At 70.1% G+C, this 53,605-nt stretch carries 47 protein-coding genes; 14 read left to right on the forward strand and 33 right to left on the reverse strand.

Annotation, left to right across the window (positions count from 1 at the left end):
- Positions 1-1,420 (forward strand): YibE/F family protein (locus OU415_RS23735; RefSeq protein WP_408641897.1); only part of this gene is annotated, 1,420 nt, incomplete at its 5' end.
- 1 nt (position 1,421) lies between these two features.
- On the opposite strand, the gene OU415_RS23740 is transcribed toward OU415_RS23735, so the two are convergent.
- From OU415_RS23740 to OU415_RS23750, 3 genes are read right to left on the reverse strand one after another with little or no spacing between them, the layout of a single operon-like run.
- Positions 1,422-2,060: a hypothetical protein gene (locus OU415_RS23740; RefSeq protein ID WP_270951332.1), complete on the reverse strand. Its 639-nt coding sequence runs from the start codon at positions 2,058-2,060 to the stop codon at positions 1,422-1,424.
- The gene (hisS, locus tag OU415_RS23745) at positions 2,053-3,327 is read right to left on the reverse strand and encodes a histidine--tRNA ligase (RefSeq protein WP_270951334.1); all 1,275 of its coding nucleotides are present in this window, start codon (positions 3,325-3,327) and stop codon (positions 2,053-2,055) included. Before hisS ends, OU415_RS23740 begins: the two co-directional genes overlap by 8 nt.
- A 20-nt stretch (positions 3,328-3,347) precedes the next feature.
- Positions 3,348-4,031, reverse strand: coding sequence for an MBL fold metallo-hydrolase (locus OU415_RS23750; RefSeq protein ID WP_270951335.1), 684 nt, complete (start codon positions 4,029-4,031; stop codon positions 3,348-3,350).
- Positions 4,032-4,328: 297 nt separating this feature from the next.
- Here OU415_RS23750 and OU415_RS23755 point away from each other — a divergent pair, with 297 nt between their 5' ends.
- Positions 4,329-5,171 carry a peptidylprolyl isomerase gene (locus OU415_RS23755; protein WP_270951336.1) on the forward strand — a complete coding sequence of 281 codons (843 nt, stop codon included), beginning with the start codon at positions 4,329-4,331 and terminating at the stop codon, positions 5,169-5,171.
- Positions 5,172-5,417: 246 nt separating this feature from the next.
- Here OU415_RS23755 and OU415_RS23760 read toward each other — a convergent pair whose 3' ends face one another.
- The 15 genes from OU415_RS23760 to OU415_RS23830 all read right to left on the reverse strand — a co-directional run bounded on the left by OU415_RS23760 (position 5,418) and on the right by OU415_RS23830 (position 19,870).
- Positions 5,418-7,736 (reverse strand): RelA/SpoT family protein, encoded by a 2,319-nt coding sequence (locus OU415_RS23760; RefSeq protein WP_270951338.1) that lies wholly within the window; start codon positions 7,734-7,736, stop codon positions 5,418-5,420.
- Between the two features lie 205 nt (positions 7,737-7,941).
- On the reverse strand, positions 7,942-8,496 hold the full coding sequence (locus OU415_RS23765; RefSeq protein WP_270951340.1) for an adenine phosphoribosyltransferase: 555 nt from the start codon (positions 8,494-8,496) through the stop codon (positions 7,942-7,944).
- Complete coding sequence (secF, locus tag OU415_RS23770) at positions 8,493-9,668, reverse strand: protein translocase subunit SecF (RefSeq protein ID WP_270951342.1); 1,176 nt, start codon at positions 9,666-9,668, stop codon at positions 8,493-8,495. Before secF ends, OU415_RS23765 begins: the two co-directional genes overlap by 4 nt.
- Positions 9,665-11,236 carry a protein translocase subunit SecD gene (secD, locus tag OU415_RS23775; protein ID WP_270951344.1) on the reverse strand — a complete coding sequence of 524 codons (1,572 nt, stop codon included), beginning with the start codon at positions 11,234-11,236 and terminating at the stop codon, positions 9,665-9,667. Before secD ends, secF begins: the two co-directional genes overlap by 4 nt.
- Positions 11,237-11,592: 356 nt before the next feature.
- On the reverse strand, positions 11,593-11,979 hold the full coding sequence (gene yajC, locus OU415_RS23780; protein WP_270951345.1) for a preprotein translocase subunit YajC: 387 nt from the start codon (positions 11,977-11,979) through the stop codon (positions 11,593-11,595).
- A gap of 337 nt (positions 11,980-12,316) precedes the next feature.
- A complete protein-coding gene (gene ruvB / locus OU415_RS23785) occupies positions 12,317-13,369 on the reverse strand; it encodes a Holliday junction branch migration DNA helicase RuvB (protein ID WP_270951346.1) in 1,053 nt (350 codons plus the stop codon).
- An 8-nt stretch (positions 13,370-13,377) separates the two neighbouring features.
- Positions 13,378-13,974: a Holliday junction branch migration protein RuvA gene (gene ruvA / locus OU415_RS23790; RefSeq protein WP_270951348.1), complete on the reverse strand. Its 597-nt coding sequence runs from the start codon at positions 13,972-13,974 to the stop codon at positions 13,378-13,380.
- A gap of 54 nt (positions 13,975-14,028) precedes the next feature.
- The gene (gene ruvC, locus OU415_RS23795; RefSeq protein ID WP_270951350.1) at positions 14,029-14,613 is read right to left on the reverse strand and encodes a crossover junction endodeoxyribonuclease RuvC; all 585 of its coding nucleotides are present in this window, start codon (positions 14,611-14,613) and stop codon (positions 14,029-14,031) included.
- 178 nt (positions 14,614-14,791) lie between these two features.
- Entirely contained in the window at positions 14,792-15,301 is a 510-nt protein-coding gene (locus tag OU415_RS23800) for a DUF4262 domain-containing protein (protein ID WP_270951351.1), read from the reverse strand.
- Between the two features lie 76 nt (positions 15,302-15,377).
- Positions 15,378-15,731: a VOC family protein gene (locus tag OU415_RS23805; protein WP_270951352.1), complete on the reverse strand. Its 354-nt coding sequence runs from the start codon at positions 15,729-15,731 to the stop codon at positions 15,378-15,380.
- Positions 15,732-15,874: 143 nt separating this feature from the next.
- On the reverse strand, positions 15,875-16,624 hold the full coding sequence (locus OU415_RS23810) for a YebC/PmpR family DNA-binding transcriptional regulator (protein WP_270951353.1): 750 nt from the start codon (positions 16,622-16,624) through the stop codon (positions 15,875-15,877).
- 13 nt (positions 16,625-16,637) lie between these two features.
- Entirely contained in the window at positions 16,638-17,297 is a 660-nt protein-coding gene (pdxT, locus tag OU415_RS23815; RefSeq protein ID WP_270951354.1) for a pyridoxal 5'-phosphate synthase glutaminase subunit PdxT, read from the reverse strand.
- The gene (locus OU415_RS23820) at positions 17,294-18,640 is read right to left on the reverse strand and encodes an amino acid permease (protein WP_408641899.1); all 1,347 of its coding nucleotides are present in this window, start codon (positions 18,638-18,640) and stop codon (positions 17,294-17,296) included. The genes pdxT and OU415_RS23820 overlap by 4 nt, the downstream gene beginning before the upstream one ends.
- A 220-nt stretch (positions 18,641-18,860) precedes the next feature.
- A complete protein-coding gene (locus tag OU415_RS23825) occupies positions 18,861-19,172 on the reverse strand; it encodes an AzlD domain-containing protein (RefSeq protein ID WP_270951357.1) in 312 nt (103 codons plus the stop codon).
- Positions 19,169-19,870: an AzlC family ABC transporter permease gene (locus OU415_RS23830; RefSeq protein WP_270951359.1), complete on the reverse strand. Its 702-nt coding sequence runs from the start codon at positions 19,868-19,870 to the stop codon at positions 19,169-19,171. Before OU415_RS23830 ends, OU415_RS23825 begins: the two co-directional genes overlap by 4 nt.
- Positions 19,871-19,939: 69 nt before the next feature.
- Between OU415_RS23830 and OU415_RS23835 the strand changes: the two genes are divergently transcribed.
- The gene (locus tag OU415_RS23835) at positions 19,940-20,509 is read left to right on the forward strand and encodes a helix-turn-helix domain-containing protein (RefSeq protein WP_270951360.1); all 570 of its coding nucleotides are present in this window, start codon (positions 19,940-19,942) and stop codon (positions 20,507-20,509) included.
- 7 nt (positions 20,510-20,516) lie between these two features.
- Here the strand turns inward: OU415_RS23835 and OU415_RS23840 are convergent, their stop codons facing one another.
- From OU415_RS23840 to OU415_RS23850, 3 genes are all read right to left on the reverse strand, one after another.
- On the reverse strand, positions 20,517-22,631 hold the full coding sequence (locus tag OU415_RS23840; protein WP_270951362.1) for an elongation factor G-like protein EF-G2: 2,115 nt from the start codon (positions 22,629-22,631) through the stop codon (positions 20,517-20,519).
- 136 nt (positions 22,632-22,767) lie between these two features.
- A complete protein-coding gene (locus OU415_RS23845; protein ID WP_270951363.1) occupies positions 22,768-24,153 on the reverse strand; it encodes an MFS transporter in 1,386 nt (461 codons plus the stop codon).
- Positions 24,150-24,710 (reverse strand): TetR/AcrR family transcriptional regulator, encoded by a 561-nt coding sequence (locus tag OU415_RS23850; protein ID WP_270951365.1) that lies wholly within the window; start codon positions 24,708-24,710, stop codon positions 24,150-24,152. Before OU415_RS23850 ends, OU415_RS23845 begins: the two co-directional genes overlap by 4 nt.
- 182 nt (positions 24,711-24,892) lie before the next feature.
- Between OU415_RS23850 and pdxS the strand changes: the two genes are divergently transcribed.
- Positions 24,893-25,810: a pyridoxal 5'-phosphate synthase lyase subunit PdxS gene (gene pdxS, locus OU415_RS23855; protein ID WP_270951366.1), complete on the forward strand. Its 918-nt coding sequence runs from the start codon at positions 24,893-24,895 to the stop codon at positions 25,808-25,810.
- A gap of 49 nt (positions 25,811-25,859) precedes the next feature.
- On the opposite strand, the gene pgsA is transcribed toward pdxS, so the two are convergent.
- Positions 25,860-26,477 carry a phosphatidylinositol phosphate synthase gene (gene pgsA, locus OU415_RS23860; protein ID WP_270951367.1) on the reverse strand — a complete coding sequence of 206 codons (618 nt, stop codon included), beginning with the start codon at positions 26,475-26,477 and terminating at the stop codon, positions 25,860-25,862.
- A gap of 227 nt (positions 26,478-26,704) precedes the next feature.
- Between pgsA and OU415_RS23865 the strand changes: the two genes are divergently transcribed.
- Complete coding sequence (locus OU415_RS23865) at positions 26,705-27,232, forward strand: YceI family protein (protein ID WP_270951368.1); 528 nt, start codon at positions 26,705-26,707, stop codon at positions 27,230-27,232.
- 152 nt (positions 27,233-27,384) lie between these two features.
- Here the strand turns inward: OU415_RS23865 and OU415_RS23870 are convergent, their stop codons facing one another.
- From OU415_RS23870 to OU415_RS23885, 4 genes are all read right to left on the reverse strand, one after another.
- Positions 27,385-27,954: an HIT family protein gene (locus OU415_RS23870; protein WP_456300266.1), complete on the reverse strand. Its 570-nt coding sequence runs from the start codon at positions 27,952-27,954 to the stop codon at positions 27,385-27,387.
- Positions 27,951-29,966: a threonine--tRNA ligase gene (gene thrS, locus OU415_RS23875; RefSeq protein WP_270951398.1), complete on the reverse strand. Its 2,016-nt coding sequence runs from the start codon at positions 29,964-29,966 to the stop codon at positions 27,951-27,953. The genes OU415_RS23870 and thrS overlap by 4 nt, the downstream gene beginning before the upstream one ends.
- Before the next feature lie 142 nt (positions 29,967-30,108).
- Positions 30,109-32,211, reverse strand: coding sequence for a putative bifunctional diguanylate cyclase/phosphodiesterase (locus tag OU415_RS23880; RefSeq protein ID WP_270951370.1), 2,103 nt, complete (start codon positions 32,209-32,211; stop codon positions 30,109-30,111).
- 5 nt (positions 32,212-32,216) lie between these two features.
- Entirely contained in the window at positions 32,217-33,026 is an 810-nt protein-coding gene (locus tag OU415_RS23885; protein WP_270951372.1) for an SAM-dependent methyltransferase, read from the reverse strand.
- A gap of 320 nt (positions 33,027-33,346) precedes the next feature.
- On the opposite strand from OU415_RS23885, the gene OU415_RS23890 reads away from it, so the two are divergent.
- Positions 33,347-34,696 (forward strand): FAD-dependent oxidoreductase, encoded by a 1,350-nt coding sequence (locus OU415_RS23890; RefSeq protein ID WP_270951374.1) that lies wholly within the window; start codon positions 33,347-33,349, stop codon positions 34,694-34,696.
- 125 nt (positions 34,697-34,821) lie between these two features.
- Here OU415_RS23890 and OU415_RS23895 read toward each other — a convergent pair whose 3' ends face one another.
- On the reverse strand, positions 34,822-35,751 hold the full coding sequence (locus tag OU415_RS23895; RefSeq protein WP_270951376.1) for a pentapeptide repeat-containing protein: 930 nt from the start codon (positions 35,749-35,751) through the stop codon (positions 34,822-34,824).
- Between the two features lie 467 nt (positions 35,752-36,218).
- Between OU415_RS23895 and OU415_RS23900 the strand changes: the two genes are divergently transcribed.
- Entirely contained in the window at positions 36,219-37,676 is a 1,458-nt protein-coding gene (locus OU415_RS23900) for an aldehyde dehydrogenase (NADP(+)) (protein ID WP_270951377.1), read from the forward strand.
- 183 nt (positions 37,677-37,859) lie between these two features.
- Entirely contained in the window at positions 37,860-38,354 is a 495-nt protein-coding gene (locus tag OU415_RS23905; protein ID WP_270951379.1) for a winged helix-turn-helix transcriptional regulator, read from the forward strand.
- Between the two features lie 78 nt (positions 38,355-38,432).
- Here the strand turns inward: OU415_RS23905 and OU415_RS23910 are convergent, their stop codons facing one another.
- On the reverse strand, positions 38,433-39,275 hold the full coding sequence (locus OU415_RS23910) for a putative RNA methyltransferase (protein WP_408641898.1): 843 nt from the start codon (positions 39,273-39,275) through the stop codon (positions 38,433-38,435).
- Positions 39,276-39,592: 317 nt separating this feature from the next.
- On the opposite strand from OU415_RS23910, the gene OU415_RS23915 reads away from it, so the two are divergent.
- Positions 39,593-40,972, forward strand: coding sequence for a lipase maturation factor family protein (locus tag OU415_RS23915; protein ID WP_270951382.1), 1,380 nt, complete (start codon positions 39,593-39,595; stop codon positions 40,970-40,972).
- Positions 40,973-41,035: 63 nt separating this feature from the next.
- On the opposite strand, the gene OU415_RS23920 is transcribed toward OU415_RS23915, so the two are convergent.
- The 4 genes from OU415_RS23920 to OU415_RS23935 form a co-directional block, all read right to left on the reverse strand.
- A complete protein-coding gene (locus OU415_RS23920) occupies positions 41,036-42,265 on the reverse strand; it encodes an SAM-dependent methyltransferase (RefSeq protein ID WP_270951383.1) in 1,230 nt (409 codons plus the stop codon).
- A gap of 60 nt (positions 42,266-42,325) precedes the next feature.
- Positions 42,326-43,705 (reverse strand): FAD-binding oxidoreductase, encoded by a 1,380-nt coding sequence (locus OU415_RS23925; protein ID WP_270951385.1) that lies wholly within the window; start codon positions 43,703-43,705, stop codon positions 42,326-42,328.
- A 260-nt stretch (positions 43,706-43,965) separates the two neighbouring features.
- Complete coding sequence (locus OU415_RS23930) at positions 43,966-44,943, reverse strand: adenylate/guanylate cyclase domain-containing protein (RefSeq protein WP_270951386.1); 978 nt, start codon at positions 44,941-44,943, stop codon at positions 43,966-43,968.
- Positions 44,924-45,376, reverse strand: coding sequence for a universal stress protein (locus OU415_RS23935; protein ID WP_270951388.1), 453 nt, complete (start codon positions 45,374-45,376; stop codon positions 44,924-44,926). The genes OU415_RS23930 and OU415_RS23935 overlap by 20 nt, the downstream gene beginning before the upstream one ends.
- A 336-nt stretch (positions 45,377-45,712) precedes the next feature.
- Here OU415_RS23935 and OU415_RS23940 point away from each other — a divergent pair, with 336 nt between their 5' ends.
- The 4 genes from OU415_RS23940 to OU415_RS23955 all read left to right on the forward strand — a co-directional run bounded on the left by OU415_RS23940 (position 45,713) and on the right by OU415_RS23955 (position 50,096).
- Positions 45,713-47,158, forward strand: coding sequence for an amino acid permease (locus OU415_RS23940; protein WP_270951390.1), 1,446 nt, complete (start codon positions 45,713-45,715; stop codon positions 47,156-47,158).
- A gap of 289 nt (positions 47,159-47,447) precedes the next feature.
- Positions 47,448-48,380 carry a type I pantothenate kinase gene (coaA, locus tag OU415_RS23945; RefSeq protein ID WP_270951391.1) on the forward strand — a complete coding sequence of 311 codons (933 nt, stop codon included), beginning with the start codon at positions 47,448-47,450 and terminating at the stop codon, positions 48,378-48,380.
- Positions 48,381-48,436: 56 nt separating this feature from the next.
- On the forward strand, positions 48,437-49,252 hold the full coding sequence (locus OU415_RS23950) for an SDR family oxidoreductase (protein WP_270951392.1): 816 nt from the start codon (positions 48,437-48,439) through the stop codon (positions 49,250-49,252).
- Between the two features lie 100 nt (positions 49,253-49,352).
- Positions 49,353-50,096 (forward strand): metallophosphoesterase family protein, encoded by a 744-nt coding sequence (locus tag OU415_RS23955; protein ID WP_270951394.1) that lies wholly within the window; start codon positions 49,353-49,355, stop codon positions 50,094-50,096.
- Between the two features lie 43 nt (positions 50,097-50,139).
- Here the strand turns inward: OU415_RS23955 and OU415_RS23960 are convergent, their stop codons facing one another.
- Complete coding sequence (locus tag OU415_RS23960; protein WP_270951395.1) at positions 50,140-51,795, reverse strand: PucR family transcriptional regulator; 1,656 nt, start codon at positions 51,793-51,795, stop codon at positions 50,140-50,142.
- 147 nt (positions 51,796-51,942) lie between these two features.
- On the opposite strand from OU415_RS23960, the gene pruA reads away from it, so the two are divergent.
- On the forward strand, positions 51,943-53,571 hold the full coding sequence (gene pruA / locus OU415_RS23965; RefSeq protein WP_270951399.1) for an L-glutamate gamma-semialdehyde dehydrogenase: 1,629 nt from the start codon (positions 51,943-51,945) through the stop codon (positions 53,569-53,571).
- The last annotated feature ends 34 nt before the right edge of the window (positions 53,572-53,605 follow it).

Here is a 53,605-nt window from a genome sequence, read left to right on the forward strand (position 1 = left end):
CCCGGTGACCGAGCGCCCTCCTGCTGCTGAGCCGCCCCCTCCCGGTGGCGACCACCGCGCCCGCCACCGCCGCCCGAACAGCCCGGACCGGCGTCCGAGCGCTCCGCCGCCCGCCACCGGGCACGGCCACGGTCACGGTCACGGCCACGGACCGGCCGAGCCGGCGTCGAAGCAGGTCAAGCGCGTGCTGGCGATCGCACTGGTGCCCTTCGCGCTGGCCGCGGTCGTCGGCGTGCTGCTGCTCTACCCCTTCGGGCACGAAGAGCGCAGCGGTGCCGATCTCGGGTTCGGGCAGCATCCGGTGAACGGCGAGGTCGTCTCCGCCGTTTCAGGTCCGTGCACCGAGGACGCGCCGGGGCAGGGCGGGTGCGTGATCCTCGACGTGCGGATGCAGGACGGGCCGCGGCCCGGGGAGAGCATCAAGCAGGTCGTCCCCACCGATCCCGGCAGCCCGCGGTTCGCCGTCGGTGACGCCGTCGTGCTCAGCTACTCCGGGGCCAACGCCCAGGACCCGAGCTCCTACCAGGTCGTCGACTTCCAGCGCGGCACTCCGCTGCTGGTGCTGGCGCTGGTGTTCGCCGCGGCGGTGCTGGTGCTCGGCCGGTGGCAGGGGTTCGCCGCGCTGATCGCGCTCGGGTTGAGCTTCGTGGTGCTGATCGGGTTCGTGCTGCCCGCCGTGCTGGCCGGGGAGGATCCGCTGCTGGTGGCGGTCGTCGGAGCCGGGCTGATCATGTTCATCGCGCTCTACCTCACCCACGGCTTCTCCGCGCGGACCTCCACCGCCGTGCTCGGCACCATGCTGAGCCTGGCGCTGATCGGCGTGCTCAGCTCGGTGTTCGCGGCGGCCACCAGCCTCACCGGGCTGGACGAGGACACCTCGAGCCTGATGGGTCTGCTCGGCACGCCGATCGATGCGCGCGGACTGCTGCTGGCCGGGGTCGTGATCGGCGCGCTGGGCGTGCTCGACGACGTCACGGTGACCCAGACCAGCGCGGTGTGGGAGCTGCGCAAGGCCAACCCGTCGCTGACCTGGCGGGAGCTGTACTCCTCCGGTCTGCAGGTCGGCCGCGACCACGTCTCCTCCGCGGTGAACACGCTGGTCCTGGCCTACGCAGGCGCCGCATTGCCGATGCTGATCGCCTACACGCTCTCCGGGCGGAGCTTCGGCGAGATCGTCAGCTCCCAGGCCGTGGCGCAGGAAGTCGTGCGGACCCTGGTGGGCAGCATCGGCCTGGTCGCGGCGGTACCGATCACCACGGCGATCGCCGCCGCGGTGGCCGTCCGGGAGCCAGCGGGAACAGCACCGCGGAAATCAGTGGCGGACCGGGTCGGGAAGGCGGCGGCCACCAGCGCCGGAACAGCGACCGTGCGCAGGCGACCGCCGAACCGCCCCGGCGACTCCACCGCAACCCGGCGCTGAGTCAGCGCCCCAGTTCCGCGACGAACCTCGACACCGCGTCGGAGTTGAGGCGCTGCGCCATGCGCCCCGGCGGTGCCGCCGAGGCCAGCACGTACAGCGGGCGCTGCGGCGCCGCGTCCCCGCGGGCCTCCGAGCGCAACTGCTCGACGATCAGCTGCGAGAGCACCAGGGCCCGGGTGTCCGCGTTGCTCGCGAGCGTGTCCGCCAGCTTCCGCAGCGCGTAAATCCCCAGCTCGCGGCCGCCGGTGCCGGCGTACATGGCCAGCGAGACGCTGATCGCCCTGCCCTTGGGCGGCCCGGCGACCAGCAGGTTCACCGTGCGCGCCCCGCGCAGGTCGGTGATGAACAGCTCGAGCCGGTCGGCCTCGCGCACCGAGACCACGCGAGTGCCCAGCGCGCGGGCGATCACCTGGCCGTCGCGCAGCGTCAGGGTCTTGCGCGACTCGGTGAGGGCCAGCAGCAGCAACGGGATCCCCACGATCGCCGCCGCGATCGCGAACCCCTCGACACCCGCGAACAGGCCCACGACACCGCCGAACGCGGCCGCCACGAGGACGGCCGCGATCGTGGTGTTGCGCGCTCGGGTCCGGACCGTCTTGCGGTCCAGGAGGTCGAGCGAGATCGCCTCGGCGTCACCCACCGAACGGCTCCGCCGCAGCGGCGCGCACGTCGTCGACCAGGCTCTCCAGCGCCACCGCGCGCTGCTCACCGCTGGCCAGCTCCTTGAGCTGCGCGGTCCCGGCTTCGAGGTCGCGCTCGCCCAGCACCAGCGCGAACCGCGCACCGGAGCGGTCAGCGGCCTTCATCGCGCCCTTGAGGCCCTTGCCGCCGTACGCGACGTCGACGCGGACCCCGGCGGCCCGCAGGCCACCCGCCGCCGCGACGAGCCGGCGCTTGGCGGTCTCGCCCATCGGCACGCAGTAGACATCGCAGCGCGCCGGGTCGCCCACGGTGAGGCCCTCGGCCTGGCAGGCCAGCAGGGTGCGGTCCACGCCGAGGCCGAAGCCGACACCGGAGAGCTCCTGGCCGCCGAGCTCGGCCATCAGACCGTCGTAGCGGCCACCGCCACCGATGCCGGACTGCGCGCCGAGCCCGTCGTGCACGAACTCGAAGGTCGTCTTCGTGTAGTAGTCCAGGCCGCGCACCAGGCGCGGGTTCTCCACGAACTGCACGCCCAGGTCGATCAGGTGCGCCTTGACCTGCTCGTAGTGCTCCTCGGACTCCGCCGAGAGGTGGTCGACCATCAGCGGCGCGTCGGCGACCATCTCGCGCACCTCGGGGCGCTTGTCGTCGAGCACCCGCAGCGGGTTGAGCTCCGCGCGGCGGCGGGTCTCCTCGTCCAGCGGCAGGCCGCTCAGGAACTCCTGCAGCTTGGCGCGGTAGGCCGGGCGGCACGAGTTGTCGCCGAGCGAGGTGATCTCGATGCGGTGCCCGGTCAGGCCCAGCCGGCGGTAGCCCTCGTCGGCGATCGCGATGACCTCGGCGTCCAGCGCCGGGTCGTCGATGCCGATCGCCTCGACGCCGAGCTGCTGCAGCTGCCGGTAGCGACCGGCCTGCGGGCGCTCGTAGCGGAAGAACGCGCCGCTGTAGTACAGCTTCACCGGCAGCTGGCCGCGGTCCAGGCCGTGCTCGATGACCGACCTGGTCACGCCCGCGGTGCCCTCCGGCCGCAGCGTCACGGACCGGCCGCCGCGGTCGGCGAAGGTGTACATCTCCTTGGTCACGACGTCGGTGGACTCCCCGACGCCGCGGGCGAACAGCGAGGTCTCCTCGAACAGCGGCAGCTCGATGTAGCCGTAGCCCGCGCGGCGGGCGGCGTCGGCCAGGGTGTCGCGGACCGCCAGGAAGCCGGCCGACTCCGGCGGGTAGTACTCCGGGATGCCCTTGGGTGCGGTGAACGTGGTCATGGGTGGTGGTTCAGTCCTCGTCAGGAGATGGCATCGGAGGCGGGCAGGCCCTGCAGGAACGGGTTGCCCGCGCGTTCGCGCCCGATGGTGGTGGTCGGTCCGTGGCCCGGCAGCACGACGACGTCGTCGTCCAGCGGCAGGATTTCGGTGCTCAGCGACTCGAGCATCCGGTCGTGGTCGCCGCCGGGCAGATCGGTGCGTCCGATGGCGCCGGCGAAGAGGGTGTCGCCGGACAGCAGCAGCCGTCCTCCCTCCTCGGCCTCGACGCCGAACAGCACCGACCCGCCGGTATGGCCCGGGGTGTGCGTGACGTCGAAGCGCATCCCGGCCAGCTCCAGCACGTCGCCGTGGGCGATCTCGCGGACGTCGGCGGGCGCGTCCACCACCAGGCCGTCGCCGAACAGCTGCCGCCCGGCCGGGCCGAGCGCGGCACCGGGGTCGGCGAGCATGAACCGGTCGTCCGGGTGGATGTGCGCCGGGATGTCGTGCTCGGCGCAGATCTCACCAGCGGAGAGCACGTGGTCGAAGTGCCCGTGGGTGAGCAGCACCGCTGCCGGGGTGAGCCGGCGCTCGGCCAGCTGTGCGCGCAGCGGCTCCGCGGCGTCCTGCCCCGGGTCGACTACGACGCAGGGTTCGCCCTCCCCGCGCGCGAGGACGTAGCAGTTCGCCTGCAGCGGCCCAACCGGGAATCCGAGGACAAGCACGAAGAGCGACCTTTCGTTGCAGCGACACCCGATGGCGCGGGTCGGCTGACCCCAGATTATCGTCCCGCCCGCACGCACCTCCGCGTGGCGCTGCGGGCTCTCGAAACCTGTCTGCGTCGCGGCGCTAGCAGCGGAACCTCAGCGGTGCAAGCGCCGAGGGTGGGCTATGCGCCTGACGGCGCAGCAAGGCAGAAGATCAAGCGCGAGGATCGAAGGCAGACTCTCAGGAAGCGCTGCGGGGTCACCCCATAAACTCCCCGAACAACATCAGGTTCACCGATTCCGGGGAGGGAGCAGGTGCCCAGCAACGAGCAGCGTCGCCAGGCGGCCAAGCGGAAGCTCGAGCGCCAGATGGAGCGCCGGGCGGAGCAGGCCAAGCGACGCCGGGTGATCACCATCGGCTCGACGATCGTCGTGGTCATCGCGGTCGTGGCCGGTGTCTTCTACTTCACCCGCACCGGTGGTGAAGACGCCGCGCAGCAGCAGCCGACCCCGCAGGCTCAGCCCGAGATCCAGATCCCCACCGAGCTCGCGCCGCCGCCGAAGCGGCCGACGCCGCTCGCGGACCAGGTCTCCTGCCAGTACCGCCCGGACGGCAAGGGCCCGAGCAAGCCGGTGCAGCCGCCGGCCAACGGCGAGGTGTCCTCGAAGGGCACCGTGCAGGCCACCATCAACACCAGCCAGGGCGCGATCCCGCTGACCCTGGACCGGTCGCTGGCGCCGTGCACCGTGAACAGCTTCATCAACCTGGCCAAGCAGGGCTTCTACGACCAGACCTCGTGCCACCGGATCGGCACCAGCGGCCTGCAGATGCTGCAGTGCGGCGACCCGACCGGCTCCGGCAGCGGCGGCCCGGGCTACGCCTTCGACGACGAGACCTTCCCCGAGCTGCAGTACGGCCGCGGTTACCTGGCGATGGCCAACGCCGGGCCGAACACCAACGGCAGCCAGTTCTTCATGGTCTTCGGCGAAGCACCGCTGTCCCCGGACTACACCGTGTTCGGCACGATCTCCGAAGACGGCCTGAAGGTCATCGACGACGTCGCCCGCGCCGGTGACGACGGCGCGTACGAGCCGTCGCCGGGCGGCGGCAAGCCGAACAAGCCGGTCGTCTTCGAGAAGGTCGACGTCCAGGCCTGATCAACGGCACCGAGAAGGGGCGTCGCCCACGGGCGGCGCCCCTTTCGCACGCCCCAGGCCGGGGCAAGACGCAAAATTCAATGGAAATCGGATGTCCAATTTCCATTGAAATCGCACAACTCCCCCCCGCGCTCGGGCGTGTCGGGGGTGCTGCGGGACCACAGTTTCAATTGAAACTGCGGATCCCAGGCACGGCGGATCACAGTTTCAATTGAAACTGCAGTTCAGCGCACGATCGGGGGTCCGTCAGGTGGCGGAGGTGACTCGGTAGACGTCGTAGACGCCTTCGATGTTCCGGACCGCCTTGAGGACGTGGCCCAGGTGCTTGGGGTCGCCCATCTCGAAGGAGAAGCGGCTGACCGCCACCCGGTCGTTCGAGGTGGTCACCGACGCCGACAGGATGTTCACCCGCTCGTCGGCCAGCACCTTGGTGACGTCGGAGAGCAGGCGGTGCCGGTCCAGGGCCTCCACCTGGATCGCCACCAGGAACACCGAGGACGCCGACGGCGCCCAGTACACGTCGACCAGCCGCTCGGGCGTGCTGCGCAGGTCGTCGGCGTTGGTGCAGTCCGTGCGGTGCACGCTGACCCAGCCGCCGCGGGTCACGAAGCCGAGGATCTCGTCGCCGGGCACCGGCGTGCAGCAGCGCGCCAGCTTCGCCCACACGTCACCGGCGTCCTTGACCACCACACCGGAGTCACCGCTGCTGCGGCGCTTGCCGCGCAGCGTCGACGGCGTCGACTTCTCCGCGATCTCGTCGGCCGCCTGCTCCTCGCCGCCGATGAAGACCACCAGCCGCTGCACCAGGTGCTGCGCGGAGAGCTGCTTCTCCCCCACCGCCGCGTACAGCGCGGTGACGTCGACGTAGTGCAGTTCGCGGGCCACCGCGCCGAGGGTTTCGGCGGAGACCAGGCGCTGCACCGGCAGGCCGAGGCGGCGGATCTCCTTGGCGATCAGCTCCTTGCCGGACTCGATCGCCTCCTCGCGGCGCTCCTTGGCGAACCACTGCTTGATCTTGGCCTTCGCCCGCGGCGAGGCCACGAACGACAGCCAGTCCCGGCTCGGCCCCGAACCCTCCGCCTTGGAGGTGAAGATCTCGACGACCTCGCCGTTCTCCAGCTTGCGCTCCAGGGCCACCAGCCGGCCGTTGACACGCGCACCGATGCAGCGGTGGCCGACCTCGGTGTGCACCGCGTAGGCGAAGTCCACCGGCGTCGACCCCGACGGCAGCGTGATCACATCGCCCTTCGGGGTGAAGACGAAGATCTCCCTGGTCGCCAGGTCGTAGCGCAGCGACTCCAGGAACTCGCCCGGGTCCGCGGCCTCCCGCTGCCAGTCGAGCAGCTGGCGCATCCACGCCATCTCGTCGACCTCGACGGCCGACTGCCCGCCGCTGCCGTTGCGGCCCTTGGTCTCCTTGTACCGCCAGTGCGCCGCGATGCCGTACTCGGCGGTGCGGTGCATCTCGTGGGTGCGGATCTGCACCTCCAGCGGCTTGCCCTCCGGGCCGATCACCGTGGTGTGCAGGGACTGGTACACGCCGAAGCGGGGCTGGGCGATGTAGTCCTTGAACCGGCCGGGCATCGGCTGCCACAGCGCGTGCACCACGCCCATCGCCGCGTAGCAGTCGCGGACCTCGTCGACCAGTATCCGCACGCCCACCAGGTCGTGGATGTCGTCGAAGTCGCGGCCCCGCACGATCATCTTCTGGTGGATCGAGTAGTAGTGCTTGGGGCGGCCTTCGACCTTCGCGGCCAGCCGGGCGGTGTCGAGCTGGTGGGACAGCTCGTCGATCACGGTGCGCAGGTAGGTGTCGCGGGACGGGGCGCGGTTGGCGACCAGGCGCACGATCTCGTCGTACTTCTTCGGCTGCAAGATGGCGAAGGCCAGGTCCTCCAGCTCCCACTTGATGGTGGCCATGCCCAGCCGGTGCGCCAGCGGGGCCAGCACCTCGAGGGTCTCGCGGGCCTTGCGGGCCTGCTTCTCCGGCGGCAGGAACCGCATGGTGCGCATGTTGTGCAGCCGGTCGGCCAGCTTGATCACCAGCACCCGCGGGTCGCGGGCCATCGCGATGATCATCTTGCGGATGGTCTCGGCCTCCGCCGCCGCGCCGAGCTTGACCTTGTCCAGCTTGGTGACGCCGTCGACCAGGTGCGAGACCTCTTCGCCGAAGTCGGCGGCGAGCTTGTCCAGGGAGTAGTCGGTGTCCTCGACGGTGTCGTGCAGCAGGCCCGCCACCAGCGTGGTGGTGTCCATGCCCAGCTCGGCGAGGATGGTGGCGACCGCGAGCGGATGGGTGATGTAGGGGTCGCCGGATTTTCGCTTCTGGGTGCGGTGCTTGGCCTCGGCCACGTCGTAAGCCCGCTGCAGCAGTCCCAGGTCGGCCTGCGGGTGCAGCTCTCGGTGCACCGTCGCCAGCGGTTCGAGGACCTGCTTGACCGGGGCGGCTCGCTGGGCGGTGATCTTCCTGGCCAGCCTGGCTCGGACCCGGCGGGTCGCCGACGCCGGTCGCGGCTCGGCAACCGGGTCGGTCGCCGACGCAGGAGATTCGACGTGTTGGCTCACCGCACGCTCCCGGGATCAGATGTTGCATTCCCAGGTCCGGGGACCCGGACACTGAGAATAACGCCAACCGGGCGACGGGCCTTCCCTGGTGCGGTTGTGATACGCCCAGCGGTCACCTGGCGCAGCCGATCGACGCTCCCGACTTCACCCGGACCGATCATCAACAGCGAAGTCCGCCAGATCCTCGTCCGCGATGTGCCTGGTATCAGGCTTGGAGGAGAGCTCTGACTTCCTCGCCCATGATCTTGTCCCGGCCTTCCAGCGCGGTGAGCTCGAGGACCACCGCCGCTGCCGCGACCTCCGCACCGGCCTGCCGCACCAGCCGGCAGGCCGCGCCCAGGGTGCCGCCGGTGGCGAGCACGTCGTCGACGATCAGCACCCGCTGGCCTGCGCGGAGCGTGTCCGCGGGCAGCTCCAGGGTCGCCTGGCCGTACTCCAGCGTGTAGCTGACCCGGTCGGCGACCACCGGCAGCTTGCCGGGCTTGCGCAGCCCGATCACGCCGGTGCCGTAGGACTGCGCGACCGCAGCACCCACCAGGAACCCGCGCGCCTCCACCCCGGCGACCACGTCGAACTCGCAGTCCCGGCCCAGCGCCTCGACCACGGCCCTCAGCCCGGCACCGTCGGCCAGCATCGGGCTGATGTCGCGGAACAGCACGCCCGGCTCCGGGAAGTCCGGCACCTCGCGGATCAGTTCCGCGGCGCGCCGGAGCGCCAGGTCGGAGGCGTCGGTGACCTCGACCGCCGTCTGCTCGGTCATCGGCGCCGCTTCCCGGTGGGACGACCGGACTTGCCCGCCGGGCGGCTCGGCCGCTTCGACGTGCCCGCACCGGCCGCGACCGCTTGCTTCGGCGCTTCCTCCGGAACCTCTTCACCGGCGGCCTTGGCCGCAGCGCGCTCGCGGCGCTGCTTCACCTTGGCCGCGTGCTCGCGGTACTTCGGCTCACGCATCTTGAAGTCGACCAGCAGCGGGGTGGCCAGCAGGATCGACGAGACGACACCGGCGATCATGCCGACCATCTGGACCAGCGCCAGGTCGCGCAGCATGCCGACGCCGAGCATCCCGGCGCCGACCACCAGCAGGCCGAGCACCGGCAGCAGTGCGATGACCGAGGTGTTGATGGAGCGCATCAGCGTCTGGTTGACCGCCAGGTTCGCCGCCTCCGGGTAGGTGCGGCGGGTCAGCCCGAGCAGCCCGCGGGTGTTCTCCTTGACCTTGTCGAAGACCACCACGGTGTCGTACAGCGAGAAGCCGAGGATGGTCAGCAGACCGATCACCGTGCTGGGCGTGACCTCGAAGCCGACCAGCGAGTAGATGCCCGCGGTCACCACGACGTCGTGCAGCAGCGCGATCAGCGCCGCCACCGCCATCCACTTCTCGAAGTAGAACGCCAGGAAGATGGTGACCAGCACCAGGAACACTGCGAGCGCGATCAGCGCCTGCTGGGTGATCTCACCGCCCCAGGTACCGCTGACGGCGCTGTCGCTGATCACCTGCTGGCTCGGCTGGCCCTGCGCGTTCAGCGGCTGCAGCTTGGTGAACAGCGTCTGCTTGACCGCGTTGACCTGCTCGACGTCCAGCGTCTCGCTGCGGATCTGGATGGTCTGGTTGGCGCCGGCGCCGACGATCTGCACCGTCTCGGCCGGGCGGCCCACGGCCTCCCGGAACGCGTCCTGCACCTGGTTGGTCTCGATCGGGCCCTGCACGCCGACCGCGGGCATCTGCAGCTTGGTGCCGCCCTCGAAGTCGATGCCGAGGTTGAAGCCCTTGAACCCGATCGAACCGATGCACACCAGCACCAGCAGGCCCAGCGCGATGTACCACCGGGCGCGCTTGCCGACGATGTCGAAGGCCCCGGTGCCGACGTAGAGGCGGTGGAAGACGCTCTCTCGGCGGCGGGTGCCTTCGGTACCTGGAGTCGTCACCTTCACGCCTCCTTGGCGGTGGTCGCGGCGGCCTTGCGGGCGGCTCGGTTCTGGTTGCCGAGGCGTTGCACCGCACCCAGGCCGGAGACCGACGGCTTGGACAGGAACTTGTTCTTCGAGGCCAGCGCGACCAGCGGGTGGGTCACCAGGAAGACCACGACGAGGTCCAGCACGGTGGACATGCCCAGCGTGAACGCGAAGCCCTTCACCTGGCCGACGGCGAGCACGTAGAGCACCGCGGCGGCCAGGAAGCTGACCGCGTCGGCGGACAGGATCGTGCGCCGGGCCCGGGTCCACGCCCGCGGGACGGCCGACCGGAATGTGCGGCCTTCGCGGATCTCGTCCTTGAGCCTCTCGAAGAACACGATGAACGAGTCGGCGGTGATGCCGATGGCGATGATGAAACCGGCGATGCCGGCCAGGTCGAGGGTGAAGCCCACCCAGCGGCCCAACAGCACCAGCGCGCCGTAGACCACGCCGCCGGAGAGCACCAGCGACAGGATCGTCAGGATGCCCAGCAGCCGGTAGTAGAGCAGGCAGTACACCGCGACCAGCAGCAGGCCGATGCCACCGGCGATCAGGCCGGCCTCCATCGAGGCCACGCCGAGCGTCGCCGAGACCGTCTCGGCCTCGGACTGGTCGAAGGCCAGCGGCAGCGAACCGTACTTGAGGATGTCCGCCAGGTCGGTCGCGCTCTGCTGGTTGAACTGGCCGGTGATCTGCGCGTTGCCGCCGAGCAGCGCGGCCTGGATCTGCGGCGCCGAGACGACCTCGCTGTCCAGCACGAACGCGGCCTGCTGGCCGACGTTGGCGGAGGTGAAGTCGGCCCAGATCTTGGCGCCCTCGCTCTTGAAGTTCAGCGAGACCGTCCAGCCCGGCTCGCCCTGCTGCGGGTTCGGCGGCACCGCCTGCGCGGTGGCGACCTCGCGGCCCGGCAGGAACACCGGCTCCAGGACGTACTTGTTCTGGCCCTCGCGGTCGCAGGTGATCAGCGGCAGCTTCGGGTCGTCGTTGCCGCGCAGCGGGTCGTCGACCGCGCAGTTCAGCGCCTGCAGCGCCTGCATCTGCACGTTCTGGTCGGTGCTCTGCCGGGTGCGCTTCGCCTCGTCGATCTGGCGCTGCTGGTCACCGGGCTGGTTCCCCTGCTGCTGGTGCGCGGCCTGCGGCGCGGTGCCCGCCGGCGGCGGGGCCTGCACCGGAACCGAGGTGACGACCTTGCGGAAGTTCAGCTCAGCGGTCTGGCCCAGCTGCTTGGCCTGATCGCCGCCCTCGCCGGGCACCGTGATGACCAGGTTGCTGCCGTCCCGGGTGACCTCGGACCCGCTGACGCCCATGCCGTTGACGCGGGTCTCGATGATCTGGCGGGCCTGGGTCAAGGCCTCGTTGCTGGGCGGCTGGCCGTCCAGGGTGCGCGCGGTGAGCGTCACCCGGGTCCCGCCCTGGAGGTCGATCCCGAGCTTGGGGTGCGGCTTGCCGTCACCGGTGAAGAACACCAGCGAGTACAGAGCGACCACGATCAATGCGAAGATCGCGAGATAACGCCCTGGGCGGATCTGCCCGGCCGGAGGTGCCACGGCGTTCGTTCTCCTGTCCGGTCTCGAAGCGGTGCACTTGTCGTCGTGCTCAGTCGCGCACCCGGCGAAACCTCGGCCGCCCTCTCGCGGTCGGACAGCGCAGCCGTCGTCCCCCGAGAGAACGTCTGAGAACCCGCGGGTGGTTCGGGTGCGCGGCCTCGGGGGCCAGCGCACCACCGTTCAGTCTGACAGGCCCGGCGCGGGCGACACCGCCCCGGGTGGCGACCGTCCGTAGATCAGCTGCTACGCACGGACGCGGGCCCGGAAGCGCTTCTCCGGTGCCCGCGTCGCTACCCGTTCGGCGACGCCCGCCACGCGGGACCTCGGTCGGCCCCGGTGCGAGCTCCTGCCCGTCGTCAGTTGGTCTTCTGCTGCTCGATCGGCTCGGCGACCTCGGCCTTGGACTCGGTCTCGACCTTGGCCTCGGTCTCGGTCTCAGCCGGGGTCTCGTCCTTGACCTCCGCAGCCGCCTCGGCGCCCTCGGTCTGGACCTTCTCGCGGACCGCCTGACGCACCCAGGTGGTGGTCAAGCCCGGCGCCAGCTCCAGGTCGATGGTGTCGTCGTTGGTGGCCACGACGGTGCCGAACACACCGGAGGTGGTCATCACGCGGTCGCCGGGGGTGATCGAGTTCTGCAGCTTCTGCTGCTCGGCCATCGCGCGCTTCTGCTTGCGGGCCTGCAGGAACAGCGGCACCGCCAGCAGGACGATCAGCAGCGGAAGAATCAGGGAGTTGAGGTCCATCGTGCTCCGTTCAGCGGACGCTTCGGGGCCCAGCCCTCGCAGTACTGCGCCCGAATTGTTCGGATGTTCAAGCCCCAGTGTGCCAGGTCAACTCGGGTCGACGGGTTCTCCCGCTGTTGGGAGGACCACCGCGGCCCGCCAGGGCGGGTCCGCGTCGGCCGCAGCCGCGCACGACCCGTCCGATCGGCACCGAACGAGACGTGAGGAGGATAACGTCACGCGGCGATCGCGGACGAGCGCCCCAGCTCGTGGCACCGGTCGTCGGCACTGGGTGCTCGTTCAGATCCGGTTCTGTTCAGTTTCTCGGACACCGTATCGGCGTTTTGTCACCATTCGATCACTCGTCGAAGAGCCCGGGGGCGTGCTCCGGCGGGACGAGTCCCAGGTGGTGCCAGGCCGCCGCGGTCGCGACCCGCCCGCGCGGAGTGCGGGCCAGCAGCCCCGCGCGCACCAGGTAGGGCTCGCAGACCTCCTCCACGGTGGTCGCCTCCTCCCCCACCGCGACCGCGAGCGTGGAGATCCCCACCGGGCCGCCGCGGAAGGAGTTGATCAGCGCGCTCAGCACAGCCCGGTCCAACCGGTCCAGGCCGAGCTCGTCGACGTCGTAGACCTCCAGCGCGGCCCGCGCGACCTCCCTGGTCACCGCACCGTCGGCGCGCACCTCCGCGAAGTCGCGGACCCGGCGCAGCAGCCGGTTGGCGATGCGCGGTGTGCCTCGCGAGCGGCCGGCGATCTCGACGGCGCCGTCGTCGCGCAGGTCCACGCCGAGGATCCCCGCCGAGCGGCGCACGACGAGCTCGAGCTCCTCCGGCGCGTAGAACTCCATGTGCGCGGTGAAGCCGAAGCGGTCGCGCAGCGGACCGGTCAGCGCGCCGGACCGGGTGGTGGCCCCGACCAGCGTGAACGGCGCCAGTTCCAGCGGGATGCTGGTGGCTCCGGGGCCCTTGCCGACCACGATGTCCACCCGGTAGTCCTCCATCGCCAGGTAGAGCATCTCCTCGGCGGGGCGGGCGATCCGGTGGATCTCGTCGATGAACAGCACGTCGCCCTCGGAGAGGTTGGACAGCATCGCCGCCAGGTCGCCGGGCCGTTCCAGGGCCGGCCCGGAGGTGACCCGGATCGAGGTGCCCAGCTCGGTGGCGATGATCATCGACAGGCTGGTCTTGCCCAGCCCGGGCGGTCCGGAGAACAGCACGTGGTCCGGCTGGTCGCCGCGCTTGAGCGCGCCGTGCAGCACCAGCTCCAGCTGCTCGCGCACCCGGGCCTGCCCGACGAACTCGCTGAGCTTGCGCGGCCGCAGCGTCATCTCGACGTCCTGGTCGGACGGGTTCTGATGCGCGGCCAGCGAAACACCGTCGCCCGACCAGTCGGCCTCGTCGTCCTCGTACATCTCCGGCCTCACTTCGGCCCGAGCGTGGCCAGCGCCTTGCGCAGCACCGCAGAGGTGTCCAGGTCACCGTTGCCCGAGGCCAGCACGGTCTCGACGCTCTGCTCGGCCTGCTTGGCCGAGAAGCCCAGGCCCACCAGCGCTTCGGCGACCTCCGTGCGCACCCGGCCGTGGTCCGCGGTCGCGGCCGGCTCGACCACTCCGCCCACTGCGCCCACCTTGTCGCGCAGTTCCAGGATCAAGCGCTCGGCGCTCTTCTTGCCGATGCCGGGCACCTGGGTGAGCGTCGTCAGGTTGCCGTCGGAGAGGGCGTAGCAGAGCTGGTCCGGCGAGAGCACCGCGAGAGCGGCGAGCGCGAGGCGCGGACCGACCCCGGACGCGGTCTGCAGCAGGACGAACAGATCGCGGGCTTCAGCATCGGCGAAGCCGTAGAGGGTCAGCGAGTCCTCGCGCACGATCAGCGAGGTCCACAGCCGGGTCTCCTCGCCCCGCCGCAGCCCGGCCAGCGTGGCCGGGGTGGCGTGCACGGCCATGCCCACGCCACCGACTTCGATCACGGCGTGGTCCAGTCCGATGGACAGCACCGGACCTCGCACCGTGGAGATCATCGGTCAACACCTCCTGCTCGTGCCGGGATCCCCGGCATCGTTGCGCACGGCGGGTCAGCTGCGCGCATCGCGTCCTTCGGCGGCTTTCGCGGCGGCTTTGAGCCGGGCCTTGTGGTTGCGGGCGAGTTCGGCCGCCTTGGCCTCGGCCTGGGCCAGGCGGTTGGCCATCGGCGCGCGCCACAGGTGGCAGACGGCCAGCGCCAGCGCGTCGGCGGCGTCGGCCGGTTTGGGCGCTTCGGCCAGCCCCAGGATCTTGGTGATCATGGCGGTGACCTGCTTCTTGTCCGCTCGACCGGATCCGCTGATGGCGGCCTTGACCTCGCTGGGCGTGTGGAACGCGACCGGCAGGTCGCGCCGCGCGGCCAGCAGCGCCACGACGCCGGAGACCTGCGCGGTGCCCATCACGGTGCTCACGTTGTGCTGGCTGAACACCCGCTCGATGGCCACCACCTCGGGCTGGTGGCGGTCCATCCACCGCTCCACCTCGTCGGCCACCGCGCGCAGCCGGGAGGGCAGTTCGTCCTCCGGTGGTGTGCGCGCGACACCGACCGCGACGGGCGAAACCGACCGCCCGCGGCCACCGTCGACCACGCCGAGCCCGCAGCGGGTCAGCCCGGGGTCGATTCCCAGCACGCGCACGACGCCACCTGCCCAAACTCGGCCTGAACACTCGTTCGAAACCTTATCGAACCGCGGCGACAGCCCTCCGCACCGACACGCGAACGCATCCCCCGTCCGGGTGAGCAGGCGCGGTGCGAACGGACCGCTCGCGCCATCCGCCGAGGCGAACCGGCCGTTCGCGCCAGCCGCGAGCCGGTCAGGGGCCGTCGGTGCCCGGGGTCCAGCTCTCCGGGAGACCGCTGTCGGTCAGGACCGGCTGGTACTCGCGGAACCCGCCGGGAGCGTCCGGCTGCCAGGGGAACTTCGCGCCCTCCGGGCTGGAGACGATCAGCTGCACCGCCGGGAAGTCCGGTCCGCTGTAGACCAGGAACGCGCTGCCCAGGTATTCCGGGTAGTGCTGCAGGGCGACCTTCTCGAAGGTCACCGGGCACCCCTTCAGGAAGCCGTCGTAGAGCCGCCCGGGCACGAACCGCTCGCCCTGCCCGACCCGCTGCACGTAGGTGTTGACCACGGCGTTCGCCACTTCCTCCGGCAACCCGATCACCACGACCTCGGGCTTGCCGAAGCGCCGCCACGCGCCGACCGAGAAGGCGTACTGCGCGCCGCGCTCGTCGCCGGGCACGTGCATCACGGCTGCGCCGTGCCTCTCCGCGGTGTCGACCATCCACCGGCGCAGTTCATCATCCGTCTCAGCCACGATCGCCATTGTGCCTGCGAGGAGATCGGTTCCCCACCAACCCCCACGAGAGCAACCGACGGCAGCGGCTCGGACACAGCGGGTTTCAAGCGGCGAGGAACTCCAGGCGGTTGCCGACCGGATCTTCGGTGTGGAACCGCCGACGCCCCGGGATCTCAGCCGGATCCGCCCACCGCACGGGGTGTCCAGCGCTCTCCAGCGCGTCGGCGACCGCGTCGACGTCCACCACGAACGCCGGATGCGCTTTGCGCGCGGGCCGGAAGTCCGCTTCGACCCCGACGTGCAGTTCACCGTCCGGACCGCCGACGCCGGGCACCAGGAACCAGCAGCCGCCCCGCGCGGCCAGCAGCGGCGGTTTCGGGAGCTCCGCCCAGCCGAGCACACCCGCGTAGAACGACCTGATCAGATCCTCCGCGCCTCGCGGACAGGAAACCTGCACGTGATGAATCACGACACCCGCCTCCCCTGCACGGCAACAGTACGAACGTACTGCTTGTGGTCCAGGGCAACAACCACCTCGAGCGGGGAAGAACGAAGCGGCCGGTCCCGGGGGCGGGACCCGCCGCCAGGTTGCTTCGGGCGTCAGCCGACCTCGGCCATGACCTCGTCCGACACGTCGAAGGCCGCGAAGACGTTCTGGACGTCGTCGCAGTCCTCGAGGGCGTCGATCAGCTTGAAGATCTTGCGCGCTCCCTCGGCGTCCAGTTCGACGTTCACCGCCGCGAGGAAGTTGGTCTCCGCCGAGTCGTACTCGATGTCGGCGGCCTGCAGCGCCTTGCGCACCTCGACCATGTCGGCCGGGTCGGAGAGGATCTCGTAGCTCTCGCCCAGGTCGTTGATCTCCTCGGCACCGGCCTCGAGCACCGCCGAGAGCACGTCGTCCTCGGTCAGCCCGTTCTTCGGCAGCAGCACGACGCCCCGGCGGGTGAACAGGTAGGACACCGAGCCCGCGTCGGCCATCGAGCCGCCGTTGCGGGTCATCGCGGTGCGCACCTCGCCCGCGGCGCGGTTCCGGTTGTCGGTCAGGCACTCCACCAGCACTGCGACGCCGTTGGGCCCGTAACCCTCGTACATGATCGTCTGCCAGTCGGCGCCACCGGCTTCCTCACCGGCGCCGCGCTTGCGGGCGCGCTCGATGTTGTCCATCGGCACGGAGTTCTTGCGCGCCTTCTGGATGGCGTCGTACAGGGTCGGGTTGCCGTCGGGGTCGCCCCCACCAGTGCGGGCGGCAACCTCGACGTTCTTGATCAGCTTCGCGAAGAGCTTGCCGCGCTTGGCGTCGAGGGCGGCCTTCTTGTGCTTGGTGGTGGCCCACTTCGAGTGGCCGCTCATCTCTCCTCCGTCTTTACTTCGCCTGCGCTGCCGCGTTCAGCCGCGCGCGGACGATCTGTACGAAATAGCGGTGCACGCGTTCGTCACCGCCCACCAGCTCCGGGTGGAAAGCGGTGGCGAGCACCGGTCCCTGCTGAATCGCGACGATCCTACCGACGGCGGCCGACCGACCGGACCCGTCCGGGTCTTCCCGGACCTCGGCCAGCACCTCGACCTCCGCGCCCACCTTCTCCACCCAGGGTGCCCGGATGAACACCGCGTGCACCGGGCCGTCCGGAATTCCGGCGAAGTCCAGGTCCGTCTCGAAGGAGTCGACCTGGCGCCCGAAGGCGTTGCGCCGCACGACCACGTCCATGGCTCCCAGCGGCCGAACCGCGGACAGGTCCGGGTCCTGGTCCACGACCTCGCGCGAGAGCATGATCATCCCGGCGCACGAGCCGTAGGCGGGCAGCCCGGCGGCGAGCCGCTCGCGCAGCGGCTCGTAGAGCTCGAAGGTGTCGAGCAGCCGGGTCATCGTGGTGGACTCCCCGCCGGGCAGGACGATTCCGTCCACCTCGGCGAGCTCTTCGACGCGGCGCACCGGGCGCGCGTCGGCCCCGCAGCGCTCGAGCGCGGCCAGGTGTTCGGCCACGCCGCCCTGCAGGGCCAGGACACCGATCACGGGGTTCGTCACATCTCCGATTGTCCTGCACGCTCCTCGGCAATCGAAGACCGGGACCTGCGGACCAGCCGCCAACCGACGAACAGGGCGATCACGACGACCGGCACCGCGTAGAACGAAGCGCGCACCGCGAGCTCGTCGGAGAAAGCCGCCAGCACCACGATGCCCAGCAGGAACACCAGGACGATCCAGTTGGTGTACGGCGCACCGGGCATCCGGTAGGACGGCCGCACGAGCTCACCGCGCAGGGCCCGCTTGCGCAGGCGGGCCTGCGCGATCAGCAGCGCCGACCAGGTCGCGATGACGCCCAGCGAGGCTATCGAGGTGGCGATGTCGAAGGCGTCCTTCGGGACGACGTAGTTGAGCAGCACGCCGATCAGGAACACCGCGCCGGTGAACAGCACCGCGCCGTAGGGCGCCCGGCGGTCGTTCATCCGCTCGGTGAACGAGGGCGCCTCGCCGCGCATGCCCAGCGAGCGCAGGATCCGGCCGGTCGCGTACAGGCCGGAGTTGCAGCTGGACAGGGCGGCGGTGAGCACCACGAAGTTCATGATGTCGCCGGCCCACGGGATGCCGAGGCTGGAGAAGACGGTCACGAACGGGCTCTGGTCGCCGTTGTAGGACGTCCACGGCAGCACCATCGCCAGCAGCAGCACCGAGCCGATGTAGAAGACCGCGATCCGCCACACCACGCCGTTGATGGCGCGCGGCATGACCTTGGCCGGGTCGGCGGTCTCACCAGCGGCGATACCGGCCATCTCCATCGAGGCGTAGGCGAACATGACGCCCTGCATGCTCATCAGCACCACGGGCAGCCCGTTGGGCGTGAACCCGCCGTGGTCGACGAGGTTGTGCGCTCCCGCGGTGGTGCCGCCGACCTCGGCACCGGTGACCACCAGGGCCAGGCCGACGAACAGGAAGGTCACGATGGCCAGCACCTTGATCACCGCGAACCAGAACTCCAGCTCGCCGAACAGCTTCACCGACAGCAGGTTGACCACCAGCAGCACGGCCAGGCAGATCAGCGCGGTGATCCACTGCGGGAAGTCCGGGAACCACTTCCCGATGTAGATGCCCGCCGCGGTGATCTCGGCGATGCCGGAGCCCGCCCAGTTCAGGAAGTACAGCCAGCCGGCGGCGAACCCGGCCCACGGTCCGATGAACTCGCGGGCGTACTCCACGAAGCTGCCCGCCACCGGCCGGTACAGCACGAGCTCGCCGAGGGCGCGCATCACGAAGAACGCCGCGATGCCGCACAGCAGGTAGGACACGACCAGGGCAGGTCCGGCCTGGGCCATCCGGCCGCCCGCGCCGAGGAACAGGCCGACACCGATGGCCCCGCCCATGGCGATCATCTGGACGTGCCGGTTCTTGAGCCCCTTCGAGTAGCCCTCTTCGGTGCCGCGGTCGAAGGTGTCGGGTGTGGTGACCAAGGGGTGCGGTCCTCCGTGGCGGGAGCCGGGAGTGCCCGGACTCGATGCGTTCGCCCCAGCGTGTGAGTGTGGTTACGCCGGATGGGTCAGGGAGGACCTTAAACAGTGGTGCCCGGAGATCGACGCCGGGGTTAACGACGACTCACACGGCCAGTTCCGCCAGGCGCAGCAGGGCCGTGGTGGCTGCTGCGGCGACCACGACGAGCACGAACGGCGCGCGCCGCCAGGCCAGCACTCCGCCGACCGCGACACCGGTGAACCGGGCCCACCCGGCGAAACCACCGGACTCGAACACGGCGCTGGTGGCCACGAACGCGGCGAGCAGCACGATCGCGGAGATCGACATCAGCTGCTCCCACTGCGGCGAGATCTGCAGCCGCCCGCGCAGCAGCGGCCCGGCCAGGCGCATCGCGTACGTCCCGGCGGCCAGCGCGAAGACCACTCCGAGCGTCATCGGGCCTCCTCCAGCTTCTTCGGCAGCGGCAGCGCCGCGGCGAGCCCGACGAGCGCGGCCATCACGGGCAGTCCTTCCGGCAGCACCGGGGTGGTGACCACCGCGATCAGCGCACCCACCGCGACGGCGCGCAGGGTCCGGTGCTCGCGGAGCGAGGGCATGATCAGCGCGAGCAGCGCGGCGGGCATCGCGGCGTCGAGCCCGAAGGCGCCCGGGTCGCCGACGCCCTGGCCGAGCAGGCCGCCGAGGAACACCGACGGGGCCCAAGCGCTGTACAGCGCGATGCCGGTGAGCCAGTAGGCGCGCTTCTTCCCCGCTTCGGTCTTCTGCGCCATCGCGAACGCGACGGACTCGTCGATCATGAGGTGGCTGCCGATCAGGCGGGTCGGCCAGCTGCGGCCGAACAGCCCGCCGATCGCCAGGCCGAACGGCAGGTGGCGGGCGTTGAGCATCAGCCCGCCGAGCACCGCGGTGACCGGTGCCGCACCCGCGCTGATCAGGCCGATCACCATGAACTCCGACCCGCCGGCGAACACCACCGCGCCCATCAGCGTGACCATCCACAGCGGGACGCCCTTGCTGACCGCGATCGCGCCGAGCGAGGCACCCACGATGGCCATCGCCAGCGTCATCGAAAGGACGTCGCGCACCAGCGCATCCCGCCAGAATCCCGCTCGCGTTCGCTGAACCGTACTCACGTTCGCTAGCATGAACAATGACGGGAGCGTTCGTCAAACCGAATTTGAGGACCGACAGAGCGAACAGCCATGAGTGAGACCGAGAACACCCCGGCCGCGCCGCTGGAAACCATCGCCATGTCCCTGCGTCGGGAGCGCGAACGCACGGGACTGACCATGACCGAGGTCGCCAAACGCGCCGGGATCGCGAAATCCACGCTCTCCCAGCTGGAATCCGGCACCGGCAACCCCAGCGTCGAGACCCTGTGGGCGCTCGGCGTGGCCCTGGGCGTGCCCTTCAGCCGGCTCGTCGACCCGCCGACCCCGAAGGTCCGGGTGGTCCGCGCCGGGCAGGTGCCGATCGTCCGGTCCGAGCAGTCGACCTACGGCGCGGCCCTGCTGTCGTCCGGCGAATCAGGCGCGCGCCGCGACCTCTACGTGCTCGAACTCGAGCCGGGCGGCGTCCGCCACGCGGACGCCCACATCCCCGGCTCGGTCGAGCACGTGATCCTCACCTCCGGCCGCCTCCGCGCGGGCCCGGAGGACGGTCCGGTCGAGCTCGAGGTCGGCGACTACGTCTCCTTCTCCGGCGACGTCCCCCACCTCTACGAAGCCCTCGCCCCCGGCACCACGGCCGTCCTCGTCATGGAGCACCGCTGACCGTCGGTCACTTCCGGGTCAGCAGGTGCTCCGGCATCGGTTCGTAGTTCTCGAAGTGGCGGGTGTAGGTCGCGCTGCCCGAGGTCAGGGAGCGGACATTGACCGTGTAGCGGACCAGTTCGCTCGCGGGCACGTGCGCCCGCACTACCGTCCAGCCGCCGTCCTCCGGTTCGGTGCCGACCACCTTGCCGCGGCGGCTCGACAGGTCGCCCAGCACCGCGCCGAGGTGCTCGTCGGGGATGTGCACCGCCACCTCGTCGACGGGTTCCAGGGTGATCAGCCCGGCCTGCTCGGCGGCGGCCTTCAGGGCCAGCGAACCGGCCGCTTGGAACGCCGCGTCGGAGGAGTCGACGCTGTGCGCCTTGCCGTCGACCAGCGTGATCCGCAGGTCCACCAGCGGGGCGCCCTCGTTGATGCCCTTCTCGACCTGGGCCCGCACGCCCTTCTCGACGCTGGGGATGAACTGGCGCGGCACCGCCCCGCCGACCACCCGCTCCACGAACTCCACGCCCGATCCGCGCGGCAGCGGCTCGACCTCGATGTCGCACACCGCGTACTGGCCGTGCCCGCCGGACTGCTTGACGTGCCTGCCGTGCCCCTTGGCAGGCTGCGCGAAGGTCTGCCGCAGCGGCACCTTCACCGGGACCGTGTCGACCTCCGCCCCGCCCTCGCGCAGCCGCTGCAGCACGACGTCGGCGTGCGCTTCGCCCATGCACCACAGCACCAGCTGGTGGGTCTCGCTGTCGCGCTCCAGCCGCAGGCTGGGGTCGGCGGCGATGAGCCGGTTGAGGTTGCGGGCCAGCGCGTCCTCGTCGCTGCGGGTGTGCGCGGTGACGGCGATCGGCAGCAGCGGCTCGGGCATCGGCCACGGCGTGAGCAGCAGCGGGTCCGACGGGTCCGAGAGGGTGTCCCCGGTCTCCGCCGAGCCGATCTTGGTCAGCGCGCACAGGTCGCCGGCCACGCAGTGCGACACCTCGCGCAGGTTCGCGCCCAGCGGCGAGTACAGGTGCGCCACGCGCTCGTCCTCGTCGTGGTCGGGGTGCCCGCGCTCGGCCATGCCGTGACCGGAGACGTGCACCGGGCGCTCCGGGCGCATCGTCCCGGAGAACACGCGCGCCAGCGAAACCCGCCCCACGTAGGAATCGACCGAGGTGTGCACCACCTCGGCCGCCAGGGGTCCCTCCGGATCGGGGGTGAGTTCGCGCGGGTTGTTCCCGTGCGGATCGGTGAATTCCGGCAGCGCGTGCTCCAGCGGTGACGGGAAGCCGCGGGCGATGCCGTCGAGCACCTCGGGAACACCGATGCCGGCCACCGCGCACACCGGCAGCACCGGGTGCAGACCGCCTTTGGCGACCGCCGTTTCCAGGTCGGAGATGAGCGTGTCCTCGTCGATGCGCTCGCCGTTGAGGTAGCGGTCCATCAGCGACTCGTCCTCGCTCTCGGCGATGATCGCCTCGATGAGCTCGCCGCGCTGCTGGTCGATCTGCGCCCGCAACGCCTCGTCGGCCGCCCGCTGCTCGCCGGACTCGTAGACGCTCTCGGTGACGAGCCCGACCAGCCCGGTCACCTCGCCGCCGGCCTCGCGGTGCGGCAGGTACAGCGGGAGCACTCCCCCGCCGAAGGCGTCCTGGCAGGTCAGCAGCGCGGTGTCGAAGTCGGCGCGCGGCTGGTCCAGGCGGGCGATGAGCACCGCGCGGGGCATCCCGACGGCCGCGCACTCCTGCCAGATCGCCCGCGTCGCCGGGTCGATGCCCTCGGCCGCCGCGATCACGAACAGCGCGGCGTCGGCGGCGCGCAGGCCCGCCCGCAGCTCCCCGACGAAGTCGGCGTAGCCGGGCGTGTCGATGAGGTTGATCTTGATGTCGCCGTGCTGGATCGGCGCCACGGCCAGGCCGATGGACCGCTGCTGCTCGATCGAGGCGGGTTCGTGGTCGCACACGGTGGTGCCCTCGATGACCGCGCCCGACCGGGGAATCGTCGCGGTGGCCGCCAGCATCGCCTCGGCCAGGGTGGTCTTGCCGGCCGCCGAGGGCCCGACCAGCACGACGTTGCGGATCTTGGCGGGATCTGAAGGGGCCGGGACGACCGGCCCTCCTACTGTGCCGCTCTGCTTGGTGCCCATGAGTACTCCCTGCGCGCTCCCGGCAACCGACTGTGTCTCCGATCACACACCCGACGCCCACGCCGTGCAAGGTCGCCACAACCCCGGAACCGGTCACCCCGGCAAGCCGCACCGAACGAGCGACGAGGCAGCGGATTCAGCGGATGGCGCGGTGTTTGCAGGTGACGATGAGCGCGCTCGCCACGAGCGGCGGCACCGACCAGAGCGCGGCCGCGGTGTAGCCGTCCTGCGCGGGAAGCAGGGCACCGCCGGGGGTGGCGGCGGCGAGGAGGAATCCGGCCAGCGCGCTGCCAATGCTGAATCCGATGCTGCGGACGATCTGGTTGATGGAGAGCACGCTGGCGGTCTCGGCCTGCGGAACGCCGGCGAGCACTAGCCCGGGCATGACCGCGGCGACCCCGCCGACCCCGAAGCCCAGGACCGCCATGGCGATCAGGACGACGACGAGCGAACCGCTGGCCACCGCGAACACCACCGCTGCGATCACCACCGCGGCCGCGGAGAGCACGTAAGCCCCTCGCTGCGCGATGCGACCCCGCAGGACCTTGCCCGCGACGAAACCGGAGAGGGAGAAGGGGATGAGGGCGGCCCCTGCCGCGACGCCGGGCAGGGCGAACCCGTAGTGCGCGTCCGCCGGGGTCTGCACGTAGCGGGTGAGGAGGCTGAACAGCAGGTACATGCCGACACCCGCGATGAGCATGGCCGCGTTCGCCCGGACCACGGGCCCCTGGCCGAGCAACCGGAGGTCGACCAGCGGCGCGGCGCTCCGGAGTTCGACGACCGCCCACACCGCGAGGATCGCGACCGCGGCGGCGAGGATGCCCGCACCCGCCCAGGGATTCGCCCACAGCGCGGGCTCGGCGATGACCAGCAGGACGCCGAGCGTTCCGAGGCCGAGCAGGACCGCTCCGATCACGTCGATCTGCGGCCGCGCGCCGGGGTTCTCCGGCGGGAGCACTCGCCAGGCGATGACGAGCGCAGCGGCGGACAGCGCGAATCCGAGCGCGTACGCGGCGCGGAGTCCGGCGAGCTGGTCGAGCAGGCTGATCACCGGGTAGCCGACGCCGATGCCCACCGTCGAGGCGACGGACAGGGCGGTGATCGTCGAGGCGGAGCGTTCCGCGGGCAGGTGGGCGCGGGCAACGCTCATGAGCAGCGCCCCCACGGCCACCCCGAGCCCCTGCAGTCCGCGCCCGACCACCAGAGCCGCGAAGGGCAGCGGGAGCGCGGTCAGCGCACCGCCGATCGTGACGAGGGCGAGGGTGACCAGGATCGTGGTCCGCCGGTGCGGACCGGTGCCGAGCCTGCCGAGGACCGGGCCGGCGATCGCGCCGGTGAACAGCGTGATCGTCAAGGTCCACTGCGCGGCTTCCAGCGGCACGTGCAGACCCGTCGCGACCGCCGTGATGAGCGGAGCACCGACGCTCCCGATGACGGCACCGGTCAGCGCGACGGCGACGAGGGCGGACCCGAGACGGCGGGCCTCGAGCGCGCCGGTGCGGTCGTCCACCTCGGTGCTCATCGGTTCTTCGCCGCCGTGATGTGCTCGAACAGGCCCGCGTTGATCCGGGTGCGGACCCCCTCGGCCCACGTCTCGTCGACGTGCTCGACGTCCATCGCCGCCCCGGCGTTCAGGAGCATCCCGAACGCGAGGAACGACTTCACCGTCACCGGCTCGAGCCCGGTGATTCCCGCGGCCGTGTCCCACATCCGCGAGAAGCACGACCGCACGGCCTCGCGGACTTCCTCGTCACCGCACGCGGCGAAGCCCTGGAGCTGCAGCAGGAGGTTCGTGCGATCGGCGAGGAGGTCGTAGTACTGCGCACCCATCGCCGACAGCGCGTCCAGACCGCTCCTGCTGCCGGCGGCGTCCCGCATCCCGTCGGTCAACCGGTCGAAGGCTGCGCGGACGAGCTCCAGGAACAACGCCTTCTTCGTCCCGAACATCCGGAAGACGTAGGCCTGAGTGATGCCCGCGTTCCGGGCGATCGCATCGATCGACGCACCGTGCAGCCCGTGCTCGGCGAACTCCTCCGCCGCGATCCCCAAGACCTGGGCCCGGCGCTCAGCACCGCTCATCCGCGCGACCATGCCGCCAAGTTACTAGTTACCAACCACTTACAAACCTGGGCATGACCACCGTCACACCGAAGGGCCACTGGAAAGTGGACTAGTCAAAAACAGGTTTAGTGGACCGTGTTGGTGGTCCAGTTCGTTCCTAGGCTGATGCCGGCAGAAGACCGCACGAAGGAAGGCCGAACGTGACTACCGTCGACGCCAAGGACACCGCCCGCAACGCCCAGACCGGGACCGACGGGGTCAAACGCGGCATGGCCGAGATGCTCAAGGGCGGCGTGATCATGGACGTGGTCACGCCGGAGCAGGCGAAGATCGCCGAGGCCGCGGGCGCGGTCGCGGTGATGGCGCTGGAGCGGGTGCCCGCCGACATCCGCGTGCAGGGCGGCGTGGCCCGGATGTCCGACCCGGACATGATCGAAGGCATCGTGAACTCGGTGTCCATCCCGGTGATGGCCAAGGCCCGGATCGGGCACTTCGTCGAGGCCCAGGTCCTGCAGTCGCTGGGCGTGGACTACATCGACGAGTCGGAGGTGCTGACCCCGGCCGACGAGGTCAACCACATCGACAAGTGGGCCTTCACCGTGCCGTTCGTGTGCGGTGCGACCAACCTCGGCGAGGCGCTGCGCCGGATCTCCGAGGGCGCGGCGATGATCCGCTCCAAGGGCGAGGCCGGCACCGGCAACGTCGTCGAGGCGACGCGGCACATGCGCCAGATCCGCGCCGACATCCGGCGCCTGTCGGTGCTCGACGACGACGAGCTCTACGTCGCGGCGAAGGAGCTGCGCGCGCCGGTGCAGCTGGTCCAGGAGATCGCCCGGACCGGCAAGCTCCCGGTGGTGCTGTTCACCGCGGGCGGCATCGCCACCCCGGCGGACGCGGCGATGATGCGCCAGCTGGGCGCGGAGGGCGTGTTCGTCGGCTCCGGCATCTTCAAGTCCGGCGACCCGGCCAAGCGCGCCGAGGCGATCGTCAAGGCGACGACCTTCTACGACGACCCGGACGTGATCGCGAAGGTCTCCCGAGGCCTCGGCGAGGCGATGGTCGGCATCAACCTCGACGACCTCTCCGAGCAGCAGCGCTACGCCCAGCGCGGCTGGTGACGACGACTGGATGAGCGGTGGAGGGCACCTTCCGACCTGGAGGTGCCCTTCACCTGTTCTCGTTCTCGGTGTTCGCGGAGCGGTGGACCGCGATGAGGCGTTGGGCGATGGTGATCAGGCTCAGGAGGACCAGGAGCCAGATCGCCGCGTCGAGGACGTAGGGGACGCCCAGGCCGTGCAGGCCCGTGCCGACGAGGATCACCAGGAAGCGTTCGGCCCGTTCGGCCAGGCCGCCGTCGGCGTTGAGGCCGTTGGCCTCGGCCCGGGCCTTGACGTAGGAGATCACCTGGGCGCCGACCAGGCAGATCAGGAAGCCCAGGCCTCGCGCGTGGTTCACGTCGACCACCAAGGCCCACCAGACGAGGGCGCCGAACAGCGCGCCGTCGACCAGGCGGTCGCAGCTGGCGTCGAGCACTCCGCCGAACTGCGAGGCCCGACCGCCGGCGCGGGCCATCGCGCCGTCGAGGATGTCGAAGAGCAGGAACACCGCGACCACGAGGGTGCCCACGAACAGCTCGCCGCGCGGGAAGAACCACAGCGCGGCCGCGGTGCTGGCGATCGTCCCGGTCAGCGTCACCGCATTCGGCGACAGGCCGAGCCGGACCAGGCCGGCACCGATCGGGTTGGTCAGTCGGGACAACGAGGCCCGCGCGAAGATGTTGAGCATTGCTTGAGTGGTCAGCCGCCTGTGCTTGTCGTTTTCCAGCAGACTAGCCCGCGCTGATCAAGCGCACCGGCCCCCACGACGACCGGTGACCTCCACCACAGCCCGGAATGATTGAAGGTTCAAGGGTGTTGGTGCTGTTCGAACTCCCTGCGACGAAGACGCCCGACCGCGGTGAGCCGCCGGTGGAGTTCGAGGCACACTGGCACCGCCACACCATTGGAGACAGCATGACGGCCACCGAGCAGATTCCGGGCTACGTCGCGGGCACCTGGGACATCGACAGCGTCCACTCCGACATCCAGTTCACCGTGCGGCACATGGGCGTGGGCAAGTCCCGCGGCCGCTTCGACGGCTTCCAGGGCGAGATCGTCACCGCGGCCGACCCGCTGCAGTCCTCGGTCACCGCGACCATCGACACCGCCTCGATCAACACCGGCAACGCCGACCGCGACGCGCACGTGCGCAACGCCGACTTCCTGGACGTCGAGCAGTTCCCGACCGCCACGTTCCGCTCCACCGGGATCCGCCAGGACGGCGAGGACTTCATCATCGACGGCGAGTTCACCCTGCACGGCGTGACCAAGCCGGTGTCGCTGGAGACCGAGCTGGGCGGCTTCGCCGAGGACGGCCTGCTCGGCCTGTCCGCCAAGGTGGTCCTCAACCGCACCGACTTCGGCGTCGGCCCGGCCGGCGGCGCCATGGTCGGCGAGAAGATCACCATCACCCTCGACATCGAGGCCCGCCTCCGCGGCTGACACCAGACGCGAAAAGGGGCCGGGGACTGCACGAGTCCCCGGCCCCTTCGTCTTCGCCCAGTCCCACCACTGCGCCCCGTCCCACATCGTGGACCACAGTTTCAATTGAAACTGCGGACAACTGGGACGGAGCGTCCAGGACGTGGGACGGATCAGTCGGCTCGGGTCCAGGCGTCGGCGAGGAGTTGGCGGGTCTCGCCGAGGAGCTGCGGGAGGACCTTCGTGTGGCCGATGACCGGCATGAAGTTCGAGTCACCGCCCCACCGCGGCACCACGTGCTGGTGCAGGTGCGCCGCGATGCCCGCGCCCGCCACCGGGCCCTGGTTGAGCCCGATGTTGAACCCGTGCGGCGCCGACACCTCGCGGATCACCCGCATCGCGTGCTGCGTGTACTCCGCGACCGCCACCGTCTCCGCCGCGGTCAGCTCCGTGTAGTCCGCCACGTGCCGGTACGGCAGCACCATCAGGTGGCCCGGGTTGTACGGGTACAGGTTCAGGATCGCGAAGACCAGCTCGCCGCGCGCCACGATCAGCGTCTCGGAGTCCGGGCGTCCGGACTCCAGCAGGCGGCAGAACGGGCAGCCGTCGCTGTCGTCGCCGTCCGGCTTGTTCTCGCCCTGGATGTAGGCCATCCGGTGCGGAGTCCACAGCCGCTGCAGCGCGTCCTGGACACCGACCCCGTGCTGCTCGGTCAGCTCGACTTCCTCGGGTCCTGCGCTCACGCCGTCCCCGCCTGGAAGTTCTCCGCGGTCGGCGAGGCGTTCTCGCGGCGCTGCACCCAGTCGACCAGCGCGTTGACCGCGGTGTCCACCGGCACCCCGTTGATCTGGGTGCCGTCGCGGAACCGGAACGACACCGCGTCGGCCTCCACGTCCTTGCCGCCGGCCAGCAGCAGGAACGGCACCTTCTGCGTGGTGTGGTTGCGGATCTTCTTCTGCATCCGGTCGTCGCTGGTGTCGATGTCGACGCGGATCCCCTTGTCGCGCAATGACTTCGCCACCCGCTGCAGGTGCTCGACGTGCTCGTCGGCGATCGGGATGCCGACCGCTTGCACCGGCGCGAGCCAGGCCGGGAAGGCGCCGGCGTAGTGCTCGGTGAGCACGCCGAAGAACCGCTCGATGGAGCCGAACAGCGCCCGGTGGATCTTGATCGGCCGCTGCTTGCTGCCGTCCGGCGAGGTGTACTCGAGGTTGAACCGCTCCGGCAGGTGGTAGTCGACCTGGATGGTCGACATCTGCCAGCTGCGGCCCAGCGCGTCCTTGGCCTGCACCGAGATCTTCGGGCCGTAGAAGGCGGCGCCGCCCGGGTCCGGCACCAGCTCGAGGCCGGAGTCCTCGGCCGCGCTGCGCAGCGCCTCGGTGGCGACCTCCCAGCTCTCGTCGTCGCCGACGTACTTCTCCTCGTTGCGGGTCGACAGCTCGAGGTAGAAGTCGTCCAGGCCGTAGTCGCGCAGCAGGTCCAGCACGAAGCCCAGCAGCGACTTCAGCTCGTCCTGCAGCTGGTCGGGCGTGCAGTAGATGTGCGCGTCGTCCTGCGTCATGCCGCGCACGCGGGTCAGGCCGTGCACCACGCCGGACTTCTCGTACCGGTAGACCGACCCGAACTCGAACAGCCGCAGCGGCAGCTCCCGGTAGGAGCGGCCGCGGGAGCGGAAGATCAGGTTGTGGAACGGGCAGTTCATCGGCTTGAGGTAGTAGTCGACGCCCGGCTTGCGCAGCTCACCGTTGGCGTCGCGCTCCTCGTCGAGGTGCATCGCCGGGAACATGCCGTCCTGGTACCAGTCGAGGTGACCGGAGGTCTTGAACAGCGTGTCCTTGGTGACGTGCGGGGTGTTGACGAACTCGTAGCCGGCCTGCTCGTGCCGCTTGCGGGAGTAGTCCTCCAGCTCGCGGCGGATGATGCCGCCCTTGGGGTGGAACACCGGCAGCCCGGAACCGATCTCCTCCGGGAAGGAGAACAGGTCGAGCTCGGCGCCGAGCCTGCGGTGGTCGCGGCGCTCGGCCTCGGCCAGCAGCTCCAGGTGCTCCTCGAGCTTGTCCTTGGACTCCCAGGCGGTGCCGTAGATCCGCTGCAGCTGCTGGTTGTTCTGGTTGCCCCGCCAGTACGCGGCGGCCACCCGCATCAGCTTGAACGCCGGGATGAACCGGGTGTGCGGCACGTGCGGGCCGCGGCACAGGTCGCCCCAGACGACCTCGCCGTGCCGGTCGATGTTGTCGTAGACGGTCAGCTCGCCGCCGCCGACCTCCATCACCTCGCTGGTGTCCACATCGGACTTGAGGTCGACCAGCTCCAGCTTGTACGGCTCGTCTGCCAGCTCCTCCTTGGCGGCCTCGACCGAGTCCAGGCGGCGGCGGGAGAACTTCTGCCCGGACTTGATGATCTGCTTCATGCGCTTCTCCAGCGCCTGCAGGTCCTCCGGGGTGAACGGGCGGTCCACGTCGAAGTCGTAGTAGAAGCCGTCCTTGACCGGCGGGCCGATGCCCAGCTTCGCGTCCGGGAACAGGTTCTGCACCGCCTGCGCGAGCACGTGCGCGGCGGAGTGGCGGATGACGCTGCGGCCTTCCTCGGTGTCGGCGGCGACCGCCTCCACCTCGACGTCGGACTCCGGCGCCCAAGCCAGGTCGCGCAGGGCGCCCTCGGCGTCGCGGACCACCACGACGGCGTCCGGGCCCTTGGACGGCAGCCCGGCCTCGGCCACGGCCGCACCCGCGGTAGTGCCCGCCGGAACCTTCACCCGGAGAGCTTGCTGGGCTTGGGAAGGCTGTACGGACACGATCACTCCTCGGCTGGGCCGGTCCTCCGACCGGCGCGGACACGCTTCGCATCCCGATGCTATCGGCTGGTCGCGGACTGTTTCCGGCCGCCACCTGCCCACGTCAGCCGGACTGCTCCTGGATGAGTTCGGCCAGCTCCGACGCCGAGACCAGACCGCCGGTGAACGGCCCCATCGCCAGCGACACCCCGAGTTCGTGCAGGCGCTGGGCCTGCAGCTCGTCGCGCACGCCGGCCGCACTGACCGGCAGGCCCAGCAGCTCGGCCGCGCCGCACGCGGCCACCACGAGGTGCCGGTCCAGCGGGGCGGGGCCTTCGGGGGCCACGAAGCTGTCCAGGTGCGAGCCCTCGATGCGCGCCATCCCCAGCGGCAGGCCCTTCAGCCGCGGCATCCGGGCGTAGTCCTCGCCGAACTCGTAGACGCACAGCCGCAGCCCCATGTCGGAGAAGATCTCCAGCGTGTCCACCGCGTCGCCCTGGCCGTCGAACAGCGTGGACTCGGGCAGCCCGACCGCCAGCTTGTCGGGCGGCATCCCGGTCTTGCGCAGGATGCGGTGCACGTCGGCGATCAGCTCCGGGTCGCGGGTGTGCCGCGGCGACAGGCGCACTGCCGCGATCGGCGCTTTCGGGCCCAGCAGGTCCACCCAGCGCGCGGCGTGCTCGCACACCTGCTCCAGCGCCCAGCTGCCGAGCCGGGTGATCAGCCCGGTCTCCTCGGCCAGCTCCAGGAACCTGTCCTCACCCAGCTCGCCGAACTCCGGGTGGTCCCAGCGGATGTTGGCGGCGCCCCCGACGAAACGTCCGCTCGCCAGTTCGATGATGGGTTCGTACTCGACGAACAGCTCGTACTGCTCGATCGCGGCGGGCAGCTCGGCGGAGAGCCGGAACCGGTCCCGCGTCGCCGCGTTGCGCTCCGAGTCGTACAGCAGCCACTGGGCCCGGCCGTCCTGCTTGGCCCGGTAGAGGGTGATGTCGGCGTCGCGCAGCAGCGACTCGGCGTCGGTCTCGACGACCGGGCACTCCACGATCCCGACGCTGGCCGAGGCGCGGAGCTCGTGCGCGCCGATGCGCACGGGGCTGGTGATCTCGGACAGCAGGTCCTCGACCATGGCCACCAGGTCCGCGGCACCGGTCGAGTCGGGCACCAGGACGACGAACTCGTCACCGCCCATCCGCGCGGCCAGCGCCCCGCTCGCCGCTGCCTGCAGCCGCTGGGCGACGGTGCGCAGCAGCTGGTCGCCGATCGGGTGGCCGAGGCTGTCGTTGACCGCCTTGAACCCGTCCAGGTCGAAGTAGCAGAGCCCGACCCGCCGTCCGGGGCGGGTTTCCTCCAGCGCCTTGTCCAGGCTGGTCTGCAGCTGGGTCCGGTTCGCCAGGCCGGTCAGCGGGTCGTGCACGGCCTGGCGGCGGAACTGCTCCTGGAGCATGTGCCGGTCGGTGATGTCCTCGTAGAGCACCACCTGGTAGTCCGGTTCGCCTTGCGAGTCGCGGACCAGCGACGCCGACAGCTGGGTCCAGGTGTGCGAGCCGTCCGGGGCGGTGAACCGGGTGTCCAGCTGGTACTGGTCGTTGCTCGCACCGATCAGGCCGTCGTTGGCGGCGCGCAGGTCCCCCACCCACTCGGCGTCGGCGAGCTCGAAGATGGTGCTGCCGAGCAGTTCGGCGTCGCTGCGCCGGAAGATCCGCCGCATCGCGGCGTTGGTCTCGTCGATGCTGCCGTCCAACCGGACGATCGCGATGCCCGTCGCGGACGAGGCGACCACCGCGCGGGACCGCGCTTCGCTGGCTCGCAGGGCCTCCTCCGCAGTGTCGCGGGCCTCCGTGACCGCGCGCTGGATCACCTCCTGCTCGCCCAGGGTCTGCTCGCGCAGCGCCCCGGCGTAGCCCGCGGCCAGCTCGCCGAGCACCTCGATCAGCCGGGCCGGGGCGACGTCGCGAACCGCGGGCAGCGCGGTCGCCAGGTGCTGCAGCGTGCCGGACAGCGCTTCGGCGTTGGTGAAGTGCACGTCGACCAGCCGCCGACCGACGTCGACGGCGGACTCCAGCGGTCCCCCGTCGAGCGCGGCCAGCACGTCGTCCAGGCACTTCGCCAGGAAGGTCTCGACTTCGGGACGCCCCATCGCGACGTAGCTGGTGTTGATGACCCGGCGGGTCCACTCCTTGACCAGCTCCTCGTGCTCGGGCGCTCCGTCGTCCGGATCGGGCATCGACGTCACGCCTTGCGCCCGACGGCGCCGTAGACGATCGACCGCTCCGGGTTCTCCCAGGCGTCCTCCGGGGTGTCCGGCCGCCAGTTCGGCACGTAGACCACGCCCGGCTCGACGATCTCGAAGTCGTCGATCATCTCGGCGACCTCGTCGCGGGTGCGCAGCGTGACCGGGTTGGAGCTGCTCTCGTACAGCTTCACCAGGCCCTGCACGCCCTCCGGGTAGTGGTCACCGGTGACGTGGGAGAAGCCGAGGTAGCTGCCTGCGGGCAGCCGCTCGTAGTAGCGGCGGATCACGTCGCGGGGCTTCTTGCTCTCCGGCACGAAGTGCACCAGCGCGACCATCATGACCGCGATCGGCTGCGAGAAGTCGAGCATCGCCTGGGTTTCCGGCGCGTCCAGGACGTCTTCGACGTCGAGGAGGTCGGCTTGCACGACGGTGGCCCGCTCGTTGTCGCCCAGGATGGTGCGGCTGTGCGCGACCGCGACCGGCTCGTTGTCCACGTAGACCACGCGGGCCTCCGGGTCGACGGCGTGGACGATCTCGTGCACGTTGCCCGCGGTCGGGATCCCGGACCCGATGTCCAGGAACTGCCGGATGCCCTGGTCCAGGCAGTAGCGCACCGCGCGCCGCAGGAAGGCCCGGTTGTTCACCGCGACCTCCTGGACGTTGGGCACCACCTTCATGACCTGGCGCCCGAGCTCGCGATCGGCTTCGAAGTTGTGCGCGCCGCCCAAGTAGAAGTCGTAGCACCTGGCCGCGCTGGGCTTCGCCAGGTCGACGCCTTCGGGGATCCAGTCCGGCCGCTCCTGCATCTCGCTAGACCTCCAGCCGTTGGTCCGCCCGGCCACCGAGGTCGTCTCTGCATCGAAGGGTCCACCGCGACCGGAACGTTGATCACACGTTGATCAGGCGGAGATCCTACTGTCACCCGGCGCACCGAGTCACGCACTCAGAGTGGGCACCCGGGAGAACCCGGTCCGGGTATGAGCATTGTCACCGCCCGCATGGCGGGATCGGGGGTAAGGGGTACCTAAGCTTGAAGGGTCTTGGTGGACGTCCACCAGGCCCACTCGTGATGGGCCAGTCAGCGAGCACTCCGGGTCGAGGACCGTTCGGGGTAGGAGGAGATGGAATGACTCGCCCACTGCGGGTAGCGATCGTCGGCGCCGGACCGGCCGGTGTGTACGCGGCCGACATCCTGACCAAGTCCGAGACCCCGGTCGAGATCGACCTGCTGGACCGGATGCCCGCGCCCTACGGTCTGATCCGCTACGGCGTGGCCCCCGACCACCCCCGCATCAAGGGCATCGTCAGCGCCCTGCACCGGGTGCTGGAGAAGCCGGAGATCCGCTTCCTCGGGCACATCGACTACGGCGTGGACCTCAAGCTGGACGACCTGCGGCACCACTACGACGCGGTCATCTTCGCCACCGGCGCGGACAAGGACCGCCCGCTGGACATCCCGGGCATCGACCTGCCGCACAGCTACGGCGCCGCCGACTTCGTCTACTGGTACGACGGCTACCCGGAGGCCCCGCGCGACTGGACGCTGGACGGGCAGCACGTCGCGGTGATCGGCGCCGGCAACGTGGCGCTCGACGTCGCCCGCGTGCTGGCCAAGCAGGCCGACGACCTGCTGAGCACCGAGATCCCGGACAACGTGCACCGCGGCTTGAAGGCCTCGCAGGTCACCGACGTGCACCTGTTCGCCCGGCGCGGTCCGGCGCAGGCCAAGTTCACCCCGCTGGAGCTGCGCGAGCTCGACCACCAGGACGACGTCGAGATCATCGTGCACCCCGAGGGCTTCGAGCTCGACGAGGCCAGCGAGGAGGCGATCCGCACCAACAACCAGGTGAAGACGATCGTCAAGACGCTGCAGGACTGGGCGCTGCGCGACCCGAAGAACGACACCGCGCGACGCCTGCACCTGCACTTCCTGCGCGCGCCGGTCGAGGTGCAGGGCACCGACCGCGTCGAGGGCTTCAAGGTCGAGGTCATGGAGCTCACCGGCGACGGCAACGTGCGCGGCACGGGCGAGTACGAGACCTACCCGGCGCAGCAGGTCTACCGCGCGGTGGGCTACCTGAGCTCGCCGCTGGCCGACATCCCGTTCGACCACGCCGCCGGCGTGGTGCCCAACGAGGGCGGCCGGGTGCTGGACCTGGACGGCGAGCACATGCCCGGCGTCTACACCACGGGCTGGATCAAGCGCGGTCCGGTGGGCCTGATCGGCCACACCAAGGGCGACGCGCTGGAGACGATCAACAACCTGCTCGCCGACCTGGAGTCGATGCCGCAGGCCGAGGAGCCGTCGAGCGACAGCATCCTGCGGCTGCTCGAGGAGCGCGGCGTGGAGTACACGACGTGGGAGGGCTGGGGTCGCCTGGACGCCCACGAGAAGGCGCTGGGCGAGGCCCAGGGCCGCGAGCGCATCAAGGTCGTGCCGCGCGACGAGATGGTGCAGATCTCCCGCGCGGAGTGACTTTTTCCCACCGAAGGGCACCTTCCGAGCAAACCCGCTCAGAAGGTGCCCTTCGTCCTACCGACGCCGGTCCCGCTGTCCTGCCACGCGTGTTGCGATCCGCAGGGCGCAAAGACCGCTCCTGATCATGAGCCCGGAGGCCAGATCGCAGATTCGCGCCCCGGCGCATCTCGCAGATTCCAAGCTCTCTCGATTTGTTTCACTTGCGAGAAGTCGGCGCCTGCGATCGACTCGACTCCATCGAAACTCACATTTTCAAAATTGATCTTACCGAATTTGGCACCACGGAGATTCGCGCCCTTTAAATCCACACCACCGAGCACCGCGCGGTTCAAATTGGCGCCGACCAGGTCGGCATCTCTGAAATCAGCATCCTTCAGAAAAGCTCCGGTGAAGTCCACGCCGTTCAGTTTCGCGCCGACGAACTGCGCACCGTCGAAGCGGCACTCCTGGAATTCACTCCCCCCGAGGTCAGCACGGTTCCAGATCGTCCAGCGCGCGTAACAACCCGTTGCGACCGTACCGCGCATCACCACATCCTTGAAAGCAACCCCATCAACTTTCATTCCGGGCAGAAAAAAGGAGCGCTGACCAGGACCGCCTTGGTCTTTCAAAGGGTCGCGTGCGCGGATCACTTCCGCCGCATCCTGCGTACCCTGGATCGCCACGTACCGGGTGATGGTACCCGTGAGTCCCTTGATCTCCTCAGCACCGAGCAGCCGGGGACTGCGGAGGTACCTCTCAACACTGGCGAGGATCACTTCCTGCATTTCGGGCTCTTCGCGCATGACGTCGCGCAACAGGCCGAAGCCCTCCGCCTGATCCCTGTCTTCCGAACTGTGAATCTTCCCGACAGCAGCGTTCACCACCTCCATTCGCTCCAGATCGACGCTATTTTTTTGCAACCACAGCCCGCCTACCGTGGTCGCCGTTGCCGCGAGGTTCACGACCGTGGTCAGGACTACGCCCACGATCCAGCGCCGACTCGAATTGGCGGCACCACCCGGCTCATCGGGCACCGCCTGCGGGCCAGGCGAACTCGGAACATCAACCATGATCCGAGCTTGCCCACATGATCAGCACGCGACCACGATTTCCAATTGATTAGCCCGAAAAGACGAATCGCTCCACCCTTTGAAAACCACCCAGCCGAACTGACCGGAATATTCCATCCAATCCGATCCCAGCTCCAGGTGCCGTTGAAAGCCCACGAGAAGGCACTCGCGATCTCCAAAGCCACGAGCACGTCGAAGTCGTGAGCGCGAAAGCCGGTTGGAGCCGGTTTTCGCACTCACAACAGTCCGGACATGGGCCGCAGGCGGATCGCGTGTCCCCAGCTCGCCGTTGCGAGCAGGTCTCCGGTCCGGTCGATGATCACACCGCGGTGGCCTTCGAGGTTTCGACGGCCAGGACGTCGCCGTCCGGGCTGAACTCGACCTTGCTTTATGCCGAACGCTGTCCGGCCCGTCGGCACTCTGGACGTATTACGGTGTCGGGAGACGCCACTCGCACCGCGCAAAGGATGGGCACGTTGACCGCGATCCCGGACACCACCCGAGCCGAACTCGACACCGTCCTGCAGCGGGCGGCCGACGCCGCCGAGGCGTTCGGCGCACAGGCCCCCGCCGCCCGAGCCCGGCAGATCCGCGCGGTCGCCGACGCGCTCGACGCCGCGTCGGGCGAACTGGTCCCGCTGGCCATGGCCGAGTCCCACCTCGGGGAGGGTCGGCTGACCGGCGAGCTCAAGCGCACCACCTTCCAGCTGCGCCTGTTCGCCGAGGTCCTCGACGACGGCGGCTACCTCCAGGCCACTGTGGACGGCGCGGACGCCGACTTCCCCCTGGGCGCCAAGCCGGACCTGCGCCGCGTTCTGGTGCCGGTGGGTCCGGTGCTGGTGTTCGCCGCGAGCAACTTCCCGTTCGCGTTCTCCGTCGCCGGTGGCGACACCGCATCGGCGCTGGCCGCCGGGTGCCCGGTGGTGCTCAAGGCGCACCCGGGGCACCCGCAGCTGTCCGTGCGCACCGGCGAGATCATCACCGGCGCGCTGGCCGGATCCGGCGCTCCGGACGGGGCCTTCCAGGTGGTGCTGGGCTTCGAGACCGGAACCGCGGCACTGCAGGACCCCCGGATCAAGGCGGCGGCGTTCACCGGCTCGGTCCCGGCAGGTCGCGCGCTGTTCGACATCGCCAACTCGCGCCCGACGCCGATCCCGTTCTTCGGCGAGCTGGGCAGCCTCAACCCCGTCTTCGCCACCCCCAACGCCGTCCGGGCCCGCGGCGAGGAGATCGCCAAGGGCTACGTGACGTCCTACTCGGGCAACGCGGGCCAGCTGTGCACCAAGCCCGGACTGCTGTTCCTGCCCGCCGACCACGGCCTGGACGAGGTGCTGGCCGAGGAGTCCAAGGCGGTGGCGGCGCACAAGCTGCTCAACGAGCGCCTGCACGAGGGCTACTGCACCCGCCGCGAGGCGGTCACCGAAGTGCCGGGCGTGCGGGTGCTCGCCGAAGGCGGCATCGACGAAGGGGCGACGCCGACGCTGCTGACCACCGACGTCGACACGCTGCTGGCGAACCGGGAAGCCCTGCTGGAGGAGGTCTTCGGCCCGCTGTCCATCGTGGTCACCTACAGCTCCGAGGACGAAGCGCGCCGCGCGGCCGAGGCGTTCGAGGGCAACCTCACCGCGACCCTGCACGCCGAGGACGACGACGCGGAGTTCGCCTCGAGCCTGGTCAGCCGCCTGCGCGACCGGGCAGGCCGACTCCTGTTCAACGGCTGGCCGACCGGGGTCGCGGTCTCCCCCGCGATGCAGCACGGCGGCCCGTACCCGGCGACGACGGACGCCCGCTTCACCTCGGTGGGCACGGCCGCCATCGACCGCTTCCTCCGACCGGTGACCTACCAGAACGTCCCGCAGAACCTCCTCCCGGAACCGCTCCAGGACGAAAACCCCTGGGGTGTCCCGCAGATCCGCCACGCGTGACCTGAATCGCGAAGAGCGCCGTTCGCCGGACGGCGCTCTTCGCGTTCAGCGCTCGATCCGGTACGTGATGACGAGCGAAGCCGACCGCGCCGAGAGCTGATTGCACTTTGCAATCGGATGATTGGCAATGCGGCTCCAACCGGAGGCATAATGCAAGCAGTTCCGCAGGAGTGGGGAGGTCCGGTGAAGGACGCGCACCGTTCGGGGTGTCCGATCAACCTCGCCGTCGAAGTGCTCGGCGACAAGTGGTCGCTGGTCGTCATCCGCGACCTGATGTTCGGCAACCGCAGGCACTTCCGCGAACTGCTGCACAACTCCGAGGAGGGGATCGCCTCGAACATCCTCTCCGCGCGGCTGCAGCGGCTCACCGAGCACGGCCTGGTGTCCAAGGCCGCCGACCCCACCCACAAGCAGAAGGTGATCTACAGCCTCACCGAGCCGGCGATCCAGCTCGTCCCCGTGCTGGCCCAGCTCGGCGCGTGGGGACGCCGCCACCTGCCGGTGACGCGCGAGCTGTCCATCCGCGCGGAGCTGCTGGAGCGCGGCGGCCCCGAGCTGTGGGAGGAGTTCATGGACGAGCTGCGCGAGCAGCACCTGGGCATCCCCCGCCCGGAAGGAGCGGAGTCGGTCTTCGCCCGGCTCCAAGCCGCCTACGAAGCCGAAGTCGCCCGCGGATGATCCCTGGTCAGGCCTCGTGAGCACTTTCCGGCGCCATAGCACCGAAAAGTGCTCACGAGCCACCACCTGCGGAAAGCGTCAACGCCGGGGTCGGTAACTGGCGATCGTGACCGATGCGACCGGAGCGATGGGCTGCGGCAGAGCTGCGATCTGGGCGCGGAGGGCTTCGGGATCCGAGTGCCAGGCGCTGGGGCCCATCGCCACCACCGCCTCGGCTTCCGATGCCGCCAGGGAGAGCCGGAACTCGCAGGTCCGCTGAGAGATCAGGTCGAAGTGGTCGGCCAGCTGCGCGGTCAGGCGCTCCTGCTTGCGCTCGTCGACCTTGAGCAGGCCGAGCACGCCGACCAGGTCCGCCAGGTGCCCGGAGTTCGGCACGACCACCACGAGCCGCCCGTCCGGACGCAGGACGCGGTGCATCTCGACGGCGTTGCGAGGCGCGAAGACGTTCAGCAGCGCTGATGCTGCACCGGTGCGCACCGGCAGCGTCTGCCAGGCGTCGGCGACCGCCGCGCTCATGCGCGGGTGCGCCTTGGCCGCGCGGCGCGAGGCGTACTTCGAGACGTCCAACGCGAGGCCCACGCGGTCCGAGTCCGCCAGGGCACGGGCCAGGTAGTAGCCGGTCCCCGCACCGATGTCGACCACGCAGCCCTCGACGTCGGACACCGCTCCGGCCACCGCATCGGCGATCGGCGCGTAGTGGCCCGCGGCCAGGAAGTCCGCTCGGGCCGCGACCATCGCCGCCGTGTCCCCGACGACCTTCGTGCCGCCGGGGAGCAGGCTGACGTAGCCCTGGCGGGCGATGTCGAACACGTGGTTCGCCGCGCAGCGCAGGCTGTTGCCCGCCCGCCCCAGATCGGCACCGCAATGCGGGCAGGCCAGCACCGCCACAACCTCGTCCAGCAAACCAGCCCTCCACCGCATCGTCCGCCGTGCAAGTCTAAAAGCATGGTTTGACGTGGTCGTTTTGCGTAGCGGTGCGGGTGGCGGAACCTCAGCGCCCGCCTGGACTCCGGGTGCCCGACTTTATGTATGCCAATACACGGCAGCCGGGCCGTCCTCGCCAGGCGAACGCTGAGAACCCGCAGCGGTGCAAGCGCCGAGGGTGGGCTATTCGCCTGGCGGCGAATCAAAGACGAAAGATCAAAGATCGTGATAAGCGACGATCTCCAAGAGTCCGCGGTCCGGGGGTTGCGCGAAGCCGTCGAACAGCTGGGACGGTGAGGACGATGTGGGACTGGATGGCAGCACCGGACTACTGGGCCGCGCGGTTCGCGGTCTCGCACTTGGTCGCCATCACCTACCTGCTGGGATTCGTCAGCGCGCTGCGCCAGTTCCGGGGGCTGCTCGGCGAACGCGGGCTGACCCCCATCCCCCGGTTCCTGGCGCACGTCCCGTTCCGGACCTCGCCCAGCCTGTTCCACCTGCACTACTCCGACCGGTTCTTCGCAGGCGTCTGCTGGGTGGGCGTCCTCGGCAGCGTGCTCGCGCTGTTCGCCGACCTGGCGCCGCTGTGGGCGTGGCTGGTGCTCTGGACGGTGCTGTGGGCGCTGTACCTGTCGATCGTCAACGTCGGGCAGGTCTGGTACTCGTTCGGCTGGGAGTCGCTGCTGCTGGAGGCCGGGTTCCTGGCGATCTTCCTCGGCCCCGCCGAGATCGCGCCGCCGACGCTGGTGCTGTGGTTGCTGACCTGGCTGCTGTTCCGGGTGGAGTTCGGCGCCGGGCTGATCAAGATGCGCGGCGACGCCTGCTGGCGGGACCTGACCGCGCTGTACTACCACCACGAGACCCAGCCGATGCCCGGCCCGCTGAGCCGCTGGTTCCACTGGCTGCCGCGCCCGCTGCACAAGACCGAGGTGCTGGCCAACCACTTCACCCAGCTGGTCGTGCCGTTCCTGCTGTTCGCCCCGCAGCCGGTCGCCTCGGCGGCCGGGCTGGTCGTGGTGGCGACGCAGGGCTGGTTGATGCTCAGCGGGAACTTCGCCTGGCTGAACCTGCTGACCATCACGCTGGCGTTCTCCACGATGAGCCTGCCCCGGGCCGGACCGGCCGCCGGCCTGCCACCGTGGTTCGCCGCACTGGTGCTGGTGCTGGCGGTGGTGTTCGCGGTGCTGAGCTACTGGCCGGTGCGCAACATGCTCGGCAAGCGCCAGGTGATGAACCGCAGCTTCAACAAGCTGCACCTGGGCAACACCTACGGCGCGTTCGGCAGCATCACCCGCACCCGCTACGAGGTCGTCGTGCAGGGCGCGGCCGACGTCGACGCCGAGTGGCGGGAGTACGGGTTCAAGGGCAAGCCCGGCGATCCGAATCGCCGCCCACCGCAGGTCGCGCCCTACCACCTGCGCCTGGACTGGCTGATGTGGTTCCTAGCCCTGTCCCCCACCTACGGCCGGACCTGGCTGCCCGCCCTGGTCGAAGCACTCCTCCGCAACGACGACCAGGTCCTGCGCCTGCTCCGCCACAACCCGTTCCCGGACCGGCCACCGCTCCTGATCCGGGCGGACCTCTACCGCTACCGCTTCGCCACCCGCGCCGAGCACCGCGAGACCGGGGCCTTCTGGATCCGCACCCGGGTCGGCGACTTCGTCCCACCCCTGACCCTCGACGACCTGGTGTGACCTGCGGAGACGTCCCGTGAGCACTTTGGGTCGTCATAGCAGCCCAAAGTGCTCACGGTGCTCTCACCAGGCCGGGCGGAGCGGGTAGTGGGCGTCGGTGCCGTCGAGGCGGACCCCGAGGACCTGGTGGAGCTGGACGATGTTGCGCTCGAAGCCCAGGCGGCAGGCCGCCATGTACAGGCGCCACACGCGCGCCCGGTCGAGGCCGACCTCCGCGACCGCTTCGCCCCAGTGCGCCTCGAGGTTCTCGCACCAGCCGGCGAGGGTCAGGGCGTAGTGCTCGCGCAGGTTCTCCTCGTGGCGGACCTCGAAACCGTTGTCGTTCATCGCCGACACCAGGGTGCCCACCGGTTCCAGCTCGCCGTCCGGGAAGACGTAGCGGCCGATGAACTTGCCCGGCCGCGCCCCGTGGCTGCCGTCGGGGCGGGTGATGCAGTGGTTGAGCAGCCGCCCGCCGGGCACCAGCTTGTCGCGCAAGAACGAGAAGTAGGACGGCAGCTGCGCCAGGCCGATGTGCTCGGTGAGCCCGATCGAGCTGACCGCGTCGAACCCGGTCTCGGTGACGTCGCGGTAGTCCAGGTGGCGGACCTCGGCCAGGTCGGCCAGGCCCCGCTCGGCGATGGCCTTCTGCGCCCACTGCGCCTGCTGCCGGGACAGCGTCACGCCGAGCGCGCGGACCCCGTAGTGCTCGGCCGCGTGCATCACCATGCCGCCCCAGCCGCAGCCCACGTCGAGCAGCCGCATGCCCTCCTGCAACCCGAGCTTGCGCGCCACCAGGTCGTGCTTGGTGAACTGCGCTTCCTCCAAAGTGGACGTCTCGGACGGGTACACCGCGCAGGTGTAGGCCATCGACGGTCCCAGCACCCACTCGTAGAACCGGTTGGACACGTCGTAGTGGTAGGCGATAGAGGTGCTGTCGCGGCGCTTGGAGTGCCGCCAGCCGCGCCCGCGGTGCTCGACCGCCGGCGGCTTGACCGGCCACCACAGCCGGTACCCGGCCAGCTTCACCAGCAGCTCGCGGCGCAAGCTCGGCGGGATCTCCTCCAGCGCCACCGACGGGAACGACGACAACGCCGCGTACATGTCGCCGTGCACCTCGAGCGCCCCGGTGACGTAGGCGCGGGCCAGCCCGAGCTCGCCGGGAGCCGCCGCCAGGTGCGAAAGCGCCAGCGGGGAGCGGACTTCCACGCAGACCTCGGCACCCGGCGGCCCGGTCCGGCTGCCGTCGAAGGCACGGATCTCCACCGGGGTACCGCCCCCGAGGACGCGCGCGAACACCTCTGCCCAGCCCATCAGCGAATCCCCTTCCTGGCTCAGACGACTACGCGAACCTGGCGCCAGTCCTTGCCGAAATCACCTTTCCCGGACGCACTTCTCGTACAGCCCGGGCAGCCGGTGCTGCGGGTCGTAGCGCTCCTTCAACCGCTCGTACACCGGCTGGTTGTAGAGCCGCCAGAACTCCTCCTCGGTGTAGTAGGAGTTGGAGTACAGCGACTTGTGCCCGTCGAGCTCGCCCACCACGCGCTCGATCGCCCGGTTGTGCCGTCCCGGCGCTTCGCCCCGGCGGAGCGGCACCGTGGACCAGAAGCCGACGTTGACGTACAGCTCGTCGGGATCCATCGGGTACAGCGGCCAGCCCTTGCGGTCGCGCAGCTGCACCGGGCACAGCCACACCGGGGAGATGCCGATGTCGCGGTGGAAGAACTCCAGGAACTCCGGCAGCCGGTCGACCGGGATCTCCACGTCCTGGATCACCGGCTCGTTGACGCCCCGGCCGCGCAGCACCGCGATCCGGTCGGTCACCGCGTGCTTGCGGTCCCAGGCCACGATGCGGCGGTAGACGTCGGAGCGGCGGTACTGCCGCGGCCAGAACCGCCGCACCACCGGGTGCTGCGCGCCGAACGCGCGGGAGCACCAGAACCAGTCGGTGTCCCACCGCCACAGGTAGTCGTGGATGCGCAGGTAGTCGGTGCGCCGCTGCTGCAGGGAGCGGTAGTAGACCTGCTGCCCGGTGTAGTCGCTGGTGAACGGCGCTTCGTCCACATAGGACCCGAGTGTCAGGTACTGCTCGCGGGCGCTGAAGACGGTGCCGTCGAGGAAGTCGACCGGGTGCCCGTCGTAGCTGCGGTCGCGGCAGATCTGCGCGATGGCGTCCGCGCACTCCCGCGCCGTGCCGAACCGGACGTGCTGCAACCGCACGTACGGGCGAACCTGCTCCAGCTCGATCTCCAGCCGCAGCGCGTAGCCCAGCGTGCCGTAGGAGTTGGGGAACCCGCGGTGCAGCTCGGCGTGCTCGTTGTCCGCACGGGCGCGCACGACTTCCCCGGATCCGGTGAGGATCTCCATCTCCCGCACCGATTCGTGCGGCAGCCCGCTGCGGAAGGAGGTGGATTCGATGCCGAGACCGGCCACCGCGCCGCCGAGCGTGATCGTCTTCAGCTGCGGCACGACCAGCGGGATGTGCCCGGACGGCAGCAGCGCGTCGACGACGCTCTCGTAGGTCGCCATGCCCTGCACCTGCGCGGTGCGGTTGGCGGTGTCCACCTCCAGCACGCGGTCGAAGCCCCCGACGTCCAGGCCCGGACCTGCGGACGGGTCGCGGAACCGGAACAGGTTGGAGGTGGGTTTGGCCAAGCGCACCGGTGCGCCGGCGGGCAGTCGCCCGTACTGCGCGACCAGAGCGGCTACGTCGTCGGAATGGCTACCCGTCACGGCTGTTCCCCGATCCGCCATGCCCCCGACTCTATTGCCGGGACTGGCGGCGGGCATCCGCTTTTCCACCCGCGAACCGGGCCGCAACGACCCGCACGACGCCGGACGCGCCCACCGGCGATCACGAAATCGCAGGTGGCGACGGCTGGCGTCGCTTATCAAACACGCTTGCTTGCAGCAAGCATGCACAGCATGAATTCGATCACATGGACTAGTCCCAGCGGCTTGACTCGCGCGCACCTCGGAGTACGTCAGCAGCCCGAGGTGCGCGCCGGAGGAGATCAGTCGGCGCGGCGCAGCGCCCAGGCGCGGAGACCGCGGAAGCCCTGGACCTTGGTCGGGCCGACCGAGATCAGGCGGTAGTCCGGGTGGTCCCGCAGCGACGCCGCCAGTTCGCGGTCCACCAGCACCGACGCCGGGCGGGCCACCGAGGTCAGGCGGCTGGCGATGTTCACCGTCGAGCCGTAGACGTCGCCGAAGCGGGCCAGCACCGACCCCTGCGCGAGCCCGATGCGCAGCGGCGGCAGCAGGTCGTCCTTGGCGATCTCCTCGTTGAGCGACAACGCGATCTCGGCGGCCTCGGCGGCGGTGTCGGCCACGAACAGCACCTCGTCGCCGACCGTCTTGATGACCCGGCCGTGGTTCTCCGCGACCACACCGCTGGCCAGCGACTCGAAGCCGTCGATCAGCCGGGTCAGCTCCAGCTCGGTGAAGTCCCGGATCAGCCGGGTGTAGCCGACCAGGTCGGCGAAGCCGATCACCTGCACCCGCACGTCGGTGCCCGGGTCGCGCTCGGCGAGCTCCCGCGAGGCGCTGGCCGCCAGGTGCCGCCGCCACACGTAGTCCTGCATCTGCTCCATCACCGGCAGGATCACCGAGGCGACCTGGGCGGTGGTCTCGACGTCCACCGCGAACTTGTCGCCCAGCAGCGACTTGAAGATCCCGACCTGCCACTCGGCCAGCCGGGACATCGTCTGCGCCAGCGAGCGGGCCACCGCCGACTCCAGCTCCGGCGGGATCACCTCGGCCGAGACCAGCTCCACCAGCGAGCGCAGCGCGGCGACGTCGGCGTCGGTGAACACCACCGCCTCGTCGTCGACGTGGGCGAAGCCCATCGCCTGCCACAGCTGCTCGGCACGCCGGACGGGGACGCCCGCGGCGGCCGCCACCTGGTCCTTCGTGTAGCGCGCGGCACCGCCGAGGATCGTGCTCTCGATCTGGTTGCCGCGTGCGGTCGGCTTATCGCGTGGTTCGGACAACGAGCACATCGCATTCTGCTCGGCGCGAGACCTCGGACGGCACCGAGCCGAGGATCCGCCCCTTCAACGTGTTCAACCCGCGGCTGCCGATGACCAGCAGGTCAGCCGCTTCCTTCTCCGCGGCGGCCAGCAGCACGCCGATCGGCGCCCCGACCGCGGCGGAGGTGTCCACCAGCCGCGCCCCCGCTCCGCGGGCGACGTCGGTGGCCTCCCGCAGCGTGGCCTCGGCCGGTGCCGAGCCGACCACCTGGAAGGCCTCGTCGCCCAGCTCGTCGCGCGCCTGCTCGACGTCGCGCTCCGGCGTCGGGTAGTAGGCGCAGACGATCACCAGCCGAGCGGCCGAGTCGCCCGCGACGGCACCCGCGCGGGCCACCGCGCGCAGCGAGGGCTCCGAGCCGTCGGTCCCGACGACCACGGTGCGGTAACTGGACATCGCACTCCTACTTCCACTGGCTGATTCTGCGCCTGGCACCGGCGTGAACCCTAACGACCGCGATGCCGCCCGGTCACGGTTCGCGACGCAGCGCGTTCAGCTGTGAGCGGACCTACACGCCACGACCGGCCGTTTTGTCGAGACGGCCAAACGGAGTGGCCATCTCTCATCCGACCCCACAACATGATTGCGCTCCGCATCCGCGTAGGTTTCGCCAACAACGTGCAAACCATTCGGTGATCCAGGACACGGACGACGTTGCGCGGGACGTTCGCCGGGCCGAATCACGCCATGTACGTAACCTTTCGCGCATAGAGAACCACCAGGAGCAGAACCGTGACCGCACCACACCTCCAGCCTGGGCGGGGCATATTCCGTCGGAAGCCGATCGACTCCATCACCGAGGACACCGGTGGCGGTGGCCTGCAGAAGTCGCTCGGGTTGTGGCAGCTGACGGCCATCGGCGTCGGCGGCATCATCGGCGCGGGGATCTTCTCGCTGGCGGGTGCGGTGGCCAACGAGAAGGCCGGCCCCGCGGTGCTGATCTCGTTCCTGATCGCCGGCATCGCCAGCGCGGCAGCGGCGTTCTCCTACGCCGAGTTCGCGGGCATGATCCCCAAGGCCGGTTCGGCCTACACCTACGGCTACGCCGTGCTCGGCGAGGTCGTCGGCTGGCTGATCGGCTGGGACCTGCTGCTGGAGTACACCGCGATCGTCGCGGTGGTGGCCATCGGCATCTCCGGCTACTTCAACGAGCTGATCGGCTTCCTCGGCATCGACCTGCCGACGTGGATGATGGGCGCCCCGGGCACCGAGGACGGCGCCGCACCTCCGGGCAGCTACAAGGTCAACCTGTTCGCGATGCTGCTGTGCCTGCTGATCGCCTTCATCCTCAACCAGGGCATGAAGAGCGCCGCCCGGTTCGAGACGCTGCTGGTGTACCTGAAGGTCGCCGTGGTGCTGGTCGTCATCGTCGTCGGCGCGTTCCACATCAACGCGGGCAACTACAACCCGTTCTTCCCGTTCGGCATCAGCGGCGCGTTCGCCGGAGCCGCGACGGTGTTCTTCGCGGTGTTCGGCTACGACGCGATGAGCACCGCGGCCGAGGAGTCCAAGGACGCCCAGAAGCACATGCCGAAGGCGATCATGTACTCGCTGGCCATCTCGATGGTGCTCTACGTGCTGGCCTGCCTGGTGCTCACCGGCATGGTCCCGTACACCCACATCAACAGCGAGGCCGCCTTCACCGCCGCGTTCACCGACGTCGGCCTGCCGGTGGTCGGCGCGATCATCGCGGTCGGCGCCATCCTGGGCATCCTGACCGTGCTGTTCACCTTCATGCTCGGCGTGACCCGCGTCGGCTACGCGATGAGCCGCGACGGGCTGCTGCCGCAGTGGTTCGCCAAGACCCACCCGGTGCGCAAGGTGCCGACCCGGTTCACCTGGCTGATCGGCATCGCCTCGGCGCTGATCGCCGGCCTGCTGCCGATCGGTGAGGCCGCCGAGCTGACCAACATCGGCATCCTGCTGGCGTTCGTCATCGTGTGCGCCTCGGTGATCGTGCTCCGCTACAAGCGGCCCGACATCAAGCGCGGCTTCAAGTGCCCGGGCATGCCGATCGTGCCGATCATCGGCATCGTGTTCTCGATCTGGCTGGTCACCTTCCTCGACCCGGTGACCTGGCTGCGCTTCGCGGTCTGGTTCGCCATCGGCCTGGCGATCTACTTCGCCTACGGCTACCGCAAGTCGAAGCTCAACACCCCGGAGAACACCGAGAGCTGACCCGCCCCCCCCCCCGGTCCCGACGACCGGCCCCCGCAGAACGCCGGATCGCGCACTCCCCCAGCGCGGTCCGGCGTTCTGCCGTCCGGCGCGAATTCAATGGAAATCGAAGGTCCGATTTCCATTGAATTCGGTCCCCGTGGAAGTATTCCTCCGCAGGGCGGAATGTCGCGATCGATCAAGCGTGTTCGCTGCGTCTCAGCGTGGAGTGGATCACAGCGCGGAGGGCCTTCTGGCGCTTAGGGTTCCGCACGGAGTTCCTGCCGGGCCTCAACGCTGAGGGGTGCCTGTGACGCGCGTTCGCGAACTGAGCCCATATGTCGAACTGCACCGGGACCAGTGGCGGGAACTGCGAGATTCCCTGCCGCTGCCGCTGACCGAGGACGAGCTGGTCGCCCTGCGCGGGCTCGGCGAGCAGGTCGACCTGGCCGAGGTCGCCGACGTCTACCTCCCGCTGTCGCGGCTGATCAGCCTGCAGGTGGCCGCCCGCCAGCGGCTGCACGAGTCCACCACGACGTTCCTGGGCGACGAGACGCGCGGCACCAAGGTGCCGTTCGTGATCGGCATCGCGGGCAGCGTCGCGGTCGGCAAGTCGACCACCGCCCGGCTGCTGCGCACCCTGCTGGCCCGCTGGCCCGACCACCCGCGCGTGGACCTGGTGACCACCGACGGCTTCCTCTACCCGAAGGCCGAACTGGTCCGCCGCGGCCTGATGCACCGCAAGGGCTTCCCGGAGAGCTACGACCGCCGCGCGCTGCTGCGCTTCGTCACCGAGGTGAAGTCCGGCGCCCCGGAGGTGGCCGCGCCGGTGTACTCGCACGTGGCCTACGACATCCTGCCCGACGAGCACAACGTGGTGCGCCAGCCCGACATCCTGATCATCGAGGGCCTCAACGTCCTGCAGCCCGGGCCGAGCCTGACGGTGTCGGACCTGTTCGACTTCTCCATCTACGTCGACGCGCACACCGACCACATCGCCCGCTGGTACGCGGACCGCTTCCTGACCCTGCGCAACACGGCCTTCGCGAACCCCGACTCGCACTTCCACCACTTCGCGAACCTCTCCGACGAAGAAGCCCGGGCCGAAGCGGACCACCTCTGGCGCACGATCAACGAGCCGAACCTGGTGGACAACATCCTCCCCACCCGCCCCAGGGCGACCCTGGTGCTGCGCAAGGACATCGACCACTCGATCAACCGAGTACGCCTCCGCAAGCTCTGACGAGCCCGGACAATTCGGTGGCGGCGGTCCGCGCTTCCGCCCTAGCCTGCCTCGCTGTGGACGAACTCTCGCGCGACCCGATCCCGCTGCGCGGCCGGACCGCGCTGGTGACCGGGGTCAGCCGCCGCCGGGGCATCGGATACGCGATCGCGCGGCGGTTGGCGGCCTACGGCGCCTCGGTGTTCCTGCAGCACCACCAGCCGCACGACGCCGAACAGCCTTGGGGTGCCGACGATCTCGACGCGGTGCTCGCCGGTGTCGCGGAGCAGCTGGTGCCCGAGGCGCGGATCGCCGACGCCGGGGTCGACCTGGCCGAACCCGATGCGCCGCAGCAGCTCGTCGACGCGGTCGTGGCCGAATTCGGGCACCTCGACGTCCTGATCTGCAACCACGCGCGCAGCGGCGGCGACGGAGCGCTCGGCGAACTCGATGCGGCCGTGCTCGACGGGCACTGGATCGTCAACACCAGGTCGTCGATCCTCCTGGCGCAGGCGTTCGCCGCCCAGCACGACGGGCGCCCGGGCGGGCGCATCGTGTTCATGACCTCCGGCCAGCAGCAAGGCCCGATGCCCGGCGAAGTCGCTTACGCCGCGGCCAAGGGCGCGCTCGCCGAAATCACCCTGACCCTGTCCGACCAGCTGGCGGACACCGGGATCACGACGAACGCGGTCAACCCCGGCCCGGTCGACACCGGCTACCTGGACGAACCGACCTGGCGCACGATCCGCCCGATGTTCCCCCTCGGCCGCTACGGCGAACCCGACGACCCGGCCCGCCTGATCGCCTGGCTGACCACCGACGAAGCCCGCTGGATCACCGGCCAAGTCCTCAACACCGAAGGCGGCTTCGCCCGCTGGCGCCCCCGCGCTTGACCACCGCCCACGCGAGTCGCTGCCGGCGCGGAGGGCGTTCGGCGGTTGGCGAAATCGTTGGGGTTGGGGTGATCGCCGGGTGAGGATGGTGACCCGGTCGATGAGGAGGTTTCCCGTGCGGGTTGCGGTTCTGGCTGATGTGCATGGCAATGTGCCTGCTTTGGAGGCCGTGCTTCGGGACGTAGCCGCCGCTGGCGTTGACGCCGTTGTGCTGAACGGCGATATCGCCGGCGGGCCGATGCCGGGCGAGACGCTGGATCGGCTCGCCGAGCTCGGTGAGCGGGCGATCTGGGTTCACGGCAACGGCGAACGCGAACTCGTCGAGGCCTACGACCGCGTGCCCGGCCGGGTCGAAGACGAACGCACCGAGTACTGCGCATCTCGTTTGTCGCGGCAGCAACGGGATCTGATCGCGGACCTCCCGATGTCGGTGGTCCTGGACGTCACCGGGCTCGGGCCGGTCCGGTTCTGCCACGCCACGATGCGCGACGACGCCGAGATGGTGCTCGTGGACTCGTCGGTCGATCTCTACCGCGAGGCCTTCGCCGGGTCGGACGAGGCGACCGTGGTGCTCGGCCACACGCACATGCCCTTCGACCGGCTGGCCGACCGCCGCCGGTTCGTCAACCCGGGCAGCGTCGGAATGCCGTACGGCGGAACGGGCGCGTACTGGGCGCTGCTCGGCCCCGACGTCGTGCTGCGCCGCACCGACTACGACCTGAACGCCGCCGCGGAAACGCTCCGCGCAGCCGCCCCCGACTTCCCCGACATCGCCGAGTTCATCGAGGCCAACCTCCTGACCACGGCGTCCGACGCGGAAGCCCTCGCCGCCTTCTCCGCCTGATCAGGTCGTGAGTGCGTAACAGTGTTCGAACACTGTTACGCACTCACGACCTTCGGACGCGGCGGGCGAGGAGGAGTTGGAGGTGGGCGTTGAGGCGTTCTGAGGGGTTCGCCAGGTCGATTCCGGTGATCTCGCCTGCTCGGCGGACCCGGTAGCGGAGGGTGTTGGGGTGGACGTGCAGGCGGTCGCTGGCCGCTCGGACGTCGCCGAAGGCCTCCAGGTAGGCCAGCAGCGAGCGCGCCAGGCCCGTTCCGTGCTCCGCGTCGTGCTCGTGCAGGGCCGTCAGGCGGGCGTCGCGGAAGCGCTCGTTGCCCTGCAGGACGGTCAGGAGCTCGCTGATCACCACCTGCGCGCGGACGTCGGAGATGGTCGCGACCTCCGCGTGCAGGTCGTGCGTCATCGCGTCGAGGATCCGGTCGGCTTCGTTGCGGGACTCGGCCACCTCGTCCAGCGTCCGCACCGCCGAGCCGACGCCCACCTGCACGCGCGCCCGCACGTGCAGGTGGGCCGCCGCGACGATCTCCCTCGTCAAGCTCAGCGCCGAGCTGCCCGCTGAGCGCTCGGCCAGGTCCGGCAGCAGCACGTACACCCGCGAGCCGATCGTGGTGACCAGCGCGCTGCGGCGGTACGCCGAGGCGTGCACCGAGATCAGGCTGGTCATCTCCGCGCGTTGCAGCTCCAGCTCGGAGCGGTCCGCGGTGGGCTCCGACGGGCGCAGGGTGAAGACCACGACCACCGCTGGTTTCGTCGCATCCGCGCCGATGTTGTCGGCCACCGACTGCGCGTCGATGCGACCGTCGAGCAGCCCGGCCAGCAGGTTCTCGCGGAAGCGCGGCCCGGCGGTGGCCTCGGTGCGCTGCCGGACGAGCTGCAGCGCCGCCACCCGCGCCGCGCCCAGCAGGGCCCGCTCGGAGCGCTCGGACAGCGGGCGGGTGCTCTCCTGCACCCAGATCGAGCCGAGCGGCTGGGCCCCGGCGTGGATGCCCACCGCCATCCGACGGCGGATGCCCAGGTCGGGCCGCTCGTCAATGCGGACCACCTCCTCGCCCGCGCGAAGTCGCTGGTAGACGCCCCAGTCGCGGAGCATCGCCAGGTACGGCTCGGGACCTTGGCGGCCCAGGATGGACAGCCGGCGCAGCTCGTCGACCTCGTCGTCGGAGCGCGAGTAGGCCAGCACCCGGCTCGCGGTGTCCTCGATCGACACGATGCCGTCGGTCATCGCCGCCACCGTCTGGGCCAGCGAGAACAGGTCGCCGAGGGCCTCCCCCACGTCGGCGTCGGTGGTCAGCCGGGCGTTGTCGATCGCCGAGCGGGCGAAGGACTCCAGGCGTTCCCAGCGCACTTCCGGCCGGACGCCGAGCAGCGCGATGCCGCAGTCGATCGCGGTGTCGCGCAGCACCCGGACGTCGGAATCGGGGCCGACCTTCACCGCGACGGCCACCGCGCCCTCGCGCGCCGCCGCCCGGACCAGCCGCACCGCGGCCCGTCCGCGGGCGCCGATGACCAGCACGAAATCGCCGCTCCGACCGCTGCCGGACTCCTCCTCCGGGTCGACAATGACAACGTCACGCACCTCGACGTCGAATCCTCGAGGCGCGGCGAGCACGTCGACCAGGGGTTCTCCGACAGCGATGAGGAGCTGGCGCAACGGCACTCCGGCCACGGCGACGCCGACCGCGTCGACCTCGACATCGCGCACGTGAACTCCACTTGTTCAACCGGACAACCCGATATGGACAACGATAGCCGATCGGACAAGCTCCATCGGCTAACGAAACCTTAACCTCCCAAGTAACAGCGGCTCTTCCGCACGACAGCGACTTCTCACAAGGAGGCGAACTTGGCCATGGACGCCATCACCTCGGTACCGGTTCCGTACAACGAGCCGGTCAAGGGCTACGCGCCCGGATCGCCGGAGCGCGAGTCGCTGCAGAAGCGGGTCGCGGAACTGGAGTCCGAGCAGGTCGAGCTGACCCAGACCATCGGTGGCGTGCAGCGCATGGCCGGTGGCGACCGGTTCGACGTCGTCCAGCCGCACGACCACAAGCACGTGCTGGGCACCGCCGCGCAGGCCACCGCCGAGGACGTCGCCGCCGCCGTGCAGGCCGCCAAGGACGCCGCCCCGGCGTGGGCCGCGACCTCGTTCGACGAGCGCGCCGCCGTGCTGCTGCGCGCCGCCGACCTGCTGGCCGGCCCGTGGCGCGACACGATCAACGCCGCGACCATCCTGGGCCAGTCGAAGTCGGCCCAGCAGGCCGAGATCGACGCCGCCTGCGAGTTCATCGACTTCCTGCGGTTCAACGCGCACTACGCGCGGCAGATCATCGCCGAGCAGCCGCGGTCGGTCCCCGGCGAGTGGAACCGGATGGACTACCGCCCGCTGGACGGCTTCGTCACCGCGATCACCCCGTTCAACTTCACCGCCATCGCGGGCAACCTGCCCACCGCCCCGGCGCTGATGGGCAACACCGTGGTGTGGAAGCCGACCCCCTCGCAGCAGTTCGCCGCGCACTTCACCATGCGGCTGTTCGAGGCGGCCGGTCTGCCCAAGGGCGTGATCAACCTGGTCACCGGTGACGGCCAGGCCGTCTCCGACGTGGCGCTGACCGACCCGGGCTTCGCCGGTCTGCACTTCACCGGCTCCACCGCCACCTTCAAGAAGCTGTGGCGGATCATCGGCGACAACCTGGACTCCTACCGCAGCTACCCGCGCATCGTCGGGGAGACCGGCGGCAAGGACTTCATCGTCGTGCACCCGTCCGCGGACCCGGCCCCGCTGGCCACCGCGTTCGCCCGCGGCGCCTTCGAGTACCAGGGCCAGAAGTGCTCGGCGGCCTCCCGCGCCTACGTGCCGCGCTCCATCTGGGAAGGCGGCCTGCGCGAGGAGCTGGCGGAGCTGACCCGCAGCATCCGCTACGGCGACGTCACCGACTTCTCCTACTTCGGCGGCGCCGTCATCGACGCCCGCGCCTTCGCCAAGCACAAGGCGGCTCTGGACCGGGCCAAGGCCACCGACACCATCGAGGTGCTGGCCGGCGGCGGCTACGACGACTCGGTCGGCTACTTCGTCGAGCCCACCGTGCTGGTCTGCAGCGACCCGAGCGACGAGGTGTTCACCACCGAGTACTTCGGTCCGATCATCGCGGTGCACGTCTACGACGACGGCAAGTACTCCGAGGTCCTCGACGTCGTCGACGCCTCCAGCCCGTACGCGCTGACCGGTGCGGTGTTCGCCACCGACCGCAGCGCCATCGACGAGGCGCACCAGAAGCTGCGCGGCGCGGCCGGCAACTTCTACGTCAACGACAAGCCCACCGGCTCGATCGTCTCCCGCCAGCCCTTCGGCGGCAGCCGGGCCTCCGGCACCAACGACAAGGCCGGTTCGCTGCTGAACATCCAGCGCTGGACCAGCCCCCGGGCCATCAAGGAGACCTGGGACGCGCCGATCGGCATCGGCTACCCGCACATGGGCTGAGTCGTGGGGGGGGGGCGGGGGGGGGGGGGCCCCC

The organism is Saccharopolyspora oryzae (assembly GCF_027853915.1).
Taxonomy (GTDB): Bacteria; Actinomycetota; Actinomycetes; order Mycobacteriales; family Pseudonocardiaceae; genus Saccharopolyspora; species Saccharopolyspora oryzae.

Coding starts and splice junctions, on each gene's coding strand:
- hisS (WP_270951334.1), bottom strand. CDS start 3,327: ATGACCACGTTCACCGCACCCAAGGGCATCCCGGAGTACTACCCGCCG.
- OU415_RS23835 (WP_270951360.1), top strand. CDS start 19,940: ATGAGTGAGACCGAGAACACCCCGGCCGCGCCGCTGGAAACCATCGCC.
- OU415_RS23840 (WP_270951362.1), bottom strand. CDS start 22,631: ATGGGCACCAAGCAGAGCGGCACAGTAGGAGGGCCGGTCGTCCCGGCC.
- OU415_RS23810 (WP_270951353.1), bottom strand. CDS start 16,624: ATGAGCGGCCACTCGAAGTGGGCCACCACCAAGCACAAGAAGGCCGCC.
- ruvA (WP_270951348.1), bottom strand. CDS start 13,974: ATGATCTCCACGGTGCGAGGTCCGGTGCTGTCCATCGGACTGGACCAC.
- OU415_RS23850 (WP_270951365.1), bottom strand. CDS start 24,710: ATGAGCGGTGCTGAGCGCCGGGCCCAGGTCTTGGGGATCGCGGCGGAG.
- OU415_RS23910 (WP_408641898.1), bottom strand. CDS start 39,275: ATGCGGTGGAGGGCTGGTTTGCTGGACGAGGTTGTGGCGGTGCTGGCC.
- OU415_RS23925 (WP_270951385.1), bottom strand. CDS start 43,705: ATGGCGGATCGGGGAACAGCCGTGACGGGTAGCCATTCCGACGACGTA.
- OU415_RS23885 (WP_270951372.1), bottom strand. CDS start 33,026: ATGCAGGAGCGGCCGGACTGGATCCCCGAAGGCGTCGACCTGGCGAAG.
- OU415_RS23865 (WP_270951368.1), top strand. CDS start 26,705: ATGACGGCCACCGAGCAGATTCCGGGCTACGTCGCGGGCACCTGGGAC.
- OU415_RS23800 (WP_270951351.1), bottom strand. CDS start 15,301: ATGGCGATCGTGGCTGAGACGGATGATGAACTGCGCCGGTGGATGGTC.
- OU415_RS23845 (WP_270951363.1), bottom strand. CDS start 24,153: ATGAGCACCGAGGTGGACGACCGCACCGGCGCGCTCGAGGCCCGCCGT.
- OU415_RS23895 (WP_270951376.1), bottom strand. CDS start 35,751: ATGGTTGATGTTCCGAGTTCGCCTGGCCCGCAGGCGGTGCCCGATGAG.
- ruvB (WP_270951346.1), bottom strand. CDS start 13,369: ATGTACGAGGACGACGAGGCCGACTGGTCGGGCGACGGTGTTTCGCTG.
- OU415_RS23765 (WP_270951340.1), bottom strand. CDS start 8,496: ATGACCGAGCAGACGGCGGTCGAGGTCACCGACGCCTCCGACCTGGCG.
- OU415_RS23880 (WP_270951370.1), bottom strand. CDS start 32,211: ATGCCCGATCCGGACGACGGAGCGCCCGAGCACGAGGAGCTGGTCAAG.
- pruA (WP_270951399.1), top strand. CDS start 51,943: ATGGACGCCATCACCTCGGTACCGGTTCCGTACAACGAGCCGGTCAAG.
- OU415_RS23820 (WP_408641899.1), bottom strand. CDS start 18,640: ATGATCGCCATGGGCGGGGCCATCGGTGTCGGCCTGTTCCTCGGCGCG.
- OU415_RS23825 (WP_270951357.1), bottom strand. CDS start 19,172: ATGACGCTCGGAGTGGTCTTCGCGCTGGCCGCCGGGACGTACGCGATG.
- yajC (WP_270951345.1), bottom strand. CDS start 11,979: ATGGACCTCAACTCCCTGATTCTTCCGCTGCTGATCGTCCTGCTGGCG.
- OU415_RS23955 (WP_270951394.1), top strand. CDS start 49,353: ATGAGGAGGTTTCCCGTGCGGGTTGCGGTTCTGGCTGATGTGCATGGC.
- OU415_RS23920 (WP_270951383.1), bottom strand. CDS start 42,265: ATGGGCTGGGCAGAGGTGTTCGCGCGCGTCCTCGGGGGCGGTACCCCG.
- OU415_RS23915 (WP_270951382.1), top strand. CDS start 39,593: ATGGCAGCACCGGACTACTGGGCCGCGCGGTTCGCGGTCTCGCACTTG.
- OU415_RS23900 (WP_270951377.1), top strand. CDS start 36,219: ATGGGCACGTTGACCGCGATCCCGGACACCACCCGAGCCGAACTCGAC.
- OU415_RS23890 (WP_270951374.1), top strand. CDS start 33,347: ATGACTCGCCCACTGCGGGTAGCGATCGTCGGCGCCGGACCGGCCGGT.
- pgsA (WP_270951367.1), bottom strand. CDS start 26,477: ATGCTCAACATCTTCGCGCGGGCCTCGTTGTCCCGACTGACCAACCCG.
- OU415_RS23935 (WP_270951388.1), bottom strand. CDS start 45,376: ATGTCCAGTTACCGCACCGTGGTCGTCGGGACCGACGGCTCGGAGCCC.